This is a genomic window from Flavobacterium beibuense F44-8, from assembly GCF_000769915.1.
Classification (GTDB): domain Bacteria; phylum Bacteroidota; class Bacteroidia; order Flavobacteriales; family Flavobacteriaceae; genus Flavobacterium; species Flavobacterium beibuense.
In genome coordinates this window covers 1-56,067 of record NZ_JRLV01000021.1, presented here as the reverse complement: position 1 = coordinate 56,067, position 56,067 = coordinate 1, and the positions used below count along the sequence as shown (strand labels likewise).

65 protein-coding genes and 1 riboswitch are annotated in these 56,067 nt (G+C 38.4%); of the genes, 44 read left to right on the top strand and 21 right to left on the bottom strand.

The genetic code is table 11. The annotated features are described in order from the left end of the window. The first annotated feature begins 56 nt into the window (after nt 1-56). The 4 genes from Q763_RS15035 to Q763_RS15020 are packed head-to-tail and all read left to right on the top strand — an operon-like array spanning nt 57 to nt 3,802. Nucleotides 57-956, top strand: coding sequence for a MerR family transcriptional regulator (locus tag Q763_RS15035; RefSeq protein ID WP_035135799.1), 900 nt, complete (start codon nt 57-59; stop codon nt 954-956). Between the two features lie 55 nt (nt 957-1,011). Continuing rightward, nucleotides 1,012-2,523 carry a phytoene desaturase family protein gene (locus Q763_RS15030; protein ID WP_035135797.1) on the top strand — a complete coding sequence of 504 codons (1,512 nt, stop codon included), beginning with the start codon at nt 1,012-1,014 and terminating at the stop codon, nt 2,521-2,523. Beyond that, nucleotides 2,507-3,346 carry a phytoene/squalene synthase family protein gene (locus Q763_RS15025; RefSeq protein ID WP_035135795.1) on the top strand — a complete coding sequence of 280 codons (840 nt, stop codon included), beginning with the start codon at nt 2,507-2,509 and terminating at the stop codon, nt 3,344-3,346. Before Q763_RS15030 ends, Q763_RS15025 begins: the two co-directional genes overlap by 17 nt. Nucleotides 3,347-3,358: 12 nt before the next feature. After that, nucleotides 3,359-3,802, top strand: a complete 444-nt coding sequence (locus Q763_RS15020; RefSeq protein WP_035135793.1) for a sterol desaturase family protein — start codon at nt 3,359-3,361, stop codon at nt 3,800-3,802. A 55-nt stretch (nt 3,803-3,857) separates the two neighbouring features. Here Q763_RS15020 and Q763_RS15015 read toward each other — a convergent pair whose 3' ends face one another. Genes Q763_RS15015 through Q763_RS14995 form a run of 5 tightly spaced genes read right to left on the bottom strand, consistent with a single transcriptional unit; the run spans nt 3,858 to nt 6,360 of the window. Beyond that, the gene (locus Q763_RS15015) at nt 3,858-4,418 is read right to left on the bottom strand and encodes a DUF4252 domain-containing protein (RefSeq protein WP_084596088.1); all 561 of its coding nucleotides are present in this window, start codon (nt 4,416-4,418) and stop codon (nt 3,858-3,860) included. Between the two features lie 5 nt (nt 4,419-4,423). After that, the gene (locus Q763_RS15010; RefSeq protein WP_035135791.1) at nt 4,424-4,948 is read right to left on the bottom strand and encodes a DUF4252 domain-containing protein; all 525 of its coding nucleotides are present in this window, start codon (nt 4,946-4,948) and stop codon (nt 4,424-4,426) included. Nucleotides 4,949-4,981: 33 nt separating this feature from the next. After that, a complete protein-coding gene (locus tag Q763_RS15005) occupies nt 4,982-5,422 on the bottom strand; it encodes a DUF4252 domain-containing protein (RefSeq protein ID WP_198133476.1) in 441 nt (146 codons plus the stop codon). A gap of 4 nt (nt 5,423-5,426) precedes the next feature. After that, a complete protein-coding gene (locus Q763_RS15000) occupies nt 5,427-5,864 on the bottom strand; it encodes a hypothetical protein (RefSeq protein ID WP_035135788.1) in 438 nt (145 codons plus the stop codon). After that, nucleotides 5,845-6,360 (bottom strand): RNA polymerase sigma factor, encoded by a 516-nt coding sequence (locus Q763_RS14995; RefSeq protein ID WP_035135787.1) that lies wholly within the window; start codon nt 6,358-6,360, stop codon nt 5,845-5,847. Before Q763_RS14995 ends, Q763_RS15000 begins: the two co-directional genes overlap by 20 nt. 115 nt (nt 6,361-6,475) lie before the next feature. Between Q763_RS14995 and Q763_RS14990 the strand changes: the two genes are divergently transcribed. After that, nucleotides 6,476-7,939, top strand: coding sequence for a S41 family peptidase (locus Q763_RS14990; protein ID WP_035135786.1), 1,464 nt, complete (start codon nt 6,476-6,478; stop codon nt 7,937-7,939). Between the two features lie 76 nt (nt 7,940-8,015). On the opposite strand, the gene Q763_RS14985 is transcribed toward Q763_RS14990, so the two are convergent. After that, on the bottom strand, nt 8,016-9,053 hold the full coding sequence (locus Q763_RS14985) for a YncE family protein (protein ID WP_035135785.1): 1,038 nt from the start codon (nt 9,051-9,053) through the stop codon (nt 8,016-8,018). A gap of 19 nt (nt 9,054-9,072) precedes the next feature. After that, entirely contained in the window at nt 9,073-10,905 is a 1,833-nt protein-coding gene (locus tag Q763_RS14980; RefSeq protein ID WP_035135783.1) for a TonB-dependent receptor plug domain-containing protein, read from the bottom strand. A 32-nt stretch (nt 10,906-10,937) separates the two neighbouring features. Next, a riboswitch (cobalamin riboswitch) is annotated at nt 10,938-11,140 on the bottom strand. A 48-nt stretch (nt 11,141-11,188) separates the two neighbouring features. On the opposite strand from Q763_RS14980, the gene Q763_RS14975 reads away from it, so the two are divergent. From Q763_RS14975 to Q763_RS14950, 6 genes are all read left to right on the top strand, one after another. Further along, entirely contained in the window at nt 11,189-12,328 is a 1,140-nt protein-coding gene (locus tag Q763_RS14975; RefSeq protein ID WP_035135781.1) for an ABC transporter substrate-binding protein, read from the top strand. A 6-nt stretch (nt 12,329-12,334) separates the two neighbouring features. Next, on the top strand, nt 12,335-13,366 hold the full coding sequence (locus tag Q763_RS14970) for an iron ABC transporter permease (RefSeq protein ID WP_157499460.1): 1,032 nt from the start codon (nt 12,335-12,337) through the stop codon (nt 13,364-13,366). 12 nt (nt 13,367-13,378) lie between these two features. Next, complete coding sequence (locus tag Q763_RS14965) at nt 13,379-14,158, top strand: ABC transporter ATP-binding protein (RefSeq protein ID WP_035135779.1); 780 nt, start codon at nt 13,379-13,381, stop codon at nt 14,156-14,158. A 100-nt stretch (nt 14,159-14,258) separates the two neighbouring features. Continuing rightward, nucleotides 14,259-14,519, top strand: a complete 261-nt coding sequence (locus tag Q763_RS14960) for a hypothetical protein (protein WP_035135777.1) — start codon at nt 14,259-14,261, stop codon at nt 14,517-14,519. Between the two features lies 1 nt (nt 14,520). Further along, nucleotides 14,521-15,030: a hypothetical protein gene (locus tag Q763_RS14955; protein ID WP_035135774.1), complete on the top strand. Its 510-nt coding sequence runs from the start codon at nt 14,521-14,523 to the stop codon at nt 15,028-15,030. Nucleotides 15,031-15,109: 79 nt separating this feature from the next. Next, complete coding sequence (locus Q763_RS14950) at nt 15,110-15,505, top strand: hypothetical protein (protein ID WP_035135772.1); 396 nt, start codon at nt 15,110-15,112, stop codon at nt 15,503-15,505. Nucleotides 15,506-15,623: 118 nt separating this feature from the next. On the opposite strand, the gene Q763_RS14945 is transcribed toward Q763_RS14950, so the two are convergent. Beyond that, nucleotides 15,624-16,160: a YceI family protein gene (locus Q763_RS14945; RefSeq protein ID WP_035135771.1), complete on the bottom strand. Its 537-nt coding sequence runs from the start codon at nt 16,158-16,160 to the stop codon at nt 15,624-15,626. A 302-nt stretch (nt 16,161-16,462) separates the two neighbouring features. Between Q763_RS14945 and Q763_RS17860 the strand changes: the two genes are divergently transcribed. Together Q763_RS17860 and Q763_RS14940 are read left to right on the top strand one after the other, a co-directional pair. Beyond that, nucleotides 16,463-16,615 (top strand): hypothetical protein, encoded by a 153-nt coding sequence (locus tag Q763_RS17860; protein ID WP_157499458.1) that lies wholly within the window; start codon nt 16,463-16,465, stop codon nt 16,613-16,615. Nucleotides 16,616-16,645: 30 nt separating this feature from the next. Beyond that, entirely contained in the window at nt 16,646-16,882 is a 237-nt protein-coding gene (locus tag Q763_RS14940) for a hypothetical protein (protein WP_035135770.1), read from the top strand. A gap of 103 nt (nt 16,883-16,985) precedes the next feature. On the opposite strand, the gene Q763_RS14935 is transcribed toward Q763_RS14940, so the two are convergent. The 6 genes from Q763_RS14935 to Q763_RS17580 form a co-directional block, all read right to left on the bottom strand. Further along, nucleotides 16,986-17,417 carry a DUF6526 family protein gene (locus tag Q763_RS14935; protein ID WP_035135769.1) on the bottom strand — a complete coding sequence of 144 codons (432 nt, stop codon included), beginning with the start codon at nt 17,415-17,417 and terminating at the stop codon, nt 16,986-16,988. A 1-nt stretch (nt 17,418) separates the two neighbouring features. Further along, entirely contained in the window at nt 17,419-18,033 is a 615-nt protein-coding gene (locus Q763_RS14930) for an N-acetylmuramoyl-L-alanine amidase (protein ID WP_198133475.1), read from the bottom strand. Nucleotides 18,034-18,122: 89 nt separating this feature from the next. Then, nucleotides 18,123-18,683: a YdeI/OmpD-associated family protein gene (locus tag Q763_RS14925; protein WP_035135768.1), complete on the bottom strand. Its 561-nt coding sequence runs from the start codon at nt 18,681-18,683 to the stop codon at nt 18,123-18,125. Nucleotides 18,684-18,693: 10 nt separating this feature from the next. Next, entirely contained in the window at nt 18,694-19,383 is a 690-nt protein-coding gene (locus Q763_RS14920; RefSeq protein ID WP_035135767.1) for an HAD family hydrolase, read from the bottom strand. 57 nt (nt 19,384-19,440) lie between these two features. Beyond that, nucleotides 19,441-19,998, bottom strand: a complete 558-nt coding sequence (locus tag Q763_RS17585; protein ID WP_084596087.1) for a putative glycolipid-binding domain-containing protein — start codon at nt 19,996-19,998, stop codon at nt 19,441-19,443. Nucleotides 19,999-20,095: 97 nt separating this feature from the next. Next, entirely contained in the window at nt 20,096-21,106 is a 1,011-nt protein-coding gene (locus tag Q763_RS17580) for a M48 family metalloprotease (protein ID WP_052123465.1), read from the bottom strand. 199 nt (nt 21,107-21,305) lie between these two features. Between Q763_RS17580 and Q763_RS14905 the strand changes: the two genes are divergently transcribed. Genes Q763_RS14905 through Q763_RS14885 form a run of 5 tightly spaced genes read left to right on the top strand, consistent with a single transcriptional unit; the run spans nt 21,306 to nt 26,261 of the window. Then, nucleotides 21,306-21,929, top strand: coding sequence for a TetR/AcrR family transcriptional regulator (locus Q763_RS14905; RefSeq protein ID WP_035135766.1), 624 nt, complete (start codon nt 21,306-21,308; stop codon nt 21,927-21,929). Beyond that, complete coding sequence (locus tag Q763_RS14900) at nt 21,919-23,268, top strand: TolC family protein (protein WP_035135764.1); 1,350 nt, start codon at nt 21,919-21,921, stop codon at nt 23,266-23,268. Before Q763_RS14905 ends, Q763_RS14900 begins: the two co-directional genes overlap by 11 nt. An 11-nt stretch (nt 23,269-23,279) precedes the next feature. Beyond that, a complete protein-coding gene (locus Q763_RS14895; RefSeq protein WP_035135762.1) occupies nt 23,280-24,359 on the top strand; it encodes an HlyD family secretion protein in 1,080 nt (359 codons plus the stop codon). A gap of 1 nt (nt 24,360) precedes the next feature. After that, nucleotides 24,361-25,950, top strand: coding sequence for a DHA2 family efflux MFS transporter permease subunit (locus Q763_RS14890; RefSeq protein ID WP_035135760.1), 1,590 nt, complete (start codon nt 24,361-24,363; stop codon nt 25,948-25,950). A gap of 20 nt (nt 25,951-25,970) precedes the next feature. Continuing rightward, nucleotides 25,971-26,261, top strand: a complete 291-nt coding sequence (locus Q763_RS14885) for a DUF3861 domain-containing protein (RefSeq protein ID WP_035135750.1) — start codon at nt 25,971-25,973, stop codon at nt 26,259-26,261. A 105-nt stretch (nt 26,262-26,366) separates the two neighbouring features. On the opposite strand, the gene Q763_RS14880 is transcribed toward Q763_RS14885, so the two are convergent. Further along, nucleotides 26,367-26,816, bottom strand: a complete 450-nt coding sequence (locus Q763_RS14880; protein WP_035135749.1) for a hypothetical protein — start codon at nt 26,814-26,816, stop codon at nt 26,367-26,369. 6 nt (nt 26,817-26,822) lie between these two features. Continuing rightward, the gene (gene yaaA / locus Q763_RS14875; RefSeq protein WP_035135747.1) at nt 26,823-27,581 is read right to left on the bottom strand and encodes a peroxide stress protein YaaA; all 759 of its coding nucleotides are present in this window, start codon (nt 27,579-27,581) and stop codon (nt 26,823-26,825) included. A gap of 112 nt (nt 27,582-27,693) precedes the next feature. On the opposite strand from yaaA, the gene Q763_RS14870 reads away from it, so the two are divergent. The 8 genes from Q763_RS14870 to Q763_RS14835 all read left to right on the top strand — a co-directional run bounded on the left by Q763_RS14870 (nt 27,694) and on the right by Q763_RS14835 (nt 34,692). Then, complete coding sequence (locus tag Q763_RS14870) at nt 27,694-28,599, top strand: ABC transporter ATP-binding protein (protein WP_035135745.1); 906 nt, start codon at nt 27,694-27,696, stop codon at nt 28,597-28,599. A gap of 26 nt (nt 28,600-28,625) precedes the next feature. Next, nucleotides 28,626-30,839: a redoxin family protein gene (locus tag Q763_RS14865; RefSeq protein ID WP_035135743.1), complete on the top strand. Its 2,214-nt coding sequence runs from the start codon at nt 28,626-28,628 to the stop codon at nt 30,837-30,839. Between the two features lie 17 nt (nt 30,840-30,856). Continuing rightward, on the top strand, nt 30,857-31,333 hold the full coding sequence (locus tag Q763_RS14860; RefSeq protein ID WP_035135741.1) for a response regulator transcription factor: 477 nt from the start codon (nt 30,857-30,859) through the stop codon (nt 31,331-31,333). A gap of 120 nt (nt 31,334-31,453) precedes the next feature. After that, nucleotides 31,454-32,002 (top strand): DUF4199 domain-containing protein, encoded by a 549-nt coding sequence (locus Q763_RS14855; RefSeq protein WP_052123464.1) that lies wholly within the window; start codon nt 31,454-31,456, stop codon nt 32,000-32,002. Next, a complete protein-coding gene (locus tag Q763_RS14850) occupies nt 31,987-32,349 on the top strand; it encodes a VOC family protein (RefSeq protein WP_035135740.1) in 363 nt (120 codons plus the stop codon). The genes Q763_RS14855 and Q763_RS14850 overlap by 16 nt, the downstream gene beginning before the upstream one ends. 184 nt (nt 32,350-32,533) lie before the next feature. After that, complete coding sequence (locus Q763_RS14845) at nt 32,534-33,121, top strand: Crp/Fnr family transcriptional regulator (protein ID WP_035135738.1); 588 nt, start codon at nt 32,534-32,536, stop codon at nt 33,119-33,121. A gap of 113 nt (nt 33,122-33,234) precedes the next feature. Continuing rightward, nucleotides 33,235-34,110, top strand: coding sequence for a pirin family protein (locus tag Q763_RS14840; protein WP_035135736.1), 876 nt, complete (start codon nt 33,235-33,237; stop codon nt 34,108-34,110). 51 nt (nt 34,111-34,161) lie between these two features. After that, complete coding sequence (locus Q763_RS14835; RefSeq protein WP_035135734.1) at nt 34,162-34,692, top strand: YceI family protein; 531 nt, start codon at nt 34,162-34,164, stop codon at nt 34,690-34,692. A 197-nt stretch (nt 34,693-34,889) separates the two neighbouring features. Here the strand turns inward: Q763_RS14835 and Q763_RS14830 are convergent, their stop codons facing one another. Then, nucleotides 34,890-35,930 (bottom strand): RluA family pseudouridine synthase, encoded by a 1,041-nt coding sequence (locus Q763_RS14830; protein WP_035135732.1) that lies wholly within the window; start codon nt 35,928-35,930, stop codon nt 34,890-34,892. Nucleotides 35,931-35,967: 37 nt separating this feature from the next. Further along, nucleotides 35,968-36,558: a PASTA domain-containing protein gene (locus tag Q763_RS14825; protein WP_035135731.1), complete on the bottom strand. Its 591-nt coding sequence runs from the start codon at nt 36,556-36,558 to the stop codon at nt 35,968-35,970. Between the two features lie 104 nt (nt 36,559-36,662). Between Q763_RS14825 and Q763_RS14820 the strand changes: the two genes are divergently transcribed. The 3 genes from Q763_RS14820 to Q763_RS14810 are packed head-to-tail and all read left to right on the top strand — an operon-like array spanning nt 36,663 to nt 39,833. After that, entirely contained in the window at nt 36,663-37,640 is a 978-nt protein-coding gene (locus Q763_RS14820) for a D-alanine--D-alanine ligase (protein ID WP_035135730.1), read from the top strand. Nucleotides 37,641-37,644: 4 nt separating this feature from the next. Then, the gene (coaD, locus tag Q763_RS14815; protein WP_035135728.1) at nt 37,645-38,100 is read left to right on the top strand and encodes a pantetheine-phosphate adenylyltransferase; all 456 of its coding nucleotides are present in this window, start codon (nt 37,645-37,647) and stop codon (nt 38,098-38,100) included. Nucleotides 38,101-38,105: 5 nt separating this feature from the next. Beyond that, nucleotides 38,106-39,833 (top strand): M14 family metallopeptidase, encoded by a 1,728-nt coding sequence (locus Q763_RS14810; RefSeq protein WP_035135726.1) that lies wholly within the window; start codon nt 38,106-38,108, stop codon nt 39,831-39,833. A 73-nt stretch (nt 39,834-39,906) separates the two neighbouring features. On the opposite strand, the gene Q763_RS14805 is transcribed toward Q763_RS14810, so the two are convergent. After that, nucleotides 39,907-40,515, bottom strand: a complete 609-nt coding sequence (locus Q763_RS14805; protein WP_035135723.1) for an NUDIX hydrolase — start codon at nt 40,513-40,515, stop codon at nt 39,907-39,909. Between the two features lie 7 nt (nt 40,516-40,522). Between Q763_RS14805 and pyrE the strand changes: the two genes are divergently transcribed. From pyrE to Q763_RS14780, 5 genes are all read left to right on the top strand, one after another. Beyond that, nucleotides 40,523-41,164, top strand: a complete 642-nt coding sequence (pyrE, locus tag Q763_RS14800) for an orotate phosphoribosyltransferase (RefSeq protein ID WP_035135721.1) — start codon at nt 40,523-40,525, stop codon at nt 41,162-41,164. A 34-nt stretch (nt 41,165-41,198) separates the two neighbouring features. Further along, entirely contained in the window at nt 41,199-41,591 is a 393-nt protein-coding gene (locus Q763_RS14795) for a hypothetical protein (protein ID WP_035135719.1), read from the top strand. A gap of 87 nt (nt 41,592-41,678) precedes the next feature. Beyond that, entirely contained in the window at nt 41,679-42,218 is a 540-nt protein-coding gene (locus tag Q763_RS14790) for a hypothetical protein (RefSeq protein ID WP_035135716.1), read from the top strand. After that, entirely contained in the window at nt 42,218-42,964 is a 747-nt protein-coding gene (locus Q763_RS14785) for a metallophosphoesterase family protein (RefSeq protein WP_035135714.1), read from the top strand. Before Q763_RS14790 ends, Q763_RS14785 begins: the two co-directional genes overlap by 1 nt. 66 nt (nt 42,965-43,030) lie before the next feature. Continuing rightward, nucleotides 43,031-43,729, top strand: a complete 699-nt coding sequence (locus Q763_RS14780) for a DUF4241 domain-containing protein (RefSeq protein WP_052123463.1) — start codon at nt 43,031-43,033, stop codon at nt 43,727-43,729. Here the strand turns inward: Q763_RS14780 and Q763_RS14775 are convergent. Next, complete coding sequence (locus tag Q763_RS14775) at nt 43,726-44,454, bottom strand: biotin--[acetyl-CoA-carboxylase] ligase (protein ID WP_035135712.1); 729 nt, start codon at nt 44,452-44,454, stop codon at nt 43,726-43,728. The two genes, Q763_RS14780 and Q763_RS14775, sit on opposite strands and share 4 nt — an antisense overlap. 94 nt (nt 44,455-44,548) lie before the next feature. Here Q763_RS14775 and rsfS point away from each other — a divergent pair, with 94 nt between their 5' ends. The 8 genes from rsfS (at nt 44,549) to Q763_RS14735 (ending at nt 51,267) form a co-directional block, all read left to right on the top strand. Then, nucleotides 44,549-44,920: a ribosome silencing factor gene (rsfS, locus tag Q763_RS14770; protein WP_035135710.1), complete on the top strand. Its 372-nt coding sequence runs from the start codon at nt 44,549-44,551 to the stop codon at nt 44,918-44,920. 12 nt (nt 44,921-44,932) lie between these two features. Then, entirely contained in the window at nt 44,933-46,867 is a 1,935-nt protein-coding gene (ftsH, locus tag Q763_RS14765) for an ATP-dependent zinc metalloprotease FtsH (RefSeq protein WP_035135708.1), read from the top strand. 105 nt (nt 46,868-46,972) lie between these two features. Next, complete coding sequence (locus Q763_RS14760; RefSeq protein WP_035135706.1) at nt 46,973-47,575, top strand: lactate utilization protein B/C; 603 nt, start codon at nt 46,973-46,975, stop codon at nt 47,573-47,575. Between the two features lies 1 nt (nt 47,576). Continuing rightward, complete coding sequence (locus Q763_RS14755) at nt 47,577-48,389, top strand: phosphatidate cytidylyltransferase (RefSeq protein WP_035135703.1); 813 nt, start codon at nt 47,577-47,579, stop codon at nt 48,387-48,389. Beyond that, on the top strand, nt 48,379-49,032 hold the full coding sequence (locus Q763_RS14750) for a phosphatidylserine decarboxylase family protein (protein ID WP_035135701.1): 654 nt from the start codon (nt 48,379-48,381) through the stop codon (nt 49,030-49,032). Before Q763_RS14755 ends, Q763_RS14750 begins: the two co-directional genes overlap by 11 nt. After that, nucleotides 49,032-49,295 carry an acyl-CoA-binding protein gene (locus Q763_RS14745; protein ID WP_035135699.1) on the top strand — a complete coding sequence of 88 codons (264 nt, stop codon included), beginning with the start codon at nt 49,032-49,034 and terminating at the stop codon, nt 49,293-49,295. The genes Q763_RS14750 and Q763_RS14745 overlap by 1 nt, the downstream gene beginning before the upstream one ends. Before the next feature lie 133 nt (nt 49,296-49,428). Continuing rightward, nucleotides 49,429-50,073, top strand: coding sequence for a superoxide dismutase (locus tag Q763_RS14740; protein ID WP_052123471.1), 645 nt, complete (start codon nt 49,429-49,431; stop codon nt 50,071-50,073). A gap of 123 nt (nt 50,074-50,196) precedes the next feature. Then, entirely contained in the window at nt 50,197-51,267 is a 1,071-nt protein-coding gene (locus Q763_RS14735) for an RHS repeat domain-containing protein (RefSeq protein ID WP_035135697.1), read from the top strand. A gap of 81 nt (nt 51,268-51,348) precedes the next feature. On the opposite strand, the gene Q763_RS14730 is transcribed toward Q763_RS14735, so the two are convergent. After that, complete coding sequence (locus tag Q763_RS14730) at nt 51,349-53,979, bottom strand: valine--tRNA ligase (protein ID WP_035135695.1); 2,631 nt, start codon at nt 53,977-53,979, stop codon at nt 51,349-51,351. A 165-nt stretch (nt 53,980-54,144) separates the two neighbouring features. Between Q763_RS14730 and Q763_RS14725 the strand changes: the two genes are divergently transcribed. Together Q763_RS14725 and Q763_RS14720 are read left to right on the top strand one after the other, a co-directional pair. Then, nucleotides 54,145-54,573, top strand: a complete 429-nt coding sequence (locus Q763_RS14725; RefSeq protein ID WP_035135693.1) for a DUF1573 domain-containing protein — start codon at nt 54,145-54,147, stop codon at nt 54,571-54,573. 161 nt (nt 54,574-54,734) lie between these two features. Beyond that, the gene (locus Q763_RS14720; RefSeq protein ID WP_035135691.1) at nt 54,735-55,925 is read left to right on the top strand and encodes a pyridoxal phosphate-dependent aminotransferase; all 1,191 of its coding nucleotides are present in this window, start codon (nt 54,735-54,737) and stop codon (nt 55,923-55,925) included. Nucleotides 55,926-56,067: the final 142 nt, after the last annotated feature.

Here is a 56,067-nt window from a genome sequence, read left to right as displayed (position 1 = left end):
TTATGATTGGGTTAAAAATATTTTTATTAATTTTGTTTAATCATTTTTCAAAAACAATGAACACAATTAAAAACGTATTCAATATTAAGGACCTGGAAAACCTTTCCGGTATCAAGGCACATACCATCCGTATTTGGGAAAAAAGATATAATATCCTTGAGCCTATGCGTACCGATACCAATATACGTTTTTATGATATTGAGAACCTGCAAAAGCTACTCAACATAACCACACTTCATAATTTTGGCTATAAGATATCAGCCATATCAAAAATGCCTCCCGAAAAGTTACCCGTACTGGTTAAAGAGATACTGTCAAAAAACAATCTGGCCGATCATGTACTGAACAACTTTAAGCTGTCCATGATGAATTTTGACCAGGCATTGTTTCTAAACACTTATAACTCACTATTACAGGAAAAGTCATTCAGGGAAATATTCCATGAATTCTTTATACCGTTACTTAGCGAAATAGGTTACCTGTGGCAAACCAATACCATTACTCCGGCACACGAACATTTTATAAGCTTCCTGATTAGACAAAAGCTTGCATCAAATACGGAGAAAATACAAACAACCCCTCCTTCAAAAACCGACAGGACATATGTTTTGTACCTGCCACAAAACGAAATACACGAACTAGGGCTTATGTTTCTTAATTATGAACTGGTATTAAACGGCTATAAAACCGTATATTTAGGAGAAAGTGTACCATTAGATAACCTTAGAGATGTAAAAACCTATTTTAACAAAATTACGTTTATAACCTATAGTACTATTGCACCAGACAACAACGAGATAATTAATTACGTAAACACCTTAAAACAACAGGTGGTAAATGACACGGATACCAGGCTGTACATTTTTGGCAGGAACGGAAAATTTCTGGATCAGAATATCTTAAATGAAAACATTAAGGTGTTTGACAGCATAGCTCAATTTACCGACAGCATATAATTTAACAAAAGTTTACTTTGTTAATGTTTAATCTTTTTCTATTTTTATTAAACAAATGAACGCTACCATAAACATAATCGGATCAGGATTTTCCTCTTTAGCAGCTGCCTCTTACTTAGCCCGCTCCGGCTGTAATGTTACTGTATACGAAAAAAACAGCACCATAGGCGGAAGGGCACGTCAGTTAAAAAAAGACGGCTTTACTTTTGACATGGGACCTACATGGTACTGGATGCCCGATGTTTTTGAACGTTTTTTTGAAGATTTCGGGAAACGTCCTAAAGATTATTACGAGTTAAAAAAGCTATCACCTGCCTATAGCGTATGCTTTGGCATGAACGATTTTATAACCATAGGTGATAACCTTGATGAGATATGCCGTGTATTTGAACAAACAGAGCCAGGCAGTAGCAGTAAGCTACGCAAATTTATAGACGAAGCAAAAAGTAATTATGATATAGCCATAAAGGATTTAGTATACCGCCCGGGTTTATCCCCACTTGAATTGGTTACCCCACAAACTATAGCAAAGCTCGGGCAATTTTTTGGTAATATTTCCAGGGATATCCGTAAGGAATTCAAAAACAAAAAGCTGGTACAAATACTGGAATTCCCTGTACTGTTTTTGGGGGCAAAACCAAGCGACACCCCATCATTTTACAGTTTTATGAACTATGCTGATTTTGGTCTTGGCACCTGGTACCCTAAAGGCGGAATGTTTAGCGTGGTGGAAGCCATGCAGCAACTCGCTATAGAACAGGGTGTAAAATTTGTTACCGATGCTAACGTGGAAAAAATTGAAGTAGATGAAGACGGATGTGCCACACATATTGTCGTAAACGGAGAAAAAATAGCAGGCGACATTACTTTAAGCGGCGCCGACTACCATCATACCGAAACACTTTTGGATAAACAATACAGGCAATACAGTGAGGGTTATTGGGAAAGAAAAACCTTCGCCCCTTCTTCCCTGCTGTTTTATGTTGGTTTCAACAAGCCTGTAGAAAATGTAGAGCACCATACCCTTTTCTTTGATGTGGAGTTTGATGTTCATGCTGCCGATATTTATGATAATCCTAAATGGCCGGAAGAACCACTATTCTACGCCAGCTTTTCGGCTAAAACGGATAGCGATACCGCTCCGCAGGGAATGGAAGCCGGAACTTTTTTAATTCCGCTTGCACCTGGACTGGAAGATACTCCGCAATTAAGAGACCAATATTTTGAAAAAATAATTACAAGGCTTGAAAACCTCACACAACAAAGTCTTAAAGACAGTATACTTTTTAAAGAGTCGTTTTGTGTAAACGATTTTGTAAACGATTACAATTCCTATAAAGGAAATGCATATGGCCTTGCCAATACCCTGTTGCAAACCGCCTTTTTAAGGCCGGGGCTTAAAAGCAACAAAGTAAAAAACCTGTTTTTTACGGGACAGCTTACCGTTCCCGGACCAGGTGTTCCCCCTGCATTAATATCGGGGAAACTGGTAGCGGGACTCATAGAAAAACAATTATACAAACAATCCAAACAAACTTTTACCAAACGTTATGAAATCAATATTTGATAAAGTTTCCTTTGATTGCAGCAAGAATGTAACAAGGTCATACAGTACCTCGTTCTCCTCTGCCGTTACAATGCTGTCACCACGCATAAGACAGGATATTTATAATATTTATGGTTTTGTGCGCTTTGCCGATGAAATTGTAGACACATTTCACGACTACAATAAGGAAGAGCTTTTTGATCTTTTTGAAAAAGACCTCAATAATGCCCTGCGCGATAAAATTAGCCTAAACCCTGTGCTGAATTCGTTTCAGCATACGGCTAACCAATACAATATACCTAAAGAACTGATTGATGCTTTTATGAAAAGTATGAAGCAGGATTTGGTAAAAAAGGAGTACAGCTCACTAGCCGAATACAACCAATACATTTATGGATCGGCAGATGTGGTAGGATTGATGTGCCTAAAAGTTTTTGTGAATAATGACGATGCCAGATATGAAGAACTGAAAGGACCTGCCATGCGATTGGGCTCGGCCTTCCAAAAGATAAACTTTTTAAGAGATATTAAAGCCGATACCGAAGAACTGGGAAGAAGCTATTTCCCTTCGCTAAATCTTAACGAAATTACAGACGATATTAAACAACATATAGTAGAGGAAATTGAAGCCGACCTTGTCGAAGGTTACAAGGGTATTTTAATGCTGCCTGTAGAAGCTAAGTTTGGTGTATATACAGCTTATGCCTACTACAAAAAGCTGCTTAAAAAACTAAAGGCCACTCCTTCTCCCGAAATTAAAACCAAAAGAATAAGGGTACCTAATTATCAAAAATTTGGCTTACTGGCACAGTGTTATTTAAATTATCGTTTTAACTTTATATAAAAAATCAAAACCATGTTAGTTTACATACTGGTATTTATATTAACTTTTTGCATTATGGAATTTATGGCGTGGTTTACACATAAATACATTATGCATGGTTTTTTATGGAGCCTGCACAAAGACCATCACCGCAAAGATCACGACTCGTGGTTTGAGCGTAACGATGCCTTTTTTATATTTTATGCACTGGTAAGCATTGGGTTCTTCCTTTTATGGAAGTACCAAATACTGGATATTGGTCTTGCTATTGGCTTGGGAATACTCGCCTATGGTATCGCTTACTTTTTTGTACATGACATTTTTATACACCAGCGCTTTAAGCTTTTGCGTAACGCCAATAACCGTTATGCTAAAGCAGTAAGAAGAGCACACAAAATGCACCACAAACATTTAGGCAAAGAACACGGCGAATGCTTTGGTATGCTCATCGTTCCGTTTAAATATTTTAAAAAATAAAAAAATCCGCTGCAAGAGCGGATTTTTCGTTTTAAGAACTATTATTTATATCAAATTAACCTTCGTTGTTGTTGATATTCATTGCATCAAGAGCCGGTTGGAGCTGTGCTATATCAAGACCTGATTTTTGTATCAACTGTACTACAGTAAATACATCTCCCGGAGTCATATCGTCTCCCAGCACTCTTATAAGCCCAAAACTGTCTCCGTTTTGATGCAGGTAAACTACAAACTCATCTATATCATCATTTTCACCAAGCATGCATATCCTACCTCCGTTTTTACCTGAACCAAAACGCATTAGTTCCTCATAGCCTCCTGTTTTAAGCAGCCCTTTTACATTTTTAGCTTCGGTTGTATACAGTTGGTCGTTCTCATTCCCGCTTTTAAAAATCAGGATATTGAGTTTTTTAACTGCATCAAGCGCTTTTGTCTCCTTTTGTGATAAATTGAATTTATCCCCTTTTATAATACTGGTCCCTAAATCAAAGGCAATAAAATCCTGAGACTTTGCTTTTTCTACAAAGTACTTTTGCAGTGACGGACCCGAATCACAAGATACTAAGCTTAGCATAAGGGCAAGCATGATTCCGAAAAGATAATGAATGGTTTTCATGATTTTTATTTTTTACCTGAAGCTTTTTTTAGTTTATCACCTCCCGGTATCTTCATATAATCGGTAAGGAAAGATATTTCCTTAAGGTCAAAAGTACCTGTAAGTGACATTAAAACGGTATCATCTCCGTCACCTCCGTTAATAAACATAAGCAGTTCTTTAACTTGAGATGCCGTTGCTCCGGTTTTCACATAAATCTTAATGGTTTGCCCGCCTTCGCTAATACGCATTAGTTCTTCTAACGGGTATTTTTTAAGGTAAGCATCCACCGTTTTTTTCATTTCAGCTTTGAACTTAGCATTTTCGGTAGTGAACACCTTCAGGTTATCCAGTCTTTTAATAAGACTGAAAAGCTGTTTGGTATTCTCATCGCTTGAGTCGGCCTTCACCTCACTCATAAGTTCAAACATTTTTTTATTAACCAATATAGATACTATCTCATCTTCATCCTCAAACTTGTCAAACATTGACTGTGCGAAGAACAAAGTAGGCATTAGCACTAATACAAAGGTTATAATCAGCTTTTTCATTTTGTGGTAATATATTAAGTTTATGGTACTTTATTACAATTTTACTTTGCCTGTAAAGGTAACAACTAATGTCTCATCACCGTCACCTCCGTCAACAAATACGAGTACTTCATCTAAAGTATCTGAAGATGTTTGTTTAGCATACACTTTTACTTCCTCGCCGTCATCTTTTACGCTTATCAGCGTTTTCATATTATTATCCCTAAGATAATCTTTTACTGCAGCTTTTAGCTGTTTTTTGTACTTTTTCACTTCGGTACTGTACACTTTAAGGTTATCAAGCCCTTCGGTAAATTTAGTCACCATGTCCTGTTCACTCTTGCCTACTTTCATTTCTTTAGCAAGATCAACCATGCTTTTATCAACAACAATAACCGCTACATCGTCTATGTCGTTAAACTTATCAAATGCTCCCTGTGCATAAAACAACACCGGTACCAGCATTACAATTAAGGTTACTATAAGCTTTTTCATTTTTTTACTTTTTAAAGATTGTTTTTCTTGATGATTCATATTCTTCGAGATACCCTATAGTGCTAGCCCCCTTATTTACATTTTGCGACAGCATGTTTAATGCCTTTTGGGTTTCCCTTAAAGCCACTTCAGGGTCATCAAAGGTACCAAGGTCATTATCATTAGGCTGCCTGTCAATAAAGGTAAACACCCCAAATAAAATCACCACGCTTGCAGCAACCGATAACCATGCAACATATTGTTTTTTGGTTTTTAATGGTATCGTTTTTTCAAAACGTTGGTTTTTCTCATGGGCAAAATACCCAAACATTGGCCTGTATTGCTCCAGATGAGGCGCCACATCGTGTGAAGAAAAGTACATCTTAAGCTGGTTTTCTTCAGCAATACTGGTTTCTGCGTCAAAGTATTTATCTATAAGTATTTCAATTTCTCTTAATTCCATAATTGTGCATTTTAGTTAATTCGTCCCTCAGTGCTTTCCTGGCACGGGATAAAGCTACCCTCACTGCCGTTTCGTTCATTTCCATTATTTTGGCAATCTCTTCAAACTCGTATTGCTCAACATCCCGCATTTGCAAAATAAGGCGCTGCTGTTCGGGGAGCGTATTCATTATTTTTTCTGCCCACTCCCATGTATCGCGGTCTTCGGCTTGCTTTTGCAGTCCCGGTTCGCGGTCACTGTAGTTGGAGTGTACTATCCGCAACTCGGTAGCCCTTTTAGACTTTAACTGATCCAGGCAGTAGTTTTTTGTTATTGTCATGGCCAGGGCTTCCACACTCGAATATTTTTCCAGTTTACCTTTATTTTTCCATAACCTTACCAAAACTTCCTGAGTGGCATCTTCGGCTTCTTCGTTACTAACTAACAGCCGTTTTGCCAGCCTGAAAACACGGTCTTTAAAAGGAGTAATAATATTTACGAACTCCGTTTGATTCATAATAATTTGCTATCGTTGTTTGCGGTTTTATAATAGGAAGACGAATACCCTTGTTTTTTGTTACAAATAATATTAAAAATATTAAATTTACGTTTTATACTTAAAACTGCTATACATGAAAAAGATAAGTATTGCCATTTGCTTACTGCTCATTTCTGCTTTTGCCCTGCAAAGCTGTGAAGATATGGACGATAACGCCGTTCCGGTAAACGATTTTATATGGAAAGGACTTAACCTATACTATTTATGGCAACCGGAAATACCAAACCTTGCAGACGACAGATTTGGTAATCAGGGAGAACTAAATGCCTTTTTGCAAAGCTACTCCAGTCCTGAAGCTCTTTTTAACAGCCTTTTGTATGTAGACCCTACAAACCCTGCAAAAAGTGACAGGTTTAGTGTTTTGGTTTCCGACTATAACGTACTGGAAGCTACCCTACAGGGTGTAGCTAAAAGTAACGGTGTGGAATTTGGACTTGTGTATACCGATGCTTCACAAACCAGTATATTTGGTTATGTACGTTACATATTGCCCGATAGTGATGCCTCTACTAAAGATATTCAGCGTGGGGATATATTTTATGCTGTAAACGGAACTCCGCTTACACCTTCTAACTACAGAAGCCTTTTAGCTGCCGACACCTACACCCTAAACCTTGCCGATTATAATGACGGAACTATTACTCCAAACGGCGAAGAGGTTAGTCTTACCAAGTTTCAATATGGTGAAGACCCGGTTTATTTTGCCGATGTGGTATATAACGAAGGTGGTAAAACTATTGGCTACCTTATGTATAATGGTTTTTTTAGCAGCTATGACAACGAGCTGAATACTGCTTTTGGTAACCTTGCCGCGCAGGGGGTTAATGAACTGGTACTTGACCTGCGTTATAACGGAGGCGGATCTGTACGTACGGCGACCTACCTTGCCAGTATGATTACGGGTCAGTTTGAGGGACAACTACTGGCTAAAGAACAGTGGAACCCTAAACTACAGGATTACTTTGAAAATAATAACCCTAATGCACTGGTAAATAATTTTGCAGGAGCATTAAACGACGGAACAGGCATTAACCACCTTAACCTTAATAAGGTATATATACTTACAACAGGTAGTACGGCTTCTGCCAGTGAGTTGATAATTAACTGCCTTAAACCTTATATTGATGTGGTACAAATAGGTACTACTACCATTGGTAAAAATGCAGGATCGGTTACACTGTATGATTCTGCCGATTTTTCTAAAAATGATGTAGATCCAAGTCATCGCTATGCTATGCAGCCATTGGTACTTAAAATAGTGAACAAAAATAACTTTGGCGATTATGAAGAAGGCATAAGTCCTGATATTGAAATGCCCGAAGATTATGACAATCTTGGCGAAATAGGAAACCCAAGTGAGCCTTTACTGGCAACCGCAATTAGCCAGATTACGGCAAACGGACGAATGATGCCACAGCAGCCCGGAAGAGAACATAAAATATTTAAAACCTCTAAAACCATGCAGCCATTTGGCGATGAAATGTATATTGAAGAGGTACCGCAAAATTTAGGTCATCTTGTAAAAGAGTTACCATAATAAAACTCGAAAGGCTTCCCTAGGGAAGCCTTTCTTTTTAAACATAAACAAAATTACTTTATTTTTAGCTAGTAATTTAATTGTTAAAGTAGAAACTATTAGGTCCAACTCCTACTACGTGTGTGTTTATTAATGTACCATTAGTACCGTAAATATAAATTTCGCTGTCTGAAGCAAAGTCACCGCCATCTGCAATATAAACCTTGCCTCCGTTTACATTAAACCCATACATTGCACCCCATTGAGAACCTGACTCATAACTAAATAAAGCTTCTGTAGGTAATGTATTTGAGTTCAAAGATAAGCTATAAACGCTAGTTCCAACAGTATAGTATATAGAATTATCAGAAATTGTAAGATTTTTTGCACCAGACATCTCAGCAGTAAGCTCAATAGTACCGCTAACTGTATTGTTTGCAAGGTTTATTCTGCTTATTTTACTATCACCCATTACATATAAAGCACCGTCCTCCTCGTCAAAAGAATTTGGAGAATCACCAAGTTCAATAACTGCTTCAACAGTATTGTTTGCCGGGTTAAATACAGTTACCGATGTTCCGCTACCGTAATATCCGTTAGCAATATAAAGCTTACCGTTTTCTGTAAGTACTCTTTCAGCATAGTTGTTAAGTTCTACTGTAGATGTTGTAAAGCTTGCAAGATCAACCACTGTTAGGAAATCATCCGGATCTGCATAATTAGATGTGTTAGTGATATAAGCCTTACCGTTAATAACCGCACCATAACGAGGGTTACTGAAATCAGTTTCGATACTTGCAACAAACTCAAAAGTATTTCTGTTTACTACAGTTACTTTATTTGCCTGACCAGAAATGATAAATGCATAATCATCACTAAAAAACATTGACTGCAGGTAAGTACCAATAGCAGGAGCATCCGGGTTTACAGCAGTAAATATATCCTGCTCTACAGTACCGTCGTTACCAATAAAAGATACAGTACCTGTAGACGGGTTGCTGTTACCTTCGTTAAGCACAAAAGTTCCGTTCTCGTAAGCACCGGAAACAACCGATACATTATCGTCGTCACTGCTACAAGACACAAAAAATAAAGAACCGGCCAATAAGGCAAATAATGAATTTTTAAGTTTCATGATAGTTGTTAAGTTTAAGTTAGAGTTTTAAAGTGAAATAAAAATTAAAATTTCTTCCGGGCATTTGCCTGCTGTCTACACTAACATAATCAGCATTCCAAACATTAAGCACCTGTGCCCCCAGTTTATAAGTAGTCGTTTTTCCAAAAGTATATTCGGCACCAAAGTTACCTGTGGTATAGGCATCTATATTGTACCTCGAGTTGTTGTCAGATCGTGTAAACACCTCTCCGGTATATAAAAACTGGTAGTAAGCCGTTAGTCTTTTATATCCGTAAGATAATGCGCCCGATGCCTTGTGGTAAGGCACATAAATAAGCTGATTGCCTGTATCTTCGTTCTCACTTCGGGTATAACCATACACGGCGGTAAGCCCCAGTTTATGCGCGTTAAATTCCCTATTGTATTTAAACACCGTTTCTATACCATAGGTTTTAACCCTATCGGTATTTTGTGGTCGCCATACACTACCTGTAGGCAGCCAGCGTAGCATATCTTTAAGTTTTATAAAATAACCCGTTACGCTTAGGCTTGCATTTTGAATGGTAAACTCGTTACCTATTTCTCCCTGTACAGAGCTTTCGGGTTTCAAATCGGTATTACCGCTACCCTGCCAGTACAAATCCTGAAAAGTAGGTATCCTGAAGTTTTTGGAACCGTTTACCCTTAGCATGTAAAAATCGGAAAAACGGTATTTGGCTCCTGCCGAATACAAAAACGGACTCTCATAATTATTTGTAGCCTCTTTCCTTATACCCGCCTCATACATTAATTTACCGGTAATTGAATGACTAAACAATACACTGCCCGAACCTATATGCCTTTCGGCTCCCTGCAGATTAGAGCCATACCCTTTGGTTTGGGTAAAGTTCAATACCGAGTTCAGTTTCATCTTACTGTTAATCTGGAACAGCAGGTCGTACTTCCCTATTATAGATTCTGATTTCCCGTAAGTATAGTCCTCTTCATAAATATTATCAAAGTATTTGTACTTCTCACTCAGGTAAGCTGCCTTTAGTTTTGAGGTAAACCTGCCGTAATAGCCTGTCCACTCCAGCATGTTCCTGGTGTCAAAATTATCATACTTCGTTCTTGTTTCCGATGGGAATATGAGTGAGAAATGCCTCTCCCCTTCAAACAGATAGCTATAATAGGTAAGGACATTTTTTTGGTTAATTTTATAACCCACAGTAGCCGAGGCACTGTTGTTATAATACTGCCCGTTAAGATTATGTCCGTCCTTACCTACGTAATCATAGTCGTTGTCAGAGCTGTTTCGGGTAAAGCTAAGCGATGCGCTAAACTTATCTGTAGCCATTGTCCCGGCATAATGCAGCCCCAGTGTATTAAAGCTGCCGTAGTTTGCCCTAAGCTCGTTAGTGAATTTTTCTTTATACTCAAGTTCGTTGTTCAGGTGAATACTCCCTCCTATGGCGCTACTGCCATAAATAACACTTCCGCCTCCTGCCCTAACATCTATGGCATTAAAGTCGCGGGTATTTATTACGTTAAAGTCGGTTTGCCCGTTTAACTGGGAGTTTATGTTTATACCGTTCCATATCACGGCGGTTTGCTGAGCAGTTGTCCCTCTGAATGACGGAGACGAAACCATACCCAGTCCGTTTTCCTTAAAGTAAATGGTGGTATTGTAGTTTAAAAATGAGGTAAGCGATGCCCGATTGATCCCGATAACCGAATCGTTTAGCGCGAGCACCTGCTGTGTATTGGAAAAATCACGCAATTGCGTGTCTGATATTATCACTTCTTTTAAAGGGACAATAGTATCCTGCTGCGCCCAAAGCTGATGGCACAATACAAGAGTTAATACAAGAATGAGTCTGTTAAATGTCATAATTTCCAGAACCTTTTTTCCCGAAGGTTCGATAATTGTTAACACTAAAGGCAGGTCTCCTGGCTTGCGTACTGTTGTTTACCTTCCCGCCCATACAGGCAGTGGCTCGCAGTTAACAACAGCCTCCCAAAAGGGATATAGCTTACAGTTGCGGGAACAGCTCAGGTATTACACCTGATTCCCTTTTAATACAGTGTGCGGCCGGCACACTATAACCTAAAGTTGGGTGCAAATATAGGATTAATATTGAAATTTATACATTTGCAGCAGCTTAATATTTGTTATGAAAATCTTACACTACCCTATTTTCCTTTTTTTATTACTGGCTGTAACAGGCTGTAAAAAACAGGAAAAAGCACACAAAGAAACTACCGAAACTGTCGAGAATTCAATAGTTTACGCCAGCGGACTGGAGCTGTACAAACACCACGGCTACACCATTATAAAAGTGACTAACCCATGGCCTAATGCTACCGAAAGCTTCACTTATGTAATGCAGCAAAAAGATGCTGTTGTACCCGACAGTCTTAAAAAATATACGACAATACAGGTACCATTGCAGTCAATTGTGGTAACTTCAACAACACATATACCGGCAATGGAAATGCTTGGTGTGGAAAATACTTTGGTAGGCTACCCCGGTACTGATTTTATTTCAAGCGAAAAGACCAGAAAACGTATTGATTCGGGACTGGTTAAAGACGTAGGTCAAAACGAAGGACTGAATACCGAGATTATGATTGACCTCTCTCCCGATGCTGTTGTGGGCTTTAGTATAAGCAGTAACAACAAATCCATGAATACCCTTAAAGACAGCGGACTAACCGTTTTATACAATGGTGACTGGACAGAGCAAAGCCCGCTGGGAAGAGCCGAATGGATTAAATTTTTCGGGGCACTTTACAGCAGGGAAAGAGAAGCCAATATTATTTTTAAACAGATAGTAAAAGATTACAATGACGCTAAAAAAATAGCGCAAAACACTACCGAAAAACCTACGGTTATGGCAGGTGCTATATTTCAGGATCAATGGAACCTGCCACAGGGAGGAAGCTGGGGAGCACAGTTTTTAAAAGATGCCAACGCCGATTATCTTTGGAAAGATACCGATGGAACGGGAAGCCTTAGCCTATCTTTTGAAACCGTACTGGATAAAGCCGAAAATGCCGAATACTGGATTGGACCAAACAGTTATACATCGCTTACCCAAATGACAGAAAACAATCCCCACTACGGACAGTTTCAGTCGTTTAAAAACAAGAAGGTATACTCCTTTGGTACAAAAAGAGGTCCTACGGGCGGCTATGTATATTATGAACTTTCGGCAACAAGACCCGATCTTGTTTTAAAAGATCTTATCAAGATATTTCATCCGGAACTGTTACCGGATTACGAACTTTACTTTTTCGAAAAACTAAACTAAACCATTGTGCTGTACACCAAACGATATACACTGATTTTTATACTGCTGGGCATTAGCCTTGTGGCACTGTTTCTCGTTAATATCAGTTTGGGATCGGTTAGTATTCCCCTTAAGGAAGTATTTAACAGCCTTATTGGCAAAGGCGCTTCAAAATCAGCATGGGAATACATCATAATAAACTACAGGCTACCTAAAGCTTTAACCGCCATTATTGTAGGCATTGGGCTGTCAATAAGCGGATTGCTTATGCAAACACTTTTCCGTAATCCACTGGCAGGACCTAGTGTTTTAGGGTTGAGTTCGGGAGCCAGCCTTATGGTAGCCATTGTTATTTTGGGCGCGGGGATTGTACCTGCCGTAGGTACTTTTTTCTCATCATCATACGGACTCGTACTTGCCTCTACCTTTGGTAGTTTACTGGTATTACTGGCAGTATTGCTGGTGGCACAAAGGTTAAAGGATACTATGGCAATACTAATTGTAGGATTGATGTTTGGGAGCTTTGCAGGGGCTATTGTGGGCGTGCTGTCTTACTTCAGTAATGCCGAACAGCTTCAAAAATATACGTTTTGGGCACTGGGGAGTTTAGGAAACCTTTCATGGGAAAACATATCCATACTATGGGGTGCCAGCCTGCTGGGACTTGCCATAGCCGTTACCTGTATCAAACCCCTTAATGCTATGCTACTTGGCGAACGCTATGCCAAAAGCTTGGGGATAAACTTTAGCCAAACACGTTTTATAATCATACTGGCAACCAGTATTATTACAGGTTGTATTACCGCATTTACAGGACCTATATCGTTTATAGGGATTGCAGTGCCCCATATTGTGAAACTACTGTTTAAAACCAGTAGCCACCTGGTATTGTTTTGGGCAACACTGCTTGCAGGTGCTGCCATAATGCTTATTTGTGATACAGTTACACAATGGCCGGGAAGTAGTTTTGTACTGCCTATAAACGGTATCACATCTATAATTGGTGCGCCAATAGTAATATGGCTTTTGTTCAGAAAAAAGAAAGGCGTATTCAGTTAAATTCAAAAAGTGATGGAAACAGTATTAGCTGCAAATAATCTTAGCATTGGCTATCCTGACAAAAAACAGGAAGCTGTTATTGCACATGATATTAACCTCAACCTTAAAAAAGGCGCACTTATCGCATTAATAGGCGCCAACGGTATAGGTAAATCCACACTATTGCGTACTCTTACAGGGATTCAGCCACCCATAAAAGGGATTATTCAGCTTAACGGAATTAACCTCACTCAACACAACCCTAAAGAGCTGGCTCAAAACCTGAGCGTGGTACTTACCGAAAAACTTCCGCCAAGTAATCTTACGGTTTACGAATTGATAGCATTGGGCAGGCAGCCTTACACCAACTGGCTGGGCTCACTTACCGAAGAAGATAAACTACAGGTAAGCAGGGCGCTTCAACTTACCCAACTGGAGCATCTTGCCAACAAAAAATATTATGAAATAAGTGACGGACAGTTACAAAGGGTGCTTATTGCACGTGCCCTGGCTCAGGACACTCCCTTTATAGTACTGGACGAACCTACCACTCACTTAGATTTGCTGCATAAGGTAAGCCTGCTAAGACTCCTGAAAAAGCTTACGCAGGAAACCGATAAATGCATACTCTACTCTACTCACGACCTCGACCTTGCCCTACAGTTAAGCAGCGAAATTATTGTAATGACACAGCAGGAAGTAATACAGGATTCCCCTGCTAATTTAATTAGCAACAAGGTTTTTGACAGGCTGTTTAACGACGACAGCATAACTTTTGATGCGGAAAAAGGCGGTTTTACCGTTAAGGAATAAACACTTTGTGTTCGGCTTTTTCTTACGCATTTAACAAAAGGTAAACACAGCTCTCCCTTATAATTATGTAACTTTACTGTAAACCAATACCTAAATAATCATGGCTAATCAGTTTACAATAAGTTACCCGGGCAATAAAACAAGCCTGCTTAACAAGATAAAAGGTTCTATAGGTGACAAGGGTAAGCTTGCCGGAGACGACCAGCACGGAAATTTTGAAGGCAGCACCCCACTGGGAAAATTCTCGGGTTCCTATAGCATAGACGGAGATGATATTACCATAACCATTGATAAAAAACCTATGCTTATATCTAACAAAAGGATACAGGAAGAGTTTGAAAATGCCCTAAACGACAAATAGCATGCATAAAATTACCTTACTAATACTATTTATATGCACAACTGCAGGAGCACAACCTCCGGTAATGGAGGTACATGCTAACGGCTTTGATCCTGTAGAGGTAAGTATACCTTCCATACCTGTTGATTTATTCATAAAAGCAACAGATACCTGGGCTTATGAATATAACCGACTTAAAAGTCCTGTAGATGTTACTGCTGTAACAGCTAACACTATAACCATTAGCGCATATAAAAAAAATGCTTTTTATTACCGTAATCGTGGTGAAGCTTTCTTTTACAAAATACGCTATACCATGACCATTACTTTTCACGTTAATAGTTATACCCTCGACTTTAAAGTAGGTGATATTTATACTGACGGTGATGTACTGGTTGAATATAAACTCCCTGATTATTTTACCTCATCGGGTAAACTTAAAGACGGATATAACATGCTGGACGAATCCCTGCAAAAAACAGTGAACGACATAGTGAACTCCCACTATAATTTTATTATAAAGTACCAGTAGCTAAGGCTTTGTTAAACCCTTTTGCTTTACGGTTTATTAGTGGTAATATTATAATACCAACCTAAAAAAACGAAAAGCTATGTCACAAGAAACAACAAACAACCCTAAAGATTTAGGTTCAAAAAAAATAAACGACCATCAGAAAAATGAAGGTTTTAGCGGAGAAAACCTACCCGATAATTATAATCCCGGCAGCCGCTTTTTAAACCCCGAAACCGAGAAGGATGAAGAAGGTAATAAAGAACTGCAAAAACGTGCCCGCGATGTGAATGAAGGGAAAGCTGTACCGGTTAGCCAAAGCGACAAAACAGTTAATGACAAAGGCGAAGTGGTAGACAAAAACCGTGGTACCAAAGACGAAGCCGAGGATAAGGAAACTGCTGAGAACAGGGATTTCAATTCAGATATTGAAAAGAACCGTTATCCGACATCACATCCTGAAAACAAAAGGGATCGCGGAAATACAGAACAATAAAAAGCTTGTCTCAAAAGTTCCATTTCGAGCGCAACGGAGTGAAGTCGAGAAATCTCTAATAGATTTCTCCACAAGGTCGAAATGGAAAAATAAACACTTTTGAGACAAGCTACGTTTTTTAATCTTCTTCCTTTATAAACTGTATGTTGGCATGTAGGTGAATTTCCTCTCCCAATACCAGTCCGCCTGCCTCTGTAGTGTCATTGGCATGGATATTAAAATCGTTTCGGTTAATCTCCCCGCTAATATCAAACCCGGCTCTCATATTGCCAAACCCGTCTCTGGCTTCCCCTCCAAACAATACCTTAAATGTAACTTCCTTAGTTATATCTTTTACGGTAAGGTCACCTTTTAAATCATACTTATCGCCATCTACATGGTTAAATGCTTTTGAAACGAACTGCATTTCCGGGTAGTAATCGGCATTAAAAAAGTCGGCCGACTTCAAATGCTCATCTCTTTGCTCATTATTGGTATCTACACTGTACACATCGATAGTCAGTTTAAAGTTGGCATCGGTAAAATCATCCTTTCCGGCATACATAGTGCCCGAAAATAGCCTGAAATGCCCTGTAACATTAGCAATAAGTAAATGTCTTATTTTAAACTGTATATCTGAATGAGCCAAATCGAGAATCCATTTTGCTGTTTTCATAATTATATCTGTTTTTAAAAAATTGGTTAATAGAAATAAATGATGTTTTTATAAGTAATAACTTATAATACACTACTAATTTACTCACTATTACAACCTGTTTTACAACTCATTGCGTGAATTGTTTGTTAAACTTTCCTTTATATATGCTAACTATCAAAATGTTAATTAGCTACTATTACTGCATTTAAGGATTTTGTTAAAGCTTTTTATAACATTTCCCATAAAAATCAGTGTTAATTAACTTCAATATCAGTAAGTTATAACTGAACTTTGTATACATCAATTAAAAGGAACAGATTATGAATGTGAATAATGATGATAAAAATCAAACTCCTGCACCAAAAGTATCAGGCGGGAAGGATTTAAGTGAGAAAAAAACTCCAGAGTTGAAAAAGAATTTTAAAAATGCTGAGAAAGGTGCTTCGAAAAAGGAAAATCAACCTGACAATTAAAATTAGTATTAATGTTTAAATGTAAGTGTTATGAGTACCGAAAAAAGCAACAACATCTACACGGGGCAAATGGGAAACAGACCAAGTGAACCTATAAGTGCCCGTGGTCGTAATGCCGACAGAAGTTATTACAAAGATGAGATGAACAGTGGAGCCTTTATTGCCCACAACATAAGCCAGGGAAGGGATGTACGTTCCAGAACCTATAATGAGGCCGAACAGACCTGGAAGGAGCAGCGAAAAGCTAACCCTGATACTAACCAATAACATACAGCCTGAAAGGGCTACAACATATAGGATAAGAGAGTTTTTTGTGTGGTTCTAAACTATCTATTTCGAAAGAAGCCTGCTAATTAGCAGGCTTCTTTTATTATACGCGTTGATTATCGGCTTTCCAGTGCTTTATTGACTTTTTAATTGCTTTAGGATCGAGGTTCTCGGCTATTGCCTTTTCCAGCAGTGACGGCATTTCTTCATCGGGGGCAAAACGCAGGGCAAACAACTGCCCTTTGCTTAGCTTATCTTCATAAGGTTCAAGACGATTACCAGTAGTCGCGAAATAACGGTAACGCAATTCCTGCATTACAATCCTGTCCTGTAATGTTAAGGCATAGTGTTGTCTTAGCATAAACGATAACAAAGTAATAGAAAAGAATGCCAGAAACAGGAATATCCATATAAGCCGGTTTTCGTTATCAAATGAACGGCCTACGCAAAATCCCATTACTAACAACATCACCGGATAAAATATAAAGTGATGCGGAGTGTAATACCTTATATGGTTTTTAAAATTCTGTTCCATGTTATTCTATTTCCTTAAGGAAGTTTACAATGCGTGAAGCAATTTCTTTTTGCCCGTCCTGTGATGTTAGGTATTGTCTGTCGTTTTCATTTGAAAGGAATCCCATTTCAAACAGTACACCTGGTACCTCTGTATTTTTTAGTATATAAAATTTAGCCTCTTTTACAGGGGCTACTTCAAACCTGTCACTCATCGCAGCAGATAATTTAGCAGCATACTCTTTTGATTTTTGATTTTGGGCAACATCCTGACCAATATAAAATTCCATTCCTGATTTATCTGATTTACCAGTCATATTAATATGCAGGGATAAAACCAAATCAGGTTTAATATTATTAATAGTTTCAACCCTGTCTGTAAGTTGCTGGAACTCATCTTCGTTTCTCGTAAAGTGAATCACTACTTCTTTATCATCATTAAGTTCCTTTACCTTTTGGGCGATTGATGCTACAATGTCTTTCTCTAAAAAGTCATCGTGCTTAGCTCCAAAGTCTTTACCGCCATGACCGGCATCTATAACAACATTGATTTTTTGGGTTTCGGTTTCAGGTAATGCAAAGGCAAAACAAACAACTACCGCCATTGCAGCAAGATTTCTGATAAGGTGTTTTTTCATAATTAGTTGGTTTTTAAGGTTACTGTATATACAGTACAACATCAAAAATAACGGAAAAATTGTATTAAACAGTTTGAATTTCAATATTTTTAACGGAGCCTTATACCATTTTCACTAGCTTCTATAAGCTTTTCAAGCCGTGATATTTTAGTTTTTTCCTGCTTGGCAGATGTAACCCAATGCCTCATAAGATTTTTATAATAAGGCGGCTGATCGTTAAAAAACACCCATGCTTTTTCATTCTTTTCAAAAATATTTACCTGATCTGTACTAAACTCGGCAGGAGCTTTCCTTTCATGAGAATATATTTTGGATCGGTCCTCGTTAAGCTTTTCATAGGCAGCAATCCCCATAGGGAAAACCCTGCCCAGCTGCAATTGTTCTTCCATCTTTTTTACGTTTACAGCGCTCCAAACACTGTTGGGGCGGCGTGGTGTAAATCGTATAGAATAGACCTCCTCACTAACGGTTCGTCTTATCCCGTCTATCCAGCCAAAACACAAAGCCTCATCTACCGATTCCGGCCAGGTAATACTTGGCTTTCCCGTACCTTTTTTATAATAGCCTACAAGCAGTTCGGTTTTAACCTCATGGTGTTTTTCAAGCCATTCCCTAAAATGAGCCGGAGTTTCAAAAAAGTGTAATTCCATAGCTTTATTATTAGGAAAGTATAGGTATGATTTCGTTAAGCTTTTTAATTTCGTAAAAATTATCGTGCTCAATTTCGTGGTCTATCATTTCGTGTGCCCATGTAGTTTTAAACGGAACATGACACGCATATCCGCCTATGTTAAGTACCGGCAACACATCTGACTTTAATGAGTTACCAATCATAAAAAACTCATGTGGCTCTATATCCAGCCTTGAAAGCAGTTTGTTGTAATTGAGTTCCTTTTTATCTGCCATTACTTCTATGTGGTGAAAGTAATGCCCCAGTCCTGAATCGTGTAGTTTGCGTTGTTGATCTTTAAGGTCGCCTTTTGTAGCCACTACCAACCTGTACTTACCCTGTAAAGCTTTAAGGGTCTCCTCTACCCCATCCAGTAACACAATAGGTTTTTGCAGGAGCTCTTTCCCAAGATCTATAATTTTTTGAATATGTTTTACGCTAACCGTACCGTCTGATACTTCAATAGCCGTTTGTATCATGCTCAGTATATAACTTTTTATACCGTAACCATAAAGCGGAAGGTTATCTACCTGATGTTTAAAAACTGCTGCCGAAAGGCTTTGATGGGACAGGTAGTTTTCCATCAAACCACAAAATTTCTTTTCGGTTTCCTCAAAATAGGGTTCATTAATAAACAGGGTATCGTCGGCGTCAAAAGCGATTACTTTAATGGATTTCATGGCGTATTATAAAAGTTTTTCTACAAATTTACAGATTTTAACCTCATCACGCCACACTTATCTTACCCTTATCAGTTCAAACATACCTGGATAATCTATTACCAGTCCGTTAGCATCAACGGTAATGTCAGCCTCAAAATCTTTCAGGTTATCAAAGCGATACAGCATATTACCCAAACGGGTATACTTTTGTCGTTCACGGCGCACTTCATTTTGCAGTACATCAATATAAATAACACTTAGTTCGGTAGTTTCACCCTCGACAAGGTGCAAACCATTTACCGGAAGTGTGTTGGTAAATGGCGAAATGGAAATATCTACATAATTACAGCCCTCAAAATTAAAATGAGGCAAATTCTTTTTACATTTCCAATGCCCATTTTTATCCAGTGAAAGCGCATGTTTATAGGTGTTATCGGCAATACTGGCACTTATTTCAAACGACTGAACCTCCCAATCCCTGTTAAGCTGTAACCAGTATTCGGTATATATAGGCTTACGTTTTGCCCAGCCTTCAATTTCAGAATGCACCATGATGCTTGTATCATGATAATTTACGGCACAGTATTCATCTGTGTCATACATCAACCCCTTCCATAAAATACTCAACTGCATAACCGTAAAAAATTAAAAAGCGGTTTTGACATGTGTATCAAAACCGCATCTAATTTACTATTTTTCAGCCAAATAATCAATGATTAAAATCACAGAATCACCTCCTTGCCCTAAGAATTCCCACTTTATTTCCCGAATCGTTCATTAGGACTCCGCCATGAGCTATATACAGGTTAGTATCGGCATTATCGGTAAGCATCATTTTATACCCCGCCTTGTTAGAACGTACCAGTTTTGCTACCATATATACCTTGTCTTTATCCACCTGTACAAGGTTTCCTCTTTTGGTTAGATAGTACTCCCCTTTAGGATCAGAACTAAAGTAAGCATCACTGGCAATATTGTTATTGTATTTAGCACTTTGCTGAATCTTCTCTGCTCTTGTCGGTTGCTTTTTAACCGCTACCTGTTTAGGCTTTACAGGTGCTTTTGCAACAGGTTTAGCTTCAGTTCTGGTTTCAGGTTTTGGCGTTGAAGCGGTAGTTTTTACCTGTGCAACTGCAGCCATATTTGCCTGAGCGCTTCCGTTTGCTCTTGTCCAGCCCGTTGCTATGGCAACAAGCCTGTCACTTTTTGGCGGATGCGTATGCGAACCCTTTATACTGGCTATGGTTTCCATAACTGCCTGAGCATCGGTAAGGCTTGCTCCCAATTTGTTTAGTACAAATCCCGAAAACTCATCGGCATCCAGTTCGGTTTGGGGTCTGCTGCCTACATTATCAAGGGTGTGCCCGTTAAGGTGATGCCCTATTTCGTGTGCCAGTATACTAACGGCTGCCCAGTCACTACCACTTACGGTATTGATGCTCGACATGAATTTAGGATTGTATAAAATGTATCGTTTACCTTTTAGTACAACCGCTGCCGCATTAGGTACATTTGCTGCACGCAGTTCAAAATTGGCTTTTAACCCAATTACCGACATGATGTTTTTTATCACCGTTTCGGCTTTTGCATCGGGTTTAAAGGCATGTATATCGCCCGTAACCTTTTCGCCATAATAACTGCACATTTGGGTATATTTTGCCGATGCAAACACCTTTTGCGCGTGTACTCCGGCGGCATTACATAGGGCTACGATAAGTAGTAAGGCTTTTAAAATCTTCATAGGCCAGAGAGAAAATAAATTTAACATTTGGTTATCAGCTATATAATAGTAACGGGATATTTTTAGGTGTTAGTATGAATTTTAACACCCTGGTGTACTAAAACGTTTTCTGTTAATGACATGTTAATCTAACAATTAAACAAACGTTTAATTTAAACAATCGTTTAACTTTGTGCTATAATTTTGAAATTGGAAAACAATGACAGAATACAACGAAAAACAACTCGATATCCTCATGGCAGCAGAAAGCCTGTTTGCCAGCGAAGGTTTTGACGGGACATCAATAAGAAGCATAGCAAAAGCCGCAAAGGTTAATATTGCTATGATTTCTTATTACTTCGGGTCTAAAGAAAAAATGCTTGAAGCACTTATTCTGCACCGTACATCTGACATGAAAATGCAATTAGACAACATTTTCAAGGAAGACCTTACCCCGCTTGAAAAGGTAGAGCGCCTTATAGACCTTTACATTTCGCGCATCAACAAAAACAAATGCATGTACCAGATTTTGCACTTTGAGCTTTCTACAAAGAAAAGGCTGATGGACATGAAATCGTATGCCGAAGTTAAGCAGCAAAATATGGCGGCTTTTAGAAAAATAATAAAGGAAGGACAGGAATCCGGCTTGTTTAAAACAAACATAAACATTGAGCTTATCCCTCCTACCATTATGGGTACCCTTGTGCATTTCCAGATGAACAGACCATTTTTTGAGGCAGAACTGGGTATTAAAACAGATGAAGCCTACGAAAACTATATAAAAAACGAATTAACGAGTCACATTAAACAAACAATTAAAGCCCTTTTAGTTCATGAAAACTAAGAATTTACTATTGGGAGCCACACTGTTTATATCGGGGTTTGCAACACTGCAGGCACAAGAGAAAAAACAGTTAAGCCTTGATGATGCCATAGGCATGGCAGTTACCCAAAGTACCGAGGCAAATCTTGCCGATACAAAAGTTTCCACTTCAAAATTTGAAATGGAAAGCGTAAAAAATAACGTTTACCCTGAGGTAAAACTTTCGGGTCAATATCAAAGGTTAACTAATCCTAATGTTACACTTAGACTACCTACCGGCGACAGTAATGATGGCGAAACAGCATCGGGTTCTCCAAAAGTAGACCAGCTTATGCTGGGTATGGCTACCGTGGGTATGCCTTTGTTCTCTGGTTTTAAGCTTAAAAACAGTGTAGAGGCATCTAAAGATGCTTATAATGCAGAGACTTTTAATGCTGCACACACTAAAGAGCAAATTGCCATGCAAACCATAGTGCTTTATTCTAACCTGTATAAGGCACAACAGTCGGTTAAACTTATAGAGGAAAACCTTAAGAGTGCTAACCAGCGTGTTACCGACTTTACAGCTATGGAGCAAAACGGTATCATTGCACGTAACGACCTTCTTAAAGCACAGCTGCAGGCATCAAACATTCAACTGTCTTTAGAGGATGCTAAAAAAACAGTTTCTACAATTAACTATCAGCTTGTAACTATGCTAAAGTTACCTGAAGGAACACAGGTAGAACCTAACCCGGCTTACTTTGAAAACTCTGAAGAGATGGTTACCGCAGTTACTGCCGAAGAGGCTATTAGCCAGCGAAATGACCTTGAAGCCCTTAGATGGGAACAAAAGGCAAGCGAGGCTAACATAAAAGTGGCTCAGGCAGACTACTACCCTACCGTTACACTTTTAGGAGGATATGCAGCGGTAGATATTAAGAATGTTTTCCAGGTTACCAATGCCATTAACTTTGGTGTAGGTGTATCATACGACCTGTCTAACCTGTTTAAAAACAGTAAGCATATAAAATCGGCTTCAAGCCGTGCCGAAGCTACTAAGCAACAGGTAGAGTTACTTACCGACAGGATTAAAGTACAGGTACAGGAGTCTCTTGAAAACTATAACCTTGCCATTAAGCAAAACAGAGTGTATACTGAAGCTGTCACTCAAGCCGATGAAAATTATCGTATTGTAAAAGATAAATACGATAACGGCCTTAGTGATACTAACGACCTTTTAGAGGCCGATGTACAACAGCTACAGGCAAAGCTTAACGAAACATTCTCAAGAGCAGATATAACGCAACGTTACTACGAACTGCTTAACGTTTCAGGAAAATTAATCAATTCATTCAAAATTACTCAACAAAATAATTAATATACCTCCTCATGGAAAAAAAGAAAACAAACAAGAAGTTTCTTATCATACTTATAGTACTTGTTGCCGTGGGTGCTACATATGGTACTTATAAATATTTACACTCCCTTGCTCACGAAACTACAGATGATGCACAGGTAGAAAGAAACATGAGCCCTATTATACCCCGAGTAACAGGTTACATCACTAAGGTATATGTAAAAGACAACGATTATGTAAAAAAAGGTGATACCCTTTTTGTTATAGATAATAATGACTACATCGTTAAGGTAGAAGAGGCTAAAGCTGCTCTTTTAGCTGCCGAAGGTAACCTTGCCGTTGCAAAGGCAGATGTAGGTAGTGCTACAGCAAACGTATCGGTATCTGATGCTAATTTACAGTCTACAAAAGGTAACATAGAGGCTGCTAAAGTAAGATTATGGAGAGCTAATAACGACTTTGAGCGTTATGAGAACTTATATAAAAACCACTCAATAACTAAACAGCAATTTGAGCAGGCGCAAGCTGCTAAGCAGGAGGCGGAAGCCCAACTGAAAGTACTTGAGCAACAACAGGCGGCCAGCAACTACCAGAAAAATGCGATTATTTCAAAATCAAATGTATCCAACAAGCAAACGGAAGTTGCTGCTGCCAATATTGAGCGTGCCAGGGCTGCACTTAATGCTGCCGAACTTAACTTAGGTTATACAGTAGTTACAGCTTCTGTAAACGGACAAATATCGGCTGTTGATATACAACCGGGACAACTTGTAGCTCCGGGTCAGGCGTTATTCTATATTACAGATCACAGCGAAACATGGGTAGTTGCCAACTTTAAGGAAACTCAGCTTAACAAAATGAGAGCCGGACAAAAAGTAGGTATTAAAGTAGATGCTTATCCTGATATTGAGTTTGAAGGTGTTATTACATCATTCTCGCCTGCAACAGGAGCAAAATTCTCTCTATTACCTCCTGATAATGCTACGGGTAACTTCGTAAAAACAGTACAGAGACTACCTGTAAAAATCAATTTAACTGAAAATAACGCGAAAGAAAAAGTAGACCTGCTTCGTCCCGGAATGAACGTTGAAGTAGATGTACACTTAAAATAATATGGCAGCAACAGTAACACAGGATGACAGCCTGGTAGAATATGGCTTTAGGCGGGTAATTATTACCATTACCGCGGTACTGTGTGCCCTGCTTGAAATTGTAGATACTACCATTGTCAACGTAGCGCTAAATGAAATGCGCGGTAGCCTTGGGGCAACGCTTACTGATATTGCCTGGGTAATTACCGCTTATGCCATCGCTAACGTAATTATTATACCAATGACGAGCTGGCTGTCACAACAGTTTGGCCGTCGAAACTATTTTGCCGTATCTATTGTAGTATTCACCGTAGCATCATTTTTATGTGGTAATGCTACCAATATCTGGGAGCTTGTATTATTCAGGTTCATACAGGGTATGGGTGGTGGTGCACTACTTGTAACGGCACAAACCATTATTACCGAGAGTTACCCTGCCGAGAAAAGAGGTATGGCACAGGCCATATATGGTATGGGTGTAATTGTGGGGCCTACATTGGGTCCGCCACTGGGAGGTTACATTGTAGATAATTATTCATGGCCTTATATATTTTACATCAACGTACCTCTGGGTATTATTGCAACCCTGCTTACGCTGATTTATGTAAAGAGCCCTAAGTATGGCGAAAAGATGAAAGCCAATCAGGTGGACTGGTGGGGTATTATTTTCCTTGCCTCCTTTATCGGGTCGCTGCAATATGTACTGGAACACGGACAGCAGGATGACTGGTTTGCCAATGGTACAATAGTCACACTGAGTGTTGTAACCGTATTTGGTTTACTCGCCTTTATATGGAGGGAAATGACATACAAGTTCCCTATTGTAAACCTCAGCGTATTAAAGGACAGTAACCTGCGTATTGGTACCATAATGTGTTTTATACTAGGTTTCGGTTTATATGGCTCTACATTTATAGTACCTATATACACCCAGTCTGTTTTAGGATGGACGGCACTCGAAACCGGTTTATTACTTATACCAAGCTCATTGACAACAGCTTTTATGATGCCTATTATTGGTAAGCTTATACAAAGAGGTATACCGCAAACTTACATGGTAGCATTAGGTTTCCTTATCTTCTTCTTCTTTACGTTTTGGATGCACAATATCATCACAAACGATACAGGGGCAGAACACATGTTTTGGCCACTTATATTAAGGGGTATGGGACTGGGATTACTTTTTGTACCTATTACTACCCTATCGCTTTCTACCCTACAGGGTAAAAGTATTGGTGAGGGTGCTGCCTTTACAGGTATGATGCGTCAGTTAGGAGGTTCATTTGGTATTGCAATTATTACCACATTTATCTCACGTTTCGGGCAGCAACACAGAGTAGATCTTATATCTCACTTAAACGGAGCCAGTTTTGAGGTACAGCAACGTGTACACCAATATCAGCTTAAGTTTATGGGTAATGGTTTTTCTGCCAGTGAGGCATTGGCAAAAGCACACCAACTACTGGACCTTAATGTTACAAGACAGGCAACTATATTGTCGTACATGGATGTATTTATGTATCTGGGCATCTTGTTCCTGCTTTGTATACCATTCATACTGCTTGTAAGGCGTGGTAAGGGTAAAGTAGACATGAGCGAAGCCATGCACTAAAATTTTAAAACAGCTAAAAAATGAATTCAAAATATAATCATTATAAAGTAACGCTAGAGCACACGCACAACCCAAAAGGTGACGAACTGCAGGAAGCCGTTAGTGTTGAATTTGATAACCACGATAACATATTCAACATTATCAAAATACTACAGGAAAAAAACCTTTTTAGCAGCGATAGTGAAACAGCCGAGTTTGCCATAGGACTTAAAATGTTTGGGGAAGTAATGCTAAGAAACAGGGAAAACCCTTTGTTTAGCGAGTTATTTCCGGCTTTTAAAGCCTTTATGATGAAACTCAAATCAACATAAGAAAGGTTAATTATTTGATTATATATAAATTGTTTTGGTTATTACACCTTTACCTGGTGTGTTCAAACAAAAAACTCCGAAGACCTGTCTTCGGAGTTTTTTTATCTATAAGAATTTTATAAATCCCTGTGTAATACTTTTTAGTTTTACATCATAATACCTGTCAAAAATCCACTTGCCTTTTGTAAAAATAAAAGCAGACCAACATTCTATATTTATTCTTTTGGGCATATGCTTTGCATCGGGCAGTTTATAGTTGTATACAAACTCTAAAATATCGTTTTCCTTTGGCTCATAGTCAAAATCAAAACAATAATCATTGTTGAGTAAATCCAATAAATATTCTGCAGATAATTCTCCTATAGTATGTGAAACACCTCTATATTGGGAAAATTCCATTGAATATAAGTCACACTTGCCCAGGTATCCTGATAAAGTCCATGTATATTCGGTTTCCAGATAAGCCTCTTCAAAAATAAGTTTCTGATCTTTAGTTACTCTGTGATATGTTACCGAGGCTGAATTTTCATCCCTTTCAATAAATCGTATTTCCATAAGGAATTACCTTGTAAACACCAGCTTATTTCCTTTAGATAGGCTGGCATCAAACTTATAGCCTTCGTAGTCAAAACCTTTAAGTCCGTTTAGGGATCTAACGTTATTGTCAATTATATAGCGCACCATCATCCCCCTAGCCTTTTTGGCAAAAAAGCTTATCATTTTTAGTTTACCGTCTTTATAGTCCTTAAACTCCGGAGTAATTACAGGTACTTTAAGCGCTTTTGTATCTACAGCATCAAAGTATTCTTTACTTGCCAGGTTAATAAACAGTTCGTCGTCTTTAAGCTCATCATTCAAAGCCTGGGTAATGGTCTTTTTCCAAAACTCATATAGGTTTTTACTTCCTTCAACCGGCATTTGGGTACCCATTTCCAGTCGGTACGGCTGTATCAGGTCTAGCGGTTTTAAAAGTCCATACAGTCCTGATAGTATCCTTAAACTATCCTGAAGTTTATTAAGCTTTGCGGTAGGGATAGTATAGGCATCAAGCCCTGTGTATACATCTCCGTTAAAAGCATAGACGGCTGGTCTTGCATTTTTTGTGGTAAAGGGCGTATGCCAGTCCTGATTGCGTTGCCAGTTCAAATCGGCAAGTTTTTTGCTTATACTCATCAGCTTACCAAGTTCATCCGGCAACTTTTCTTTTAATACACTATGTATCAACTCACTTTGTGATAAAAAGGAAGATTCTGAATGTTTTCTTGTAGGAAGTTTTGTGTCAAAATCCAGCGATTTTGCGGGAGATATAACTATTTTCATATACTAATTTGTTATCTTTCAAAGTTAGTAATTGTAACATTATCGGCAAAACATATACGTATAACATAAAGGAGTAGTTTAATGCTCCGCCAAACCATTAACCAACTAAAAAATGACAGATTACATTATAAGGACAGAGCACCTTACTTTTCATTATTCCAAAAACAGAAAAGCTCTCGACAATGTTTCTCTAAACATACCAAAAGGTTCTATTTATGGCTTTTTAGGTCCTAACGGAGCAGGAAAATCAACCACCATGCGCCTGCTTACCGGTATACTGCCACAGCAGGACAAATCTATTTATCTTTTTAACAAGCCCCTTGACCAGCAGCTACCCAAAGCTTTTGATCGTGTTGGTTCACTTGTGGAAAGTCCTGCATTATACCTTCATCTTAGTGGGTATGATAACCTGAAGTACATAGCAAAACTTCGCAATGTTCCTGAAAGCAGAATTAACGAAGTACTGGAGCTGGTAGACCTGCAAAGGGACGCTAAAAGAAAAGCTAAGGCTTACTCTCTGGGTATGAAGCAGCGCTTGGCGATTGCAATGGCTTTACTGGACGAACCGGAACTTTTATTACTGGACGAACCTGTAAACGGACTGGACCCTAACGGTATACAGGATATACGAAAACTACTGGTAAGGCTTAATAAGGAAAAAGGAGTTACTATTTTCGTTTCCAGCCACCTGCTTGCTGAAATTGAGAAAATGTGTACTCATGTAGGGATTATCAGTAAAGGGAAAATTCAGTTTGAGGGCACTATGGAAGAGCTTTCCAAAAAATCAGGACTGTGTAAAATACGTATCACTGTAAAAGATGCCCAGCGCTGGTATGATGAACTGGTAAAGGAAAACCCTACCGTACAAATGGACAATAACACACAGTTTTCCCTTGAGCTTCAAAACCGCGAGGAGATTCCCGTATTTACAAAAGAGCTTGTAAATAAAGGTGCCGAGATTTATGAGATTAAAATCCTTGACGGCCTTGAAGAGTGGTTCATGGCACTTGTAAACTAATTATAACCTTACCAACACATATCATAATGCAAAACTTTATAACTGCCCTAAAGGCAGAACACCTTAAAAGAAAAAAAACGGGAGTATATCTTACCGCCATCATACTCGGGGCATTTATTCCGTTAATATATGCGATAGCTTTTATTACTCAAAATGAAACTTCACAACCGGGGTTACCTTATAACATATATGCGCAAACGCTGGAAATGATAACCAGCTCATTTACTGATTTCTTTTTACCATTGCTAATACTTATTTCTGCCAGCAGGCTAACACAGCTTGACCATAAAAACGGAGGCTGGCAGCTAATGGAAACACAGCCTTTAAAGAAAACATCCATATACTTTGCAAAATACACTCAGCTAATTTTAGTGACTTTTGTTTCGATTTTAACCTTTATTGCTGCATCATATCTTGGATCGGTGCTTATTAGCTTATTTATAGATATGCCTGAAAATGCTAGTATAAGTTTTGATTTTGGCCTTTCTTTTTGGCTCATGGTAAGAATGTTGCTTGCCGCCTTATTATTTGCTTCGGTACAATATGCTGTATCAGTCTTACTGCCTAGCTTTATATGGTCTATGCTAATTGGGCTTTTCCTTTTATTGGGGTACATGATAGCCGTTAACTTTAAGGCATTCCCTAGCTGGTTTCCGCTGGAAACATTAAAAAAGGTAGGTAATTATACTAAAGGAAGTGACCTGGGGTATTGGATTACCTATTCGGAAATTATAAGTGTACTAAGCAGCTTCATTGTACTTTACATAGGCTTTATGTGGTATAAATTTAAAAGTATAAAAAGAGCTTTTGTAAGCCCCGGTACAAGAATAGGAGCATTAGCAGGAGTACTGATTGTTTTTGGTGGTGCAATTTGGTACATGACAACACCAAATACTATGTCACCCTACTCAAAAACGGTAATTAGTGGTACGATAGAAAGTACTACCCCTATAGATAAAATATACCTGGCAGATAACTTTATGGGTGATACACTTGCCGAAATAAATATTAGTGATGGTAAATTTCATCAGGTAGTAAATAATGATTTCCCTCTTGATATCTATCATCTTAAAATAGGTCAAAACGTAGCCAATGTTATTTTGAGCAACAAGGACAGTCTTTTTGTAAAGTTAAGAATTAACAAAGAAAATGGAGAAATTGATTACTATGGTACCAGAGTTGCAGAAAACCAGTATGCAAAAAATAAAAAGGAAAACATATCATGGAGTTCTGTCGCTTATGGCTTAGACCAAAACCGTAATCTTGACAAGCCTGCTAAGTTTATTGACGACCTGATTTCAGAATGGAAAGAAAGCATCAACAAATCGGATAATTTTAAAACGGTTGATAATTATGTTCCGCGTGAAGACTATAAACTTCAAAATAAAAGGCTATTAACCATTACTTACCTTAATTACTGGAATGATTTTGTAAAAAAACGTAAGGCATTATACCCTGAAGAAAAAACAGAACCTACAGAAGAAATCAAAGAAATGATTGCAACTGTACCTCTTAACGATGAAGGGCTATTAAGTAATGAAGATTATTTTAGGTATTTAAAATCACAAATAATTGCCGAGAATAAAGAAGAGGTAGACGAAAATACTAAAACACTACAGGCCATTGAAAAGATGGAAAAAGGTAGTTTTAGGGACAAAATGTTGTACTGGCAGTTAGATAAAAGTATTAAGGAAGCATCCAACAATGAAGAAAGAAACAACACCCTGGCAAAATACAGTGGTTTGTTTACTCAAACCAACTATATTGCTAACCTAAATGCAACCAATAAACTATATGCCAGCCTTGAAGCAGGAAAAGCAGCTCCACAATTTGAAGCCATTGATAAAGACCAAAAAGTATATACCCTAAACGAACTAAAAGGTAAATATGTGGTTATGGATGTTTGGGCTACCTGGTGCGGACCTTGTGAAAGGGAGCGCCCTAGCTTTGAGAAAATGGCTATTAAATACAAAGATCAGCCTGTACAGTTTGTTGCTGTAAGTATGGACAGAAGAATAGAAGACTGGTATGTAGAGGTTAATAACAGGTCTAAATCAGTACTACAGCTACATATTAATGATATTTCCAAATTCAGTAAGGAATATAACACTCAAAGCATACCTCGTTTTATACTGATTGATCCGGACGGGAATTTTGTAAATTCACAATTTCCGCGACCATCAGATGCCAACTTTGAAAAAATGTTGAGGGATGCCTTAGGTCTTGAAGAAGAAAAATAGTTTTTATATTTGCCCTGATGATCAAGGCAATTAAAAAACATAAAGGCGCTATACTATACGGTTCCAGCCTTGCGTTGCTACTTTTACTGCTGCGCTGGCTGGAATTTCGTTTTTTAATACTAAGCACTTCGCTCGATATTTACATTGGCATCATCGCTGTTATTTTTACAGGGCTTGGGGTTTGGCTTACTTTAAAACTGTTTAAACCCAAAGCAAAAACAATTGTAATAGAGAAAGAGGTAGAAGTATACGTTACCCCATCCCCTCAGTTTGAGCGTAACCAAAAAGAACTGGACAACCTCAACCTTACCTCCCGCGAACTGGAAGTACTAGAACTTATGGCAAAAGGAATGAGCAATCAGGAAATTGCCAACCAGCTTTTTGTATCCCTAAACACGGTCAAGACACATTCGGGCAAACTTTTTGAAAAAATGGAAGTAAAAAGGCGTACCCAAGCCGTAGACAAAGCTAAAACACTGAGCATCATACCTTAGCACATATCACCTAAAAGTTGTAATTTTATAAAAGACAGTAAAATCACCCGAAAGGATGAGGCAGTTTTGTGTGATATTATTCATTTTTGCACCATAAACAAACACTAAAACAATACAGGTATGAAAAAAACTATTCTCATTTATGGCCTTATAGGAGGTGTAATAAGTACACTTGGATTTGTGTATAGCAGCATAACGGGACACATGGACATGACCAACGGAATGATTATTGGCTTTGCCTCAATGTTCGTTGCTTTTTCGTTAATTTTTGTTGCTATTAAAAGTTACAGGGACAAACAGGCAGGAGGTGTTGTTTCATTTGGTAATGCTTTCAAAATGGGTGTGCTTATGTCGTTAATTACATCTTCCATTTATGTTATTGTATGGCTTGTAGCCCTGTATAACTTTTTTCCTGATTTTGCCCAGCATTATGCCGACATGCAGGTAGAAGATATGAGGCAGGCAGGAGAATCGATAGAAAAAATAAATCTCCAGATTGCCGAAAACGAAAAGATGGTTGAGGCCTATAAAAACCCTATAGTAGTAATACTGTATACTTACATGGAAATTTTACCAATTGGGTTACTGTTTTCGCTAATAGCTGCAGCAATACTTCGTAAGAAATCAAAAAATAATACTGACGAACTTAAATCATGGCTAAAGTCATAGGAATAGGCGGATTATTTTTCCGATCAAAAGACCATGTTGCTTTAAGCAAATGGTATGAAAAGTATTTTGGCATTAAAACCGTAGGTAGTGGTGAAGTGTGGAAAACCGAAGCCGGAACTACTGTATTTGCTCCTTTTAAGGCCGATACCAAATATTTTAGCGAACCGCAACAGTTTATGGTAAACTTTAGGGTTGAAGGACTGGATGAGTTTATTGAAACATTAAAAGCCGACGGTGTAAAGATTGACGAACACCGTGAAGAAATGTCGATGGGAAAATTTGCATGGGTTTATGACCCCGACGGTAATAAAATAGAACTATGGGAACCAACTCCCGAAAGTAATTAAACAAAGAGCTGTCTTAAAAGTATTGTCATTTTGAGCGAAACGCAGTGAAGTCGAAAAATCTCTGATAAACGATTAAAAGATTCCTCTACAAGGTCAAAATGGAAAAACAGTACATTCTACTTTTAAGGCAGCTCTTTTTTTGTACCTGTAAATCATCTATATTTGTTGTAAACACTACACATTTATGGACAGGTATTCCCAAATTAACGAGAGCATTAGCCGCTATGTGACCTTTAGCAAGGAAGAGCTTGATATTTTAAACTCCCAACTGGAATACAGAGAAGTTCCTAAAAAAACCATAATGCTGCATGAGGGTGAAATGTGCAACTTTGAGGCTTTTGTAATTAAGGGATGTATCCGTAAATATTATATTGACTCTAACGGACACGAGGTTATATTACAGTTCGCTATAGAAAACTCGTGGGTTAGCGACATCTCTTTCAGTATATATGAAGACAGACCCAGCCATACCTTTATAGAAACACTGGAAGATTGTGAACTGCTTATTTTCTCTCCTGAATCTAAAGAAGAACTTTTTAAACAGGCTCCGCGCTTTGAAAGGGCTTTCAGGATATTACTGTACCGCAACCTTTCCGTTACTCAGGACAGGCTTTTTAATACCATCGCAAAAACAGCAATGGACAAATACCTTGAGTTTTTAGACCACTACCCTTCACTGCCCCAGCGTGTGGCACAACACTACATTGCTTCTTACCTGGGCATATCGGCCGAGTTCCTTAGTAAGGTAAGAGCCAAGATTGCCAAAAACTAAGTACAGACTTTAGATCAATAACTTTCGGTTAAAATGTATTTCTTGTCCTAGTTCAATGTTTTGGGTTTTAGTATTACGCAACTTTGTACTGTAATATTAAAACAACCACTACTATGAACCGTAAAGATTTTATAAAAAAAGGACTGATGGGCACCGGGATGTTTGTTGCTTCATCTACAGTTGGAGATACACTTAATAACGATATAGACGAAATAAAACCGTTAGACCCTATAGGCTACAACCATTTGCCTAACGAGGATACTAAAATTAACGAAAGTACTGTACTACATAAAGCCAATACCCGCGGGCATGCCAATCACGGGTGGCTGGATTCGCATCATACATTTAGTTTTGCTAACTATTATAACCCCGACAGGATGCACTTTGGTGTACTAAGGGTTTTAAACGACGACCGTGTAGATCCCGGAATGGGCTTTGGCACTCACCCTCACGATAATATGGAAATTATTTCCATTCCGCTTGAAGGCGATTTGGAACACAAGGACAGTATGGGTAACACTGCTGTCATTAAAAACGGGGATATACAGGTAATGAGTGCCGGCACCGGAATTTACCATAGCGAATACAACAAAAATAAAGACAAGCTTACCAAGTTCCTTCAAATTTGGGTATACCCTAATAAAAGGAATGTAACACCAAGATACGACCAGATAACGCTTAAAGCGGAAGAAAGACACAATAAACTGCAACAGATACTTTCCCCAAACCCCGATGATGCCGGCGTATGGATACATCAGGATGCATGGTTCCACTTAGGGAAATTTGATAAGAACAAAAGCTTAAAATACGACTTTAAGAAAAAAGGCAACGGTGTTTATGCTTTTGTGCTAAACGGTGACTTTAAACTTAACAATATAGCACTAAACCACAGGGACGGACTGGGCATTTGGAATACTAACAGCATTGCCATTGAAGCTTTGAGCGACAATGCCGAAATATTATTAATGGAAGTTCCTATGACAATTTAATTTTACGTAACTTAATAATACAAAATCAATAACAATTAAATATTAAAAATTATGTCTACAACAAAATGGGTAATAGACCCTTCGCATTCAGAAATAGGATTTAAAGTAAAACACATGATGTTTACTAACGTTTCAGGTAGTTTCCAAAAATTTGACGCTTATATCGAAACTAACGGTGACAACTTTGAAAACGCTAAAATGGAGTTTACAGCAGAAGTAGATTCTATCACTACAGGTAGTGCCGACAGGGATGCTCACCTTTTAAGCGCCGACTTTTTTGACGCTGCAGAGTTCCCGCAGTTAACTTTCTCGGCTACTTCATTCACAAAAGAAGACGAAGGAGAATACACTCTTAAAGGAGACCTTACTTTACATGGTGTTACAAAACCGGTAAAACTTGACGTAGAGTTTGGCGGACTGGCAAAAGACCCTTGGGGAAATACAAAAACAGGTTTCTCTATTACAGGTAAAATAAACCGTAAAGACTGGGGGCTTAACTGGAACTCAGCTCTTGAAGCAGGTGGTGTTCTTGTAGGTGAAGAAGTAAAACTTGCTATCGAACTTCAGTTTATCAAACAGTAATTAGTTTACTTTTATATATGTTTCCTTAAACCTGCAATCCCTTTAAAGGGTTGCAGGTTTTTTCAATAAAAAACTCCCAACCGTTACAGTTGGGAGTTTTTTTATTTTTTAGATTCTTGTTTGAGATTTCTCCTTCGTCGAAATGACAGTTAATATCGATTTCAAATCAACAAATAACCAAATCAACAAACCACATACTATTCCTCTTCGTCAGCAGTATGCGATTTAGAGTAAGTTCTCCATTTATCAAGGCATTCTACCATATCTGCAGGCAGTTCACTGTTAAAACGCATAAACTCTTTTGTGGTAGGGTGTTCAAAACCAAGTGTCTTGGCATGCAGTGCCTGTCTTGGTAATATTTTAAAGCAGTTATCAATAAACTGTTTGTATTTGGTAAACGTAGTACCCTTTAGTATTTTGTCTCCGCCATAACGGGCATCGTTAAACAGGGTATGCCCTATGTACTTCATGTGTACACGTATCTGGTGGGTACGCCCCGTTTCCAGTCGGCATGACACAAGGGTTACATACCCCAGGCGCTCCAGTACTTTATAATGCGTTACAGCGTGTTTTCCCTGCTCTCCGTCAGGATAAACCGCCATTTGCATTCTGTCCTTTAAATGCCTGTCTATATTACCTTCAATAGTACCTTCATCTTCGGCTACATTACCCCAAACCAGTGCGATATATTCCCTTTCAGAAGTCTTATCGGCAAACTGCTTAGTTAGGTGTGACATGGCCTGTTCGGTTTTGGCAATAACCAAAAGCCCCGATGTATCCTTGTCAATTCGGTGTACCAGTCCAGGTCTTTCGCTACTGTTCATTGGCAGGTTTTCAAAATGGTAAGCCAGTGCATTTACCAGCGTACCACTATAATTACCGTGCCCCGGGTGCACAACCATACCAGGCTCCTTATTCACAATAAGCAACTGGTCGTCTTCATACACTATGTTAAGCGGAATGTTTTCCGGCTCCAAAAGGTATTCATAAGGCGGATGCTCCAGTAGTACACGCACTACATCATTAGCCTTAACCTTGTAATTGGATTTTACAGGAACATCATTCACATAAATATTCCCTGCTGTAGCTGCCTGCTGTATTTTGTTCCTCGTGGCATTTTCCACAAGGTTCATTAAAAACTTATCTACTCTAAGCGGTGCCTGTCCCTTTCCTGCCTCAAAGCGATAGTGCTCATATAGCTCATCTTCCGGTTCCTGCTCTGTTATAACCTGACTCATTATTTATTTTTGGTGTATATTATTTATCTTGTGAAGTTCATGGCATGTTAGCCCTGTCTTCATCTGAAATGTGGTAACCGGTTTTACCGTCACCCAGTACAAGGTCTACCTTAGATGCCTTTTTAACCTTATCTCCGGCACTTAGCCTTTTACCTTTTTGCCTTACCTCAAGTACAACATCTTCTGCAAGGTATGGTTTGTAGGTTATCTCCCCTACTTCAAGCCCAACGCTTTTCAGGATAGACTCGGCAGAACGTTTTGTTTTCTGTACCAGCTCAGGCAGGTCAATATCGTTATATCCTCCGGCATTAAGCTTAATGTATATTTTCCTGTTTTCCTTTACGTTCACCTTAGGTAACGGATCCTGCTGTACAATAGAGTACGGAGGGAAATCAGGTCTGTAATCTACAGTATCTAAAATCACATAGTTAAGCATAAGGGCTTCGAGCTCTTTTTCGGCCTTATCAACCGTTTGTTTGGTCAGGTCAGGCACAGGGATTTTCTGATCGTGATTGGTGTAATAATTAAGCCATTTCATAACGGCAATTACAAGTAAAACAGTAATTACAACGGCTATAATTATCTGCTTTAAAAATGCTTTACTGGTCAAAAAGTTTTTAAGGCTCATCTACTATGATTTTTGGCAAAGATATAAATAATACTAAACTTTATAAGTTTACACAAATAATGATATTTTTGTGTTAGCAAAACCTAATATTTAACGCAGTTAGAATGAAAAATGTTGCCATTATCATGGGCGGATATTCCAGTGAATATCAAATTTCCCTTAAAAGCGGGAATATCGTGTACCAAAATCTGGACAAAACAAAATATAATGCCTACCGCCTGCACATCCTGAAGGACAAATGGGTAATGGCGGATGAAGATGATAACGAATACCTGGTAAATAAACACGATTTCTCTGTTGAGTATAACGGGAAAAAAATTGTGTTTGATGTGGTATTCAATGCTATTCACGGCACACCGGGAGAAGACGGACTTATGCAGGCTTACCTACAGTTGTTAAACATTCCGCAAACCTCATGCGAACCTTATCAGGCGGCATTAACCTTTAACAAAAGGGATATGCTTTCGGTTTTAAAACCATACGGAATTAAAACTGCCGTATCGCATTACCTTAATCTGGGCGATGAGATAAACGAGCAGGCTATTATAGATAAAGTGGGGCTTCCGTGTTTTGTAAAACCAAACCGATCGGGGTCGAGCTTTGGTATATCCAAAGTAAAAACCAAAGAGGAACTTTTACCGGCTATCGAAACCGCTTATAAAGAGGATAACGAAATTATTATAGAAAGTTTTCTGGATGGCACCGAGGTTTCTGTAGGAGTAATTAACTACGGTGGCGTGGTTACCGTACTGCCTATTACCGAAATAGTATCTGAAAATGACTTTTTTGACTACGAAGCAAAATACCTTGGTAAGTCGCAGGAAATCACTCCTGCACGCATTTCGGAAGAAATGGCACAAAAGGTAAGCAGCGTAGCAAAACGTGTATATGAGATATTAAAGATGGATGGTTTTTCACGCAGTGAATTCATTATCGTGAATAACGAACCGCATCTGCTTGAAATGAATACCGTACCCGGTCTTACTGCCGAAAGCATATTGCCACAACAGGCGCGCGAGGCAGGTATAACTTTACCACAGCTATTTGATAATGCCATAGAACAGGCTTTGGCAAAAAAATAAAAATATGAAAACAGCAGTATTTCCCGGGTCGTTTGATCCTATTACCCTTGGTCACTATGATATTATTAAAAGAGGCGTTAAGCTTTTTGATAAGGTTATTGTAGCCATAGGGGTTAATGCCGAAAAAAAATACATGTTCCCGCTGGAAGAACGTAAACGTTTTATTGAGGAGGCTTTTAAAGATCAGCCAAAGGTAGAGGTGATAACTTACGAAGGTCTTACCATAGACCTTTGTCATAAAGTGGGTGCACAGTTTATACTTAGAGGGCTTAGAAATCCTGCCGACTTTGAGTTTGAAAAGGCTATTGCCCACACCAACAGGGAGCTTTCTAAAATAGAAACGGTATTCCTGCTTACAGCGGCAAAAACATCATACATCAGTTCGAGCATTGTGAGGGACGTACTGCGCAACGGCGGAGACTACACCATTTTGGTGCCCGACTCGGTAAGAACAAAATAAAAATCATGAAGAAATCGCTTTTACTCTTACTGATAAGTTTTCAGCTTATGGCACAAAAAAACAATATGTACTTAACTCCGTATGAAAAGGGCAATGGTAACCAAACGGCAACTTATACCGAAACCATCGCCTATTTTAAAATGCTTGACGACAGCTTTGAAACTATTCAAATGGTCCCTATGGGATTAACCGATAGTGGCGAGCCTTTACATATTGTGATTTTTGACCCCGAGAAAAGCTTTGATTTCAACACCATTCATAAAAACAGAGCTGTACTGCTTTTAAACAATGGTATCCACCCGGGAGAGCCCGACGGTATTGATGCCACAATGATGCTGTACCGTGACCTTGCCACCGGGAAACTAAAAACACCTGAAAATACGGTTATTGTTAACATACCCGTGTACAACATAGGCGGTGCACTTAATCGTAATTCGCACACGCGTGCTAATCAAAACGGACCTGAGAGTTATGGTTTTAGGGGAAATGCCCGTAATTATGACCTTAACAGGGACTTCCTGAAATCAGACACCCGAAACAGCAGGAGCTTTGCCGAAATTTTCCAAAAGGTAAATCCTGATGTGTTTATAGATAACCACGTTAGTAATGGTGCCGACTACCAATACACCTTTACCTACATAGCTACACACCACCAGAAACTGGGCGGAGAACTGGGTCGGTTTTTTAAGGATGAGATGATGGCAACCATACTGAACGACTTGAAAAAACAGGGAACCGAAGCTACTCCCTATGTAAACATACACGACCAAAAACCCGATGGTGGTTTTGAACAGTTTATGGATTACCCAAGATATTCTACCGGATATGCCTCCACGTTCAATACTGTAGGATCTATGCCCGAAACGCATATGCTAAAGGATTATGCTCCGCGTGTTAAGGTTACTTATGATTACATGGTAGCCTCTATAGATTATATAGAAAAGAACTATAAAAAGATTAAAAAACTACGCACCGATAACCTGAACAATTACAAACCGGGCATGAAATATACCCTGTTTTGGAAACTTGACAAAACCAAAGTTACCCAACTGGAATTTTTAGGATATGAGGGTGGCTACAGACCAAGTGAAATATCAGGGCAGCCAAGGTTATTTTACGACAGATCCAAACCGTTTACAAAAACCATTCCGTACTATCAGGAGTACAATCCGGTAACCGAAGTGGTAATACCACAGGCGTATATTATTCCAAAAACATGGTGGAACGCCATAGAGCTTTTACAGCTTAACGGTATTAAAATGCAACCACTGGAAAACGATACCGAGATTGAGGTGGAAAGCTACCGTATAGCTGACTATAAAACAAGTAAAACGGCTTATGAAGGACATTACCCACACAACAGTACTGAAGTTACAGTAACCACCGAAAAAGTACTGTTCCATAAAGGCGACTTTGTAATAAACACTCAGCAACCGGGCGTTAAATACCTGCTGGAAACATTAGAACCACAAGCACCTGACTCCTATTTTAACTGGAACTTTTTTGACGCTATACTACAGCAAAAGGAATATTTCTCTGCTTATGTGTTTGAAGACACTGCTGCACGATTACTAAATGAAGATGCTACACTGAAAGCAGCCTTCGAAAAAAAGAAAGCAGAAGACAAAGCCTTTTCTGAAAATGGTGAAGCCCAGCTGGACTGGATTTACAGACACTCTGTTTACTACGAAAAATCACATTTACAATACCCTGTTTACAGAAAAGTAAAATAAAAAAACAGGCTCAAGGCCTGTTTTTTTTCATTTGTAAGAAATATTTTTGTTTGTAAACAAAACATTTAAGGCTTTATCCTTCCGTAGGTACCTTCATGTTTTCAAACAACAGTTTTATGTTTTCGTATGAGTTGGTTAGCGCTTCCTTAATCTCTTCCGGGTTAAGCCATGCTACCTTTTCAATACCTTCGTTTTCCTGTCCCTGTAGTTTACCCTTGTAATCGGTTTTCATTTCATACCAATGGGTAACCTTTAGCTTATAGCTACCATTCCTTTTAAAAACGTGATATGTTTTTTGCAGTTTTTGGGTAATCTTAAGGTTTTTTACGCCGGTTTCTTCCTCCACCTCACGTATGGCAGCATCTTCAATGCCCTCACCTTTTTCAATTCCGCCTTTAGGCAGATCCCATTTTCCGTTCCTGAAAATAAAAAGCACCTCCCCTTTTTTGTTGTATACGAGTCCGCCTCCGGCCTTCGCCACCGGAATTTTCTCTTTAAGCTTCTTTAAAGTCTCCTTTTCATCGGGGTGATATAAAAAGGCTTTTTTAACCTTGTTATTAAACATTCTTATAATAAGCTGCTCAATATCAACACTCTCTAAAAGAAACAATTTGAAGTCGGTTTCTTTTTCCACCTGGTTAGTTAAAAAAAGTGGCTTATCGTTAACAAAAACTTTATACATTTGCACTATGATTTTTAATACAGATACCGCTAAAAAAACAGCAGAATTGCTTTTACAAATAAACGCAATTAAATTAAATCCTAAAAATCCTTTTACATGGGCTTCAGGATGGAAGTCTCCAATATATTGTGATAACAGGATTACGCTGTCATTCCCACAGATTAGAAACTACATCCGTGAGGAATTTGCAAAACATATAGAAAATGAATATGGCAAGCCAGATGTTATTGCAGGCGTTGCAACAGGAGCTATTGGTATAGGTATGCTTGTTGCCGATGTTATGGGGTTACCATTTGTATATGTTAGGCCAGAACCAAAAAAACACGGTCGTCAAAACCAAATTGAAGGACACCTTCAGGAAGGACAGAGCGTGGTGGTTGTAGAAGACCTTATCAGTACCGGAAAAAGCAGCCTTATGGCAGTTGAAGCCCTTAAAGAGGCAGGTGCAAATGTAAAAGGTATGGTAGCTATTTTTACTTATGGCTTTGATGTTTCTGTAGAAAACTTTAATAATGCAGGTGTTAAGCTAAACACTCTTGGTAACTACGACACGCTTTTAGAGCTTGCCGTTTCTAAACAATACATTACCGAAGAGGAGCACGATACCCTTAAAGAATGGAGAAAAACCCCTGACACGTGGGGACAGTAACAGCCTGAAACTTAAAACTCATAAACCTACCACTATGAATTTAGAAAGCCCTAAAGTAACAGTAGAAAAACCGGCACAGTATATTTTTGATGCGCTAAGCGATGTTAAGAATTTTGAAAAACTAATGCCCGAAAACATAGCTAAGTTTGAGGTAACAGGAGATGAATCCTTCATCTTTGCCCTTAAGGGAATGCCTGAAATCAAACTTAAAATGAAAGAAAAATCGGCTCCAAACAAAATTGTTCTTGGTGCTGCAAGCGATAAGCTTCCTTTTACCCTTACAGGTAATATTGATGCTGTATCTGATGCTTCGAGCGCTGTACAGTTAAAGTTTGAAGGCGAATTTAACGCCATGATGGCCATGATGGTTAAAGGGCCTATCAGTAAATTTATTGAAACACTAGCCGCTAATATGCACAAGCTGTAATTGCGGAAAAGCATAAAAACCAAAAGCCTTTTAGTTGTCTAAAAGGCTTTTTTTATTACTTTTATCAGGACTAAACATTAATCCTGAATGAAAAAGTTTTTATACACATTACTACTCTCAATAAGCATCGTTTCTGTATCTATTGCACAAACTCCCGAACAAACTGTTTTAAAACAGGCTAACGACATGGGGCAGTCTTTCCTTGATAAGGACTATGATACATTTGCTTCCTATACCTACCCAAAAGTAATGCAAACTATGGGCGGTAAAGAAAACATGATTAAAAACCTTAAACGAAGCTTTGACGGTTTTGAGAACGAAGGTATCACCTTTTTAAAAATGGACTATTCGGCACCCTCAAAAATCATAACGGTAGAAGATGGCTCTATGCAGTGTACACTTATACAAATGATTGAAATGAAGGTTAAGGGAGGTAAATTAACTTCTCAAAGCTGTTTGCTTGCCATATCTGAAAACAAAGGTAAAAACTGGTATTTCCTGGATACATCAGGGTACAATCACCCTACCATGAAAACGCTTATACCTAACCTTAGTGACGAAATAGATATTCCGGGACGAATAGACCCAATTTTTGAACCGGATGAAAAAACACCCGATCAGGAATAATGTCTAAAATAATAGCACACATTACAGATACACACCTGGGAGATCCCTCGGCTTTAGACCGCGGAATAAACCCCAAAAAGAACCTTAAAGCTGTTTTAGAGAGCATCGCCTTAGATAAGTTTGACGATCTTGTTATTACCGGAGACTTAGCCGTAAAAGAAGATTTAGAATGGCTGTTCTCAAAACTTGAAGATTACAAACCGGGCTTTAAAATTACATTAGGAAACCATGATGTATTTAAGGATGTAATCCCTTACTACCACAGCACAAACTCTCAAAGTGAAACCGAACTTTACTACACTCACGAAGACGAGTTCTATAAATACATTTACCTGGACTCCTCATCGGGAGAGATAAGTGAAGCCCAAATGGCATGGCTTACTTCCGAAATAAATACACTAAAAAAGATAATTGTTTTTATACATCACCCCATATTGGGTTTCCCTACAGGAGTAGATACAGCCTATCCGCTTAAAAACCGAGATACGATTAACGGGATACTACAGCAAAGCAGGCAGCCGGTTACCGTTTTTTGCGGTCACTACCACATGCCCGATAAGCGTATGGACAGGAAAATAACACAGTACATAACCCCATCTATAGCGTTTCAGGTAAAAAAGAACTCCCCTGTAATAGAGGTTGATGTAAACTCGTTTGCCTACCGTATCATTACCCTTGAGGAAAACAGTGTAAAAACCAGCCTGGTAACTAATTTTTACGACAGGTTCACAAAAAAATCCGGTTAAAAAATTTATAAAACCTTTGCCTTATCACGCGGTTTTTAACTAACTTACCATAAAAACTCACCAATTATGGAAAACTCAAACGACTTTGAATTTGAATACAATCTGGATGATGATATGGACATGCATGAGTTGGTTGAAATTCATGTGGGCGACCTTAATTTACCTACCGGAAAAATTATTGCAGCCGACCCGTTTTTTACCTACGACCAGCGTCCGTTTAAACGCACGGTATTACCAGATAAATACCCTGTTTATGTAAATGTTACCGAAATAGATGAGGAACATTTCCGTATCGCTTACGCCAAAATTAAATTTAGGAGTAAGGATGCCTCAAAATGGGTGCTTGCTATTACAGATGACATTACTAAGGAAGAAATGGACGAACTTACAGATGATGAGTTCTTCGGCTTCCCTGTAGATTCGGGACTTGCCTGTTTCCTTGATGAAGAAACCAATGCTGCACTTAACGCCAAAATGGATGCATTGCAGGAAAAAGACCCTGAAGCTAATTATTATGACGAGGTACTGGCAGATGAGTTTAAGGCCTATTCATCTAAAAACAAATTTTCAAGAGAGCTGGGCGATTGGAACGACCATCGTCCTGACAGCGAGTCTGACAATAATGTCATAATGTTTGCCTCCGGATGGGGAGACGGCTACTACCCTGCCTACTGGGGACTGGATGAAAACGGTGAAACTATTGAGTTGGTTATTGATTTTCTTATTAACGACTTTGAAGATAATGAGGATGAGGATTATGATTAATACAGCATTTGCAGCTCTTTAATCTTAAACTCTGCCACTGTGTCGTCTTCCAGCAATAACAATAGGTTACCGCTACTATTCACATCCTGTATAATACCCATAAATCGCTGTCCGTCTTTTTCAAAAGGCATAGGCACCCCTTTTTTATAGAGTTTTTTATGGTATTTAGTCCATATTGGAGCAGCATTTTTGTGAAGCAGCGCAGCAACGTTACGCTGAAGGTTTTCAACTATAGCTTTAAGCAGTACTGTTTTATCGTGCTCATAACCTGTAGCCACTGCAACAGACGATGCTTTGGGAAGCCCTTCAAAATCAGCTTGATTAACATTTAAACCAATACCCACAATCGAAAATATCTCACCATTGTTCTTAATGCTGTTCTCTATGAGTACTCCTCCTATTTTTTTATTTCCTGCCAAAATGTCGTTAGGCCATTTTATAGCAAGTTCTTTTACATTATTTTCTTCAAGAGCTTCAATAATACTTACGGCTACTGCAGCGTTTAAGTTAAATATCTCATTGATCCCAAGCAGCAAATCTTTAACTAACACACTAAAGGTAAGGTTTTTACCTGGTTGCACATCCCATTTTGCCCCCATTTGCCCTTTACCGGCAGTTTGGTGTTCGGCAACAACAATGGTAAAGTTTTCCAGATACTGGGTGGTTGACAATGATTTTAAATAGTCGTTAGTAGACGCTATGGCACTGAGTTTGATAATATTCATTAAAAGGATGGAAAATAAAGTCTTTTTTAATAACTTAACAAAGTCAAAAGTAAATACAAAAAATGGTAACTTTGTAGAATATATTAAATATTAAATGGCAAAAAAGAATATAAGCACAGATGTATTGCTAGCAAACATCATTAAAGGAATCGAAGAAGTTAAGGGAAATGATATAGATATTCTTGATTTAAGAGCAATCGATAACACCGTATGCGACTATTTTGTGATATGCAACGGTACCTCCAATACACAAGTTAACGCTATCGTTAACTCCGTTCAAAAAATAGTTTCCAAAGAGTTAAAAGACAAACCATGGCATGTTGAAGGAACTGAAAACGGCGAATGGGTACTTATGGATTATGTAAACATTGTTGTTCACGTTTTCCAGAAACACATACGCGAGTACTATAACATTGAAAGCCTGTGGGGAGATGCCAAGATAACATCAATTGGAAACAACTACTAATAAAAGAAATTCATGTCAAAAGATAATAAACCAAATAATAAATTTAAGGTAAGCCCCTGGCTTATATATGCCGGAATTTTTTTAATGCTTATTGCCATCAATTTTGTAGGTGGCGGATCGTTTTTAAATGACCCTCAAAAGCTTTCTATATCAAAATTCTACGAATATCTTGATAAAGGAGAAATAGAAAAAGTTGTTACAAATAACTCATCGGCAAAAATATACCTTAAAGAATCGGCACTGAAAAGTGACGAACATAAAGATGTACAAAATGATATTTTTGGCAACTTAAATACAAAAGGTCCTCAATATACCGTAACTAAAGGACCTAAAAACGAAATTTTTGACAAAAAGCTTTATGATGCCGAACAAGCCGGTAAATTAAGCGAATACTCTGTTGAAGAAGACAGCATGATGGGCGATTTATTCCTAACGCTTCTTCCTATTGTTGTACTTGTTGCATTATGGATTTTCATGATGCGCCGTATGGCAGGTGGCGGAGCTGCAGGTGGTGGCGGACAGATATTTAATATAGGAAAATCAAAAGCTAAACTGTTTGACGAGAAAAACGATATTAAAGTAACTTTTAAGGACGTTGCAGGGCTGGAAGGTGCTAAAGAAGAAATACAGGAAATTGTTGAATTCCTTAGAAACCCAGAAAAATACACCAGTATAGGTGGTAAAATACCTAAAGGAGCTCTACTTGTAGGACCTCCGGGAACAGGTAAAACATTACTTGCAAAAGCTGTTGCAGGTGAGGCTAAAGTACCTTTCTTCTCCCTTTCGGGTTCAGACTTCGTAGAGATGTTTGTAGGTGTAGGTGCATCTAGGGTAAGAGATCTTTTCAAACAGGCTAAAGAGAAATCTCCGGCTATTATATTTATTGATGAGATTGATGCTGTAGGTCGTGCACGTGGTAAAAATAACTTCTCAGGCTCTAATGATGAGCGCGAGAACACGCTTAACCAGTTACTTACCGAAATGGATGGTTTTGGCTCTAACACTAACGTAATCGTATTAGCAGCTACAAACCGTGCCGATGTACTGGATAAAGCCCTAATGCGTGCAGGACGTTTCGACAGACAGATATATGTAGACCTTCCGGACATCAGGGAGCGTAAAGAGATTTTTGAGGTGCATTTAAAACCGCTTAAAAAATCGGAAGATCTTGACACCGAATTCCTGGCTAAACAAACTCCGGGATTCTCTGGTGCAGATATTGCAAACGTATGTAATGAAGCGGCTCTCATCGCTGCCAGAAAAGATAAAAAATCAGTAGACAAACAAGACTTCCTTGATGCTGTAGACAGGATTGTAGGCGGACTTGAAAAGAAAAATAAAATTATCTCTCCAGAAGAGAAAAGAGCTATCGCTATACACGAAGCGGGTCACGCTACCGTAAGCTGGATGCTGGAACATGCTGCTCCTCTTGTTAAGGTAACAATAGTACCCCGCGGGCAAAGCCTTGGTGCTGCATGGTACTTACCTGAAGAAAGACTTATTGTAAGACCAGACCAGATGATGGATGAAATGTGTGCTACTATGGGTGGACGTGCTGCCGAAAAAGTAATATTTGATAAAATATCTACCGGTGCATTAAGTGACCTTGAAAAGGTAACCAAACAAGCCAGAGCTATGGTAACCGTTTACGGCCTTAACGATAAACTGGGTAATATTACTTATTACGATTCATCAGGACAAAGTGAATACAACTTCTCTAAGCCTTACTCTGAAGAGACTGCAAAGGTTATAGATAAAGAGATTTCGGTTCTTATAGAAGAGCAGTACCAAAGAGCTATAAAAATCCTGGATGAAAACAGGGATAAGCTTTTAAAACTGGCCGATATCCTTATTGAGAAAGAAGTTATCTTTAAAGACGATCTTGAAGATATTTTTGGCAAAAGACCATTTGAAAGACCAGATGCAGAAGTAGTTACAGAAGCATAAACCGAAATTTCATAATTTATAGTAAAAATCTTAATTCAGTACCCGTATTGAATTAAGATTTTTTTATCTTTGAATGAAACTACAGAAAAACGCGAATAATTAGGTATGAGTCTTTTCAGAAAAATTTTTGGTTCCCCCAATAATGATTCAAACGAGGATAAAAACATGGAAACCAGTCCGTTTTTGCCCGAAAAACAAGTACCCGCAGACGAACTGTTTACTCACAACTTCAGAAAAAACGGCGGTAAATTTTTATACTGCGACAACTTAACTGAGGTTCACGATCAATTTTTGAACATTTTAGAAGAAAACGACTGGTTTGAATGTGAAGCTTTGTGTTTTGAACCAAAACTTAGCAGCTTACTGGAAGAAAATAAACTTTCTTACGACAACCCTAAAAATCCACTCTTCTTTTTAGCCGGATGCGAAAACCTTATTGCAGACGAAGGATCGATTCTGTTCTCATCAAACCAGATAAAACAGAGGAAACCAAACGAGCTTCCTGACAATATGGTTATTTTTGCTACAACCAGCCAAATACTTAATTCCAAGAGTGACGGGCTTAGGGAAATCAAAAGAAAATATGACAGGGAATACCCTACCAACATCACCACTATTAAATATTTTGAAAAGGCCAAAGAAGAGGATTTCCTGCATTATGGCAGTGTAGCCAAAAACCTGTACCTCCTTCTATTGGAAGATCTGTAAAATGAATGAAAGCTTAACCAGGGCACTATCAGGCATAGTTTACATAATCCTGTTAATAGCCTCAACACTATATTCCGAAATCAGCTTTATAGTACTATTTGGGCTATTTATGTTCCTTTCGGTATTAGAATTCTGTAACCTTATCAACTTTAGCAAAATACAGGCACTGTTACTCGCAGCGCTATTTATACTATATACTCTTTTTATCCCTAAAAGTTTTCAAAACGACTTAATATTAAACTGCGGTGCTGTTTTTATAGGGCTAATATTACTTAACGACTTATTTAAACCGGGCAACCAAACCGGGCATTTAAAAAACTCGGCCAAAGTAGCACTACTAATAGGTTATATCATTATCCCCTTTACCCTGTTAATGAAATACCCTTTAATATCAAACGCTGAATACAACCCTTACCTTATAATTGGTGCATTTATTATAATATGGATTAACGATACCTTTGCCTACCTTACAGGAAGAGCAATAGGTAAACACAAGCTTTACGAGAAGATTTCGCCTAAAAAAACTATTGAAGGCTTTTTGGGAGGTTTGGTTTTTGCCCTTATAGGCAGTTATATCCTTAGTCGCTTTTACACATTCCAGTCAGCAACCGTTTGGATGACAGGAGGTATCATACTTGTAATATTCGGCACATTGGGCGACTTAGTAGAATCTAAATTTAAAAGGACAGCAGGCGTAAAAGACAGCGGAAACATAATGCCGGGACACGGAGGCATACTTGACAGGCTGGATAGTATTATTTTTGCTATACCTTTCTTATTTTTGTATTACCAAATAATCAATTATGTTTCATAAAGAAGGAGCTAAAATCATTTTAGGGTCGCTGGTTACAACCGTAGCTGTTGTATTACTGGCAGAAAAATTTATTGCCAACTACTGGCTTTTAAAGTTTATTGAGGTATTTGCACTTGTATTTATGGTGCTTATCCTTCAGTTTTTCAGGAACCCTAAACGTCCTGTAAATGCTGCAGATCATACCATTATTGCACCGGTAGACGGTAAGATTGTGGTTATTGAGGAAGTATATGAACCGGAGTACTTTAAGGACAAGCGCCTTCAGGTATCTATCTTCATGTCGCCTATTAACGTTCACGTTACGCGTTATGCCGTTAATGGACTTGTAAAGTTTAGTAAATACCATGCCGGCAAATACCTTGTAGCATGGCACCCTAAAGCGAGTGAGGAAAACGAACGTACAACTGTAGTAATAGAAAACAGCGTATTTGGCGATATTCTATACAGGCAAATTGCGGGTGCGTTGGCAAGACGCATTGTAAATTATGCCAAAGAAGGTATGCATGTGGTTCAGGGTACAGATGCGGGCTTTATTAAATTTGGGTCGAGAGTAGATTTATTCTTACCTTTAGGTACAGAAATAGATGTGGAGCTTAACCAAAAAGCTATAGGCGGTAAAACCATAATAGCGAAGAAAGCCTAATGCAGGAGAAAAATTTAGATACTCTGTTTCAGGAAGCTTATGAGAAAGCTTCAAATATGACGCAGGCTTTGCCTCAGGACGTCATGCTAAAAATTTATGCCTACTACAAGCAGGCAACTCTTGGCGATGCCAAGAAAAGCTATTACCAGTCCTACGATTTGAGAAGCGCTTTTAAGATGAATGCATGGATGCAAATAAGACACTTAAGCGCAGACGAAGCCAAGCAGCATTATATCGATTTAATCAATTCTCTAATTAAATAAAATTACTATCATGAAAAACGTAAAGATGTTCTTTTCTGCTTTAGTACTGGTTGCTTCACTGCAATCGTGCAAAGAAAAAAATAATCTGGAAGAGGTTCAGGTACCTGAGCCGGAAAAAGCAGAAGCACCAGCAATGGGAAATCCTGACGATGTTAAGGCCGAAGGTAAATTCCAACTGGTTAAACTAGGCTTTGCTTACGATGCTCTGGAACCATATATCGATGCTAAAACCATGGAAACCCACTACTCTAAGCACCATGTGGGATATGCAAACAAGTTAAACAAAGCTATTGCCGGTACAGATTTAGAAAACAAATCGATTGAAGAAATTCTTAAAGGCATGGACATGAACAACAAAGCCCTTAGAAATAATGGCGGTGGTTACTACAACCACAACCTTTACTGGGAAATAATGGCTCCAAATGCAGGCGGACAACCAACAGGTGCTCTTGCAGAAGCGATTAACAAAGACTTTGGTTCGTTTGAAAACTTTAAAGACAAGTTTAGCGAGGCTGCAGGTACTCAGTTTGGCTCAGGTTGGGCTTGGTTATATGTAGATGCATCAGGAAAACTTGCAGTGGGTCAAACTCCTAACCAGGATAACCCATTAATGCCGGGTGTTGGTATATCAGGTACTCCGGTACTTGCTATAGATGTATGGGAGCATGCTTATTACCTACATTACCAAAACAAAAGACCAGACTACATCTCTAACTTTTACAACGTAATTAACTGGGATGCAGTTGCAAAAAAATATGAAGCAGCTATAGCTAAATAATATTTTTAGCCTTAAATATTAAATCCGCTCTTATGGGCGGATTTTTTTATTTAAAAAATGATTCTCTCAATTGACTTTTTGAAAAAAAAAGCAGACTTTTGAAACTCTTAACACAATCTTAAAATGAAACGTATATTTTCTCTTGCATTACTGCTAATACTGACCTCTTGCCAAAAGGAAGAAAAAAAAGTAATTGACCGATCAAAAGCCGACTGGGACAGCTATGAGCTTCTTGGAAATGTTGAAAGCATAAGCGAGAAATCGTATGCTCTTAACGGATCTGAAAAAGGTGAGCACAAACGCGAGGTAAAGTACAGCCATGATTTTGACCTTGTGTTCAATGACGAAGGTAAACTTGTAGTAGAAAGAAAATGGATTAAAGGCGATACTCCTTATGAAGAATCTATTTATGAAGGAAAAGATAAACTTATAAGCACTATCCAATACATGGCAGGCAAACCGTTTATTAAAACAGAATATACCTGGGAAAACGGAAACAACACAAACATCATTAAAAGAAATGCCGATGGCACCCAACTTAGCAGGACACTACAGCGTTTTGAAGGAGATAAATTAGTTGATGTTACCAAATATAATGCTCAGGACATTTTACAGGACAGAACCGCTTTTATTTACAACGAAAACGGCAATGTGAAAGAAGAGCATTCCTATCTTAAAACAGAAACCGTTCAGTTTAAAAACATATATGATTACGACGAGAACGGAAATGTAACATCTATTACACGTTATAATAAAGATGGCGGTATTGAGTATATTACAAATACTAAATATGATGGTGATAAGCTTATAAGTAAAGAGACTATTAATCCTGATAAAACACTGGGCAGAGTTCAAAAATTCACTTATGACAACAACGGAAATTTAATAATTGAATACCTTAAAGATGGTGATGAAGGTATTGAATACGTAACCGAATATCATTATGACAATAATGGCAATAAACTGGGCATGGTGGTTAAACAGGACGGCAATATTACATACAAAGCAGGATATGCTTATGATAACCACAACAGCATTACCGAATTTAATGTAGCAGATGATAAAAATGTCATTAAAGATTCCAAATTTTACAGATATGAATATGATGATAAAGGAAACTGGACTAAAAAAACCATATCAATAAACGGGGTGGAAACTTTTGTTGTAGAGAGAATAATTACTTACCTGCCGTAAGCAGTAGTACTATTTTAATTTTAGGTTATATATAAAAAACGGGAGCTTATCGGCTCCCGTTTTTTATAGTGTATATCTTAATTATTTAAGACTTTCAAGACTTTGCTCTATAGTAGCAATTTTAGCAAGGGCATCAGCCTCTTTTTGACGCTCTATAGCTACAACCTTCTCTGGTGCACCGCTTACAAACTTTTCGTTAGATAGTTTCGCCTGAACTGATTTAAGGAAACCTTTATTATATTTAAGTTCCTCTTCCAATTTAGCGATCTCCTCCTCAATATTTACATTACCCGATACCGGAATAAAGTATTCGTTTGATTTAACCCTGAAAGTAAGCGCTCCGTTTACCTTCTCGGTCACATATTCTAAAGAAGAAACATTACCCAGCTTCTCAACAATAACATCAAAATAATCTGATGAATTATCGTTGTTGATTACCTTAACCTCAATAGTATCTTTAAAAGGTATGTTCTTATCTTTTCTTATCGTCCTTATCCCCGAAATAACTTCAGCAGCAAGATCAAAGTCGGCAATAAGCTTTTCATCAACCTGTTTAGCTTCCGGCCACACAGCTACGATAAGTGCATCTTCCGGAGTCCTTTCGGCAATATGCTGCCATATCTCCTCTGTAAGGAATGGCATAAACGGATGAAGCAGCTTAAGGTTATTTTCAAGCATTTCGATAGCCTTATTAAAAGTAGCCCTGTCTATAGGCTGCTGATAACCCGGCTTAATCATTTCAAGGAACCATGAACAGAAATCGTCCCATACCAGCTTATAGATAGCCATAAGCGCGTCTGATATTCTGTATTTCTCAAAATGATCTTCAATCTCAACTAATGTTTTTTGCAGCTTAGCCTCATACCACTCAATAGCTTTTTTAGCATATTCAGGCTGCTCAATATCGCTTACCTCCCAGCCTTTTATAAGCCTGAAAGCATTCCATATCTTAGTGGTAAAACCTTTACCCTGATTACAAAGTTCTTCGTCAAAAAGAATGTCATTACCTGCAGAAGCACTTAACAGCAGTCCTACACGTACACCATCGGCACCAAATTTCTCAATCAAATCAAGCGGATCCGGTGAGTTACCCAGTGACTTAGACATTTTTCTTCTCTGGCTATCCCTAACAAGACCTGTAAGGTAAACATTAGTAAAAGGTTTCTCGCCGGCATACTCATATCCTGCAATAATCATTCTTGCTACCCAGAAGAAAAGAATATCCGGCCCCGTAACAAGATCGTTAGTAGGATAATAATACTTAAAATCTTCATTTTCCGGATTCATAACTCCTCCAAAAACAGCCATAGGCCATAACCATGAAGAGAACCATGTATCCAGCGCATCAGGATCCTGCTTAAGGTCGGCTACCGTTAATGCAGCGTTACCTGTTCTTTGCTTAGCCAGTTCTAAAGCTGCATCGGCAGTTTCGGCTACAACAAAATCTTCCTTGCCTTCACCATAGTAGTAAGCAGGTATTTGCTGTCCCCACCATAACTGGCGTGATATGTTCCAGTCACGAATGTTTTCCATCCAGTGACGGTATGTATTTTCAAAACGCTTAGGGTAAAGCTTAACTTCTTCAGTCTCTAAAACTGCTTTGATAGCAGGCTTAACCAGGTCTTCCATTTTAAGGAACCACTGGTCAGAAAGTCTTGGCTCAATAACAGCCTTAGTCCTTTCGGAAGTACCTACCTTGTTAAGGTGGTTTTCTATTTTCTCAAGACTACCAATAGTTTCAAGCTCTTTAGCAATCTCGTCCCTAACCACAAACCTGTCTTTACCTTCATAATGAAGCCCGAAACTGTTAAGTGTAGCATCCTCATTAAAAATATCAATGATTTCAAGGTTATGCCTTTCCCCTAGTTCTTTATCGTTAACATCGTGTGCAGGTGTAACCTTAAGACATCCTGTACCAAACTCCATATCAACATACTCGTCAAATATGATAGGAATTACACGGTTAGCAATAGGCACAATAGCCTTTTTACCTTTTAAGTGAGTATAACGCTCATCATTAGGATTAATACAAATAGCAGTATCACCTAAAATGGTTTCAGGACGCGTAGTTGCAATGATTACAAAATCCTCGCTGCCTTCAATTTTATATTTTAAATGATACAGTTTACCCTGTCTTTCCTCATAAATAACCTCTTCGTCAGAAAGGGTTGTTTTAGCCTCAGGGTCCCAGTTTACCATACGGTACCCTCTATATATCATACCTTTGTTATACAGGTCTACAAACGACCTGATTACAGAAGCCGACATATCTGGATCCATAGTAAACTTAGTACGTTCCCAGTCGCATGAAGCCCCCAGCTTTTTAAGCTGATCCAGGATTACGCCACCATATTTATCGGTCCAGTCCCAGGCATGTTTAAGGAACTCCTCGCGGGTAAGATCGCTTTTGTTTATACCCTCTTCTTTAAGTTTGGCAACAACTTTAGCCTCAGTAGCAATAGAAGCATGGTCGGTTCCAGGGACCCAGCAGGCATTAAAGCCCTTAAGCCTTGCTCTTCTTATTAATACATCCTGAATAGTGTTGTTAAGCATGTGCCCCATGTGAAGAACACCTGTAACATTTGGCGGAGGTATTACTATAGTGTACGGTGCCCTGTGATCAGGCTCTGAATGAAAATAGTTGTTTTCCATCCAGTAGTCGTACCATTTTTTCTCTGCTGCCTTAGCGTCAAATTGTGCAGGTATAGTCATAACTATCTGAAATATAATAATTTAAAAAATTATGGTCTGATTTTTGTAAAATGTATGCAAAAGTAACCATATAAGTACAAATTAAAAAAAAGAGCAGTGAATATTTGCTCTTAATTTAAATCTAATTATTTTTACTAAAATTACTAAAACTAAAATACACACCAAATGAAAAAGTTTTTAGGACTAATAGCCGTATTACTTATAGCTATTACAGCAAATGCTCAGTCGGGTGCCAAAATCGAATTCAAAGAGGATACGATTGATTATGGTACCGTGAGTAAAGAGACCGATGACGGATTACGAATTTTTGAATTCACCAATACCGGAGATGCCCCTCTTATCATCAAAGATGTAAAGTCTACCTGCGGATGTACCGTACCTACAAAACCAAAAGAACCAATTATGCCCGGTAAAACAGGGAAAATAGAGGTTAAGTACAATATGCACCCGGGACCGATAAGAAAAACCATTACCGTACAGTCTAATGCTGTTAACTACCCTGACGGAGTAGTTGCCCTTAAGATTAAAGGTAATGTAGTTAAGAAAGAAGAAGTTAACATACTGGAAAAGAAAAAAGCAATTCCAAACCAGTAAGCTACAAATTAAGAATATAGTAAAGCCCTGCCATTTGGCGGGGCTTTTTTATTACTATTCACCTAATAAATTACAAAACTGTGAATTAGATGAATTTTATATTATAAAGTTTATAAAAAAAGTCGCAAATTTGCGCATCAAAAAAATTAAAATTCAATACAATGCCTAAAGTATCAAATAAGGGACAGTTAATGCCTGAGTCTCCTATAAGGAAGTTAGTTCCTTATGCTGAAGGAGCTAAGAAAAAAGGCCACAAAGTATACCACCTTAATATTGGCCAGCCGGATATCAAAACTCCGGAAGTAGCACTTGAAGCTATTAAAAACAACTCCATCAAAATATTGGAGTATAGCCATTCTGCAGGTTTTGAAAGCTATAGAAACAAATTAGCTGATTATTACCAAAACCACGGAGTATCTGTTAACGCAGCCGATATAATTATCACAACCGGTGGTTCTGAGGCATTATTATTTGCTATGGGAAGTACTATGGATGATGGAGACGAGATCATTATCCCGGAACCTTTCTATGCCAACTACAATGGTTTCTCTACTGCTTCGGGAGTTAAAGTTGTACCGGTTATCTCTACAATAGATGAGGGTTTTGCCCTTCCTCCTATTACTGATTTCGAAAAACTTATTACTCCTAAAACAAAAGCAATACTTATTTGTAATCCTGGCAACCCTACAGGATACCTTTATACGCAGGAAGAAATTCAGCAGCTTGCCGAACTGGTTAAAAAACACGATCTTTTCCTTATTGCAGATGAAGTATATCGTGAGTTTACTTACGACGGAGACAAGCATTACTCTGTAATGAATGTACCGGGCATTGAACAAAACGCCATAATGATTGACTCTGTTTCTAAAAGATACAGTATGTGTGGTGCAAGGATAGGATGCATTGTTTCTAAAAATAAAGAGGTAATGGCTACTGCCATGAAGTTTGCTCAGGCAAGGCTAAGCCCTCCTACTTTTGCTCAGATTGCAAGTGAGGCTGCCCTTGAAACTCCTCAAAGTTATTTTGACGAAGTTATTAGCGAATATAAAGAGCGTAGGGATACTTTAATCACCGAACTTAATAAAATTGAAGGTGTAAAAGTTGCTACCCCAAAAGGTGCTTTTTACTGTATAGCAAAACTTCCTGTTAAAAACGCTGATGATTTTGCTCAATGGCTACTTGAGAAGTTTGACCTTAACGGAGAAACCATAATGGTAGCTCCTGCTGCAGGTTTCTATTCTTCTCCTAATATTGGATTAGATGAGATAAGAATCGCTTACGTACTTAAAAAAGAAGACTTAGTTCGCTCTGTAGAAATACTTGCAGCAGCACTAAAACAATATAACAGCTAATCATAATAGTTTGTAAAGAAAAGGGAGGCTAATGTCTCCCTTTTTTTATACTTAATAATTATATATTTATACCCAAAAGAAAAAGACAGCCTATTGGCTGCCTTTTCTGTCTTATAGTTTGTTAAAGATATTATCTCTTCAG

Excerpts from the sequence above, each read along its gene's own strand:
- Q763_RS15035 (WP_035135799.1), top strand. The coding sequence starts at position 57 with ATGAACACAATTAAAAACGTATTCAATATTAAGGACCTGGAAAACCTT.
- Q763_RS15030 (WP_035135797.1), top strand. The coding sequence starts at position 1,012 with ATGAACGCTACCATAAACATAATCGGATCAGGATTTTCCTCTTTAGCA.
- Q763_RS15025 (WP_035135795.1), top strand. The coding sequence starts at position 2,507 with ATGAAATCAATATTTGATAAAGTTTCCTTTGATTGCAGCAAGAATGTA.
- Q763_RS15020 (WP_035135793.1), top strand. The coding sequence starts at position 3,359 with ATGTTAGTTTACATACTGGTATTTATATTAACTTTTTGCATTATGGAA.
- Q763_RS15015 (WP_084596088.1), bottom strand. The coding sequence starts at position 4,418 with ATGAAAACCATTCATTATCTTTTCGGAATCATGCTTGCCCTTATGCTA.
- Q763_RS15010 (WP_035135791.1), bottom strand. The coding sequence starts at position 4,948 with ATGAAAAAGCTGATTATAACCTTTGTATTAGTGCTAATGCCTACTTTG.
- Q763_RS15005 (WP_198133476.1), bottom strand. The coding sequence starts at position 5,422 with ATGAAAAAGCTTATAGTAACCTTAATTGTAATGCTGGTACCGGTGTTG.
- Q763_RS15000 (WP_035135788.1), bottom strand. The coding sequence starts at position 5,864 with ATGGAATTAAGAGAAATTGAAATACTTATAGATAAATACTTTGACGCA.
- Q763_RS14995 (WP_035135787.1), bottom strand. The coding sequence starts at position 6,360 with ATGAATCAAACGGAGTTCGTAAATATTATTACTCCTTTTAAAGACCGT.
- Q763_RS14990 (WP_035135786.1), top strand. The coding sequence starts at position 6,476 with ATGAAAAAGATAAGTATTGCCATTTGCTTACTGCTCATTTCTGCTTTT.
- Q763_RS14985 (WP_035135785.1), bottom strand. The coding sequence starts at position 9,053 with ATGAAACTTAAAAATTCATTATTTGCCTTATTGGCCGGTTCTTTATTT.
- Q763_RS14980 (WP_035135783.1), bottom strand. The coding sequence starts at position 10,905 with ATGACATTTAACAGACTCATTCTTGTATTAACTCTTGTATTGTGCCAT.
- Q763_RS14975 (WP_035135781.1), top strand. The coding sequence starts at position 11,189 with ATGAAAATCTTACACTACCCTATTTTCCTTTTTTTATTACTGGCTGTA.
- Q763_RS14965 (WP_035135779.1), top strand. The coding sequence starts at position 13,379 with ATGGAAACAGTATTAGCTGCAAATAATCTTAGCATTGGCTATCCTGAC.
- Q763_RS14960 (WP_035135777.1), top strand. The coding sequence starts at position 14,259 with ATGGCTAATCAGTTTACAATAAGTTACCCGGGCAATAAAACAAGCCTG.
- Q763_RS14955 (WP_035135774.1), top strand. The coding sequence starts at position 14,521 with ATGCATAAAATTACCTTACTAATACTATTTATATGCACAACTGCAGGA.
- Q763_RS14950 (WP_035135772.1), top strand. The coding sequence starts at position 15,110 with ATGTCACAAGAAACAACAAACAACCCTAAAGATTTAGGTTCAAAAAAA.
- Q763_RS14945 (WP_035135771.1), bottom strand. The coding sequence starts at position 16,160 with ATGAAAACAGCAAAATGGATTCTCGATTTGGCTCATTCAGATATACAG.
- Q763_RS17860 (WP_157499458.1), top strand. The coding sequence starts at position 16,463 with ATGAATGTGAATAATGATGATAAAAATCAAACTCCTGCACCAAAAGTA.
- Q763_RS14940 (WP_035135770.1), top strand. The coding sequence starts at position 16,646 with ATGAGTACCGAAAAAAGCAACAACATCTACACGGGGCAAATGGGAAAC.
- Q763_RS14935 (WP_035135769.1), bottom strand. The coding sequence starts at position 17,417 with ATGGAACAGAATTTTAAAAACCATATAAGGTATTACACTCCGCATCAC.
- Q763_RS14930 (WP_198133475.1), bottom strand. The coding sequence starts at position 18,033 with ATGAAAAAACACCTTATCAGAAATCTTGCTGCAATGGCGGTAGTTGTT.
- Q763_RS14925 (WP_035135768.1), bottom strand. The coding sequence starts at position 18,683 with ATGGAATTACACTTTTTTGAAACTCCGGCTCATTTTAGGGAATGGCTT.
- Q763_RS14920 (WP_035135767.1), bottom strand. The coding sequence starts at position 19,383 with ATGAAATCCATTAAAGTAATCGCTTTTGACGCCGACGATACCCTGTTT.
- Q763_RS17585 (WP_084596087.1), bottom strand. The coding sequence starts at position 19,998 with ATGCAGTTGAGTATTTTATGGAAGGGGTTGATGTATGACACAGATGAA.
- Q763_RS17580 (WP_052123465.1), bottom strand. The coding sequence starts at position 21,106 with ATGAAGATTTTAAAAGCCTTACTACTTATCGTAGCCCTATGTAATGCC.
- Q763_RS14905 (WP_035135766.1), top strand. The coding sequence starts at position 21,306 with ATGACAGAATACAACGAAAAACAACTCGATATCCTCATGGCAGCAGAA.
- Q763_RS14900 (WP_035135764.1), top strand. The coding sequence starts at position 21,919 with ATGAAAACTAAGAATTTACTATTGGGAGCCACACTGTTTATATCGGGG.
- Q763_RS14895 (WP_035135762.1), top strand. The coding sequence starts at position 23,280 with ATGGAAAAAAAGAAAACAAACAAGAAGTTTCTTATCATACTTATAGTA.
- Q763_RS14890 (WP_035135760.1), top strand. The coding sequence starts at position 24,361 with ATGGCAGCAACAGTAACACAGGATGACAGCCTGGTAGAATATGGCTTT.
- Q763_RS14885 (WP_035135750.1), top strand. The coding sequence starts at position 25,971 with ATGAATTCAAAATATAATCATTATAAAGTAACGCTAGAGCACACGCAC.
- Q763_RS14880 (WP_035135749.1), bottom strand. The coding sequence starts at position 26,816 with ATGGAAATACGATTTATTGAAAGGGATGAAAATTCAGCCTCGGTAACA.
- yaaA (WP_035135747.1), bottom strand. The coding sequence starts at position 27,581 with ATGAAAATAGTTATATCTCCCGCAAAATCGCTGGATTTTGACACAAAA.
- Q763_RS14870 (WP_035135745.1), top strand. The coding sequence starts at position 27,694 with ATGACAGATTACATTATAAGGACAGAGCACCTTACTTTTCATTATTCC.
- Q763_RS14865 (WP_035135743.1), top strand. The coding sequence starts at position 28,626 with ATGCAAAACTTTATAACTGCCCTAAAGGCAGAACACCTTAAAAGAAAA.
- Q763_RS14860 (WP_035135741.1), top strand. The coding sequence starts at position 30,857 with ATGATCAAGGCAATTAAAAAACATAAAGGCGCTATACTATACGGTTCC.
- Q763_RS14855 (WP_052123464.1), top strand. The coding sequence starts at position 31,454 with ATGAAAAAAACTATTCTCATTTATGGCCTTATAGGAGGTGTAATAAGT.
- Q763_RS14850 (WP_035135740.1), top strand. The coding sequence starts at position 31,987 with ATGGCTAAAGTCATAGGAATAGGCGGATTATTTTTCCGATCAAAAGAC.
- Q763_RS14845 (WP_035135738.1), top strand. The coding sequence starts at position 32,534 with ATGGACAGGTATTCCCAAATTAACGAGAGCATTAGCCGCTATGTGACC.
- Q763_RS14840 (WP_035135736.1), top strand. The coding sequence starts at position 33,235 with ATGAACCGTAAAGATTTTATAAAAAAAGGACTGATGGGCACCGGGATG.
- Q763_RS14835 (WP_035135734.1), top strand. The coding sequence starts at position 34,162 with ATGTCTACAACAAAATGGGTAATAGACCCTTCGCATTCAGAAATAGGA.
- Q763_RS14830 (WP_035135732.1), bottom strand. The coding sequence starts at position 35,930 with ATGAGTCAGGTTATAACAGAGCAGGAACCGGAAGATGAGCTATATGAG.
- Q763_RS14825 (WP_035135731.1), bottom strand. The coding sequence starts at position 36,558 with ATGAGCCTTAAAAACTTTTTGACCAGTAAAGCATTTTTAAAGCAGATA.
- Q763_RS14820 (WP_035135730.1), top strand. The coding sequence starts at position 36,663 with ATGAAAAATGTTGCCATTATCATGGGCGGATATTCCAGTGAATATCAA.
- coaD (WP_035135728.1), top strand. The coding sequence starts at position 37,645 with ATGAAAACAGCAGTATTTCCCGGGTCGTTTGATCCTATTACCCTTGGT.
- Q763_RS14810 (WP_035135726.1), top strand. The coding sequence starts at position 38,106 with ATGAAGAAATCGCTTTTACTCTTACTGATAAGTTTTCAGCTTATGGCA.
- Q763_RS14805 (WP_035135723.1), bottom strand. The coding sequence starts at position 40,515 with ATGTATAAAGTTTTTGTTAACGATAAGCCACTTTTTTTAACTAACCAG.
- pyrE (WP_035135721.1), top strand. The coding sequence starts at position 40,523 with ATGATTTTTAATACAGATACCGCTAAAAAAACAGCAGAATTGCTTTTA.
- Q763_RS14795 (WP_035135719.1), top strand. The coding sequence starts at position 41,199 with ATGAATTTAGAAAGCCCTAAAGTAACAGTAGAAAAACCGGCACAGTAT.
- Q763_RS14790 (WP_035135716.1), top strand. The coding sequence starts at position 41,679 with ATGAAAAAGTTTTTATACACATTACTACTCTCAATAAGCATCGTTTCT.
- Q763_RS14785 (WP_035135714.1), top strand. The coding sequence starts at position 42,218 with ATGTCTAAAATAATAGCACACATTACAGATACACACCTGGGAGATCCC.
- Q763_RS14780 (WP_052123463.1), top strand. The coding sequence starts at position 43,031 with ATGGAAAACTCAAACGACTTTGAATTTGAATACAATCTGGATGATGAT.
- Q763_RS14775 (WP_035135712.1), bottom strand. The coding sequence starts at position 44,454 with ATGAATATTATCAAACTCAGTGCCATAGCGTCTACTAACGACTATTTA.
- rsfS (WP_035135710.1), top strand. The coding sequence starts at position 44,549 with ATGGCAAAAAAGAATATAAGCACAGATGTATTGCTAGCAAACATCATT.
- ftsH (WP_035135708.1), top strand. The coding sequence starts at position 44,933 with ATGTCAAAAGATAATAAACCAAATAATAAATTTAAGGTAAGCCCCTGG.
- Q763_RS14760 (WP_035135706.1), top strand. The coding sequence starts at position 46,973 with ATGAGTCTTTTCAGAAAAATTTTTGGTTCCCCCAATAATGATTCAAAC.
- Q763_RS14755 (WP_035135703.1), top strand. The coding sequence starts at position 47,577 with ATGAATGAAAGCTTAACCAGGGCACTATCAGGCATAGTTTACATAATC.
- Q763_RS14750 (WP_035135701.1), top strand. The coding sequence starts at position 48,379 with ATGTTTCATAAAGAAGGAGCTAAAATCATTTTAGGGTCGCTGGTTACA.
- Q763_RS14745 (WP_035135699.1), top strand. The coding sequence starts at position 49,032 with ATGCAGGAGAAAAATTTAGATACTCTGTTTCAGGAAGCTTATGAGAAA.
- Q763_RS14740 (WP_052123471.1), top strand. The coding sequence starts at position 49,429 with ATGGGAAATCCTGACGATGTTAAGGCCGAAGGTAAATTCCAACTGGTT.
- Q763_RS14735 (WP_035135697.1), top strand. The coding sequence starts at position 50,197 with ATGAAACGTATATTTTCTCTTGCATTACTGCTAATACTGACCTCTTGC.
- Q763_RS14730 (WP_035135695.1), bottom strand. The coding sequence starts at position 53,979 with ATGACTATACCTGCACAATTTGACGCTAAGGCAGCAGAGAAAAAATGG.
- Q763_RS14725 (WP_035135693.1), top strand. The coding sequence starts at position 54,145 with ATGAAAAAGTTTTTAGGACTAATAGCCGTATTACTTATAGCTATTACA.
- Q763_RS14720 (WP_035135691.1), top strand. The coding sequence starts at position 54,735 with ATGCCTAAAGTATCAAATAAGGGACAGTTAATGCCTGAGTCTCCTATA.